45 protein-coding genes and 1 pseudogene (2 of these 46 only partly in view) are annotated in these 56,618 nt (G+C 74.1%); 15 read left to right on the top strand and 31 right to left on the bottom strand.

Annotation, left to right across the window (positions count from 1 at the left end):
* Positions 1–93, bottom strand: partial view of a succinate dehydrogenase cytochrome b subunit gene (locus ACIBNE_RS02475; RefSeq protein WP_399268626.1) — the beginning only. 651 nt of this gene lie to the left of the window's left edge; 93 of the gene's 744 nt are visible here — the first part of the coding sequence; it begins with the start codon at positions 91–93; its stop codon lies beyond the left edge, outside the window.
* A 93-nt stretch (positions 94–186) separates the two neighbouring features.
* On the opposite strand from ACIBNE_RS02475, the gene ACIBNE_RS02470 reads away from it, so the two are divergent.
* Entirely contained in the window at positions 187–1,071 is an 885-nt protein-coding gene (locus ACIBNE_RS02470) for a LysR family transcriptional regulator (protein ID WP_399268624.1), read from the top strand.
* A 21-nt stretch (positions 1,072–1,092) separates the two neighbouring features.
* Here ACIBNE_RS02470 and ACIBNE_RS02465 read toward each other — a convergent pair whose 3' ends face one another.
* The 3 genes from ACIBNE_RS02465 to ACIBNE_RS02455 form a co-directional block, all read right to left on the bottom strand.
* Entirely contained in the window at positions 1,093–3,285 is a 2,193-nt protein-coding gene (locus ACIBNE_RS02465) for a putative bifunctional diguanylate cyclase/phosphodiesterase (protein WP_399268622.1), read from the bottom strand.
* Entirely contained in the window at positions 3,282–4,094 is an 813-nt protein-coding gene (locus ACIBNE_RS02460) for an SAM-dependent methyltransferase (protein WP_399268620.1), read from the bottom strand. Before ACIBNE_RS02460 ends, ACIBNE_RS02465 begins: the two co-directional genes overlap by 4 nt.
* Positions 4,095–4,318: 224 nt before the next feature.
* On the bottom strand, positions 4,319–5,275 hold the full coding sequence (locus ACIBNE_RS02455; RefSeq protein WP_399268618.1) for an SCO0930 family lipoprotein: 957 nt from the start codon (positions 5,273–5,275) through the stop codon (positions 4,319–4,321).
* Positions 5,276–5,493: 218 nt separating this feature from the next.
* Here ACIBNE_RS02455 and ACIBNE_RS02450 point away from each other — a divergent pair, with 218 nt between their 5' ends.
* Both ACIBNE_RS02450 and ACIBNE_RS02445 read left to right on the top strand, forming a co-directional pair.
* Positions 5,494–6,117, top strand: a complete 624-nt coding sequence (locus ACIBNE_RS02450; protein ID WP_399268616.1) for a hypothetical protein — start codon at positions 5,494–5,496, stop codon at positions 6,115–6,117.
* 28 nt (positions 6,118–6,145) lie between these two features.
* Complete coding sequence (locus tag ACIBNE_RS02445; RefSeq protein ID WP_399268614.1) at positions 6,146–6,910, top strand: hypothetical protein; 765 nt, start codon at positions 6,146–6,148, stop codon at positions 6,908–6,910.
* A 24-nt stretch (positions 6,911–6,934) separates the two neighbouring features.
* On the opposite strand, the gene ACIBNE_RS02440 is transcribed toward ACIBNE_RS02445, so the two are convergent.
* Positions 6,935–7,864 (bottom strand): N-acetylmuramoyl-L-alanine amidase, encoded by a 930-nt coding sequence (locus ACIBNE_RS02440; protein ID WP_399268612.1) that lies wholly within the window; start codon positions 7,862–7,864, stop codon positions 6,935–6,937.
* A gap of 145 nt (positions 7,865–8,009) precedes the next feature.
* Here ACIBNE_RS02440 and ACIBNE_RS02435 point away from each other — a divergent pair, with 145 nt between their 5' ends.
* Together ACIBNE_RS02435 and ACIBNE_RS02430 are read left to right on the top strand one after the other, a co-directional pair.
* Entirely contained in the window at positions 8,010–9,332 is a 1,323-nt protein-coding gene (locus tag ACIBNE_RS02435; RefSeq protein ID WP_399268610.1) for an alpha/beta hydrolase, read from the top strand.
* 217 nt (positions 9,333–9,549) lie between these two features.
* Positions 9,550–10,077: a hypothetical protein gene (locus ACIBNE_RS02430; protein WP_399268608.1), complete on the top strand. Its 528-nt coding sequence runs from the start codon at positions 9,550–9,552 to the stop codon at positions 10,075–10,077.
* 93 nt (positions 10,078–10,170) lie between these two features.
* Here ACIBNE_RS02430 and ACIBNE_RS02425 read toward each other — a convergent pair whose 3' ends face one another.
* Complete coding sequence (locus tag ACIBNE_RS02425; RefSeq protein WP_399268606.1) at positions 10,171–10,656, bottom strand: hypothetical protein; 486 nt, start codon at positions 10,654–10,656, stop codon at positions 10,171–10,173.
* A 335-nt stretch (positions 10,657–10,991) separates the two neighbouring features.
* Between ACIBNE_RS02425 and ACIBNE_RS02420 the strand changes: the two genes are divergently transcribed.
* The gene (locus ACIBNE_RS02420) at positions 10,992–11,663 is read left to right on the top strand and encodes a class F sortase (RefSeq protein ID WP_399268604.1); all 672 of its coding nucleotides are present in this window, start codon (positions 10,992–10,994) and stop codon (positions 11,661–11,663) included.
* A 39-nt stretch (positions 11,664–11,702) separates the two neighbouring features.
* Here the strand turns inward: ACIBNE_RS02420 and ACIBNE_RS02415 are convergent, their stop codons facing one another.
* Positions 11,703–12,581, bottom strand: a complete 879-nt coding sequence (locus tag ACIBNE_RS02415) for a polysaccharide deacetylase family protein (RefSeq protein WP_399268602.1) — start codon at positions 12,579–12,581, stop codon at positions 11,703–11,705.
* Between the two features lie 90 nt (positions 12,582–12,671).
* Positions 12,672–15,926, bottom strand: coding sequence for a bifunctional lysylphosphatidylglycerol synthetase/lysine--tRNA ligase LysX (lysX, locus tag ACIBNE_RS02410; protein ID WP_399268600.1), 3,255 nt, complete (start codon positions 15,924–15,926; stop codon positions 12,672–12,674).
* A 61-nt stretch (positions 15,927–15,987) separates the two neighbouring features.
* On the opposite strand from lysX, the gene ACIBNE_RS02405 reads away from it, so the two are divergent.
* Complete coding sequence (locus ACIBNE_RS02405) at positions 15,988–16,446, top strand: universal stress protein (RefSeq protein WP_399268598.1); 459 nt, start codon at positions 15,988–15,990, stop codon at positions 16,444–16,446.
* A gap of 6 nt (positions 16,447–16,452) precedes the next feature.
* Here ACIBNE_RS02405 and ACIBNE_RS02400 read toward each other — a convergent pair whose 3' ends face one another.
* The gene (locus ACIBNE_RS02400; RefSeq protein WP_399268596.1) at positions 16,453–17,247 is read right to left on the bottom strand and encodes a thioesterase family protein; all 795 of its coding nucleotides are present in this window, start codon (positions 17,245–17,247) and stop codon (positions 16,453–16,455) included.
* Positions 17,248–17,389: 142 nt separating this feature from the next.
* The gene (locus tag ACIBNE_RS02395; RefSeq protein WP_399268594.1) at positions 17,390–18,637 is read right to left on the bottom strand and encodes a CapA family protein; all 1,248 of its coding nucleotides are present in this window, start codon (positions 18,635–18,637) and stop codon (positions 17,390–17,392) included.
* A 254-nt stretch (positions 18,638–18,891) separates the two neighbouring features.
* Between ACIBNE_RS02395 and ACIBNE_RS02390 the strand changes: the two are divergent.
* Positions 18,892–19,416, top strand: a pseudogene (locus ACIBNE_RS02390) (sigma-70 family RNA polymerase sigma factor); the annotation flags it as partial.
* Positions 19,417–19,841: 425 nt separating this feature from the next.
* Positions 19,842–20,345, top strand: a complete 504-nt coding sequence (locus tag ACIBNE_RS02385) for a hypothetical protein (RefSeq protein ID WP_399268592.1) — start codon at positions 19,842–19,844, stop codon at positions 20,343–20,345.
* A gap of 28 nt (positions 20,346–20,373) precedes the next feature.
* On the opposite strand, the gene ACIBNE_RS02380 is transcribed toward ACIBNE_RS02385, so the two are convergent.
* From ACIBNE_RS02380 to ACIBNE_RS02355, 6 genes are all read right to left on the bottom strand, one after another.
* Positions 20,374–21,558, bottom strand: coding sequence for a sensor histidine kinase (locus ACIBNE_RS02380; RefSeq protein ID WP_399268590.1), 1,185 nt, complete (start codon positions 21,556–21,558; stop codon positions 20,374–20,376).
* The gene (locus ACIBNE_RS02375; protein WP_399268588.1) at positions 21,555–23,057 is read right to left on the bottom strand and encodes a cation acetate symporter; all 1,503 of its coding nucleotides are present in this window, start codon (positions 23,055–23,057) and stop codon (positions 21,555–21,557) included. The genes ACIBNE_RS02380 and ACIBNE_RS02375 overlap by 4 nt, the downstream gene beginning before the upstream one ends.
* Positions 23,054–23,416 (bottom strand): hypothetical protein, encoded by a 363-nt coding sequence (locus ACIBNE_RS02370; protein WP_399268586.1) that lies wholly within the window; start codon positions 23,414–23,416, stop codon positions 23,054–23,056. The genes ACIBNE_RS02375 and ACIBNE_RS02370 overlap by 4 nt, the downstream gene beginning before the upstream one ends.
* Before the next feature lie 92 nt (positions 23,417–23,508).
* A complete protein-coding gene (locus ACIBNE_RS02365) occupies positions 23,509–24,270 on the bottom strand; it encodes a LytR/AlgR family response regulator transcription factor (RefSeq protein ID WP_399268584.1) in 762 nt (253 codons plus the stop codon).
* Between the two features lie 99 nt (positions 24,271–24,369).
* Positions 24,370–25,629 carry an FAD-dependent monooxygenase gene (locus tag ACIBNE_RS02360; RefSeq protein WP_399268582.1) on the bottom strand — a complete coding sequence of 420 codons (1,260 nt, stop codon included), beginning with the start codon at positions 25,627–25,629 and terminating at the stop codon, positions 24,370–24,372.
* Positions 25,630–25,708: 79 nt separating this feature from the next.
* Positions 25,709–27,172, bottom strand: coding sequence for an MFS transporter (locus tag ACIBNE_RS02355; RefSeq protein WP_399268580.1), 1,464 nt, complete (start codon positions 27,170–27,172; stop codon positions 25,709–25,711).
* A 119-nt stretch (positions 27,173–27,291) separates the two neighbouring features.
* Here ACIBNE_RS02355 and ACIBNE_RS02350 point away from each other — a divergent pair, with 119 nt between their 5' ends.
* Positions 27,292–27,864 (top strand): TetR/AcrR family transcriptional regulator, encoded by a 573-nt coding sequence (locus ACIBNE_RS02350; RefSeq protein ID WP_399268578.1) that lies wholly within the window; start codon positions 27,292–27,294, stop codon positions 27,862–27,864.
* Positions 27,865–27,886: 22 nt separating this feature from the next.
* Here the strand turns inward: ACIBNE_RS02350 and ACIBNE_RS02345 are convergent, their stop codons facing one another.
* The 5 genes from ACIBNE_RS02345 to ACIBNE_RS02325 form a co-directional block, all read right to left on the bottom strand.
* Complete coding sequence (locus ACIBNE_RS02345; RefSeq protein ID WP_399268576.1) at positions 27,887–28,738, bottom strand: amidohydrolase family protein; 852 nt, start codon at positions 28,736–28,738, stop codon at positions 27,887–27,889.
* Positions 28,735–29,745, bottom strand: a complete 1,011-nt coding sequence (locus ACIBNE_RS02340) for an aldo/keto reductase (RefSeq protein WP_399268574.1) — start codon at positions 29,743–29,745, stop codon at positions 28,735–28,737. Before ACIBNE_RS02340 ends, ACIBNE_RS02345 begins: the two co-directional genes overlap by 4 nt.
* Positions 29,746–29,852: 107 nt before the next feature.
* Complete coding sequence (locus ACIBNE_RS02335) at positions 29,853–31,193, bottom strand: wax ester/triacylglycerol synthase family O-acyltransferase (RefSeq protein ID WP_399268572.1); 1,341 nt, start codon at positions 31,191–31,193, stop codon at positions 29,853–29,855.
* Between the two features lie 123 nt (positions 31,194–31,316).
* Positions 31,317–33,392, bottom strand: coding sequence for a SpoIIE family protein phosphatase (locus ACIBNE_RS02330; protein WP_399268570.1), 2,076 nt, complete (start codon positions 33,390–33,392; stop codon positions 31,317–31,319).
* A gap of 1 nt (position 33,393) precedes the next feature.
* Positions 33,394–34,776 carry a DUF6777 domain-containing protein gene (locus ACIBNE_RS02325; RefSeq protein WP_399268568.1) on the bottom strand — a complete coding sequence of 461 codons (1,383 nt, stop codon included), beginning with the start codon at positions 34,774–34,776 and terminating at the stop codon, positions 33,394–33,396.
* Positions 34,777–35,034: 258 nt separating this feature from the next.
* On the opposite strand from ACIBNE_RS02325, the gene ACIBNE_RS02320 reads away from it, so the two are divergent.
* Positions 35,035–35,565, top strand: coding sequence for a DUF1990 family protein (locus ACIBNE_RS02320; RefSeq protein ID WP_399268566.1), 531 nt, complete (start codon positions 35,035–35,037; stop codon positions 35,563–35,565).
* Positions 35,566–35,571: 6 nt separating this feature from the next.
* Here the strand turns inward: ACIBNE_RS02320 and ACIBNE_RS02315 are convergent, their stop codons facing one another.
* The 4 genes from ACIBNE_RS02315 to ACIBNE_RS02300 all read right to left on the bottom strand — a co-directional run bounded on the left by ACIBNE_RS02315 (position 35,572) and on the right by ACIBNE_RS02300 (position 40,710).
* The gene (locus ACIBNE_RS02315; protein WP_399268563.1) at positions 35,572–37,611 is read right to left on the bottom strand and encodes a S9 family peptidase; all 2,040 of its coding nucleotides are present in this window, start codon (positions 37,609–37,611) and stop codon (positions 35,572–35,574) included.
* 166 nt (positions 37,612–37,777) lie between these two features.
* Complete coding sequence (locus ACIBNE_RS02310) at positions 37,778–37,954, bottom strand: hypothetical protein (RefSeq protein WP_399270099.1); 177 nt, start codon at positions 37,952–37,954, stop codon at positions 37,778–37,780.
* 414 nt (positions 37,955–38,368) lie between these two features.
* Complete coding sequence (locus tag ACIBNE_RS02305) at positions 38,369–39,844, bottom strand: SDR family NAD(P)-dependent oxidoreductase (RefSeq protein ID WP_399268561.1); 1,476 nt, start codon at positions 39,842–39,844, stop codon at positions 38,369–38,371.
* 116 nt (positions 39,845–39,960) lie between these two features.
* Positions 39,961–40,710 carry an IucA/IucC family C-terminal-domain containing protein gene (locus ACIBNE_RS02300; RefSeq protein ID WP_399268559.1) on the bottom strand — a complete coding sequence of 250 codons (750 nt, stop codon included), beginning with the start codon at positions 40,708–40,710 and terminating at the stop codon, positions 39,961–39,963.
* A gap of 281 nt (positions 40,711–40,991) precedes the next feature.
* On the opposite strand from ACIBNE_RS02300, the gene ACIBNE_RS02295 reads away from it, so the two are divergent.
* Entirely contained in the window at positions 40,992–42,164 is a 1,173-nt protein-coding gene (locus ACIBNE_RS02295; RefSeq protein WP_399268557.1) for a DMT family transporter, read from the top strand.
* 62 nt (positions 42,165–42,226) lie between these two features.
* On the opposite strand, the gene ACIBNE_RS02290 is transcribed toward ACIBNE_RS02295, so the two are convergent.
* A complete protein-coding gene (locus tag ACIBNE_RS02290) occupies positions 42,227–43,591 on the bottom strand; it encodes a transglycosylase family protein (protein WP_399268555.1) in 1,365 nt (454 codons plus the stop codon).
* A gap of 191 nt (positions 43,592–43,782) precedes the next feature.
* Here ACIBNE_RS02290 and gndA point away from each other — a divergent pair, with 191 nt between their 5' ends.
* Positions 43,783–45,222, top strand: a complete 1,440-nt coding sequence (gndA, locus tag ACIBNE_RS02285; protein ID WP_399268553.1) for an NADP-dependent phosphogluconate dehydrogenase — start codon at positions 43,783–43,785, stop codon at positions 45,220–45,222.
* A 490-nt stretch (positions 45,223–45,712) separates the two neighbouring features.
* On the opposite strand, the gene panD is transcribed toward gndA, so the two are convergent.
* On the bottom strand, positions 45,713–46,129 hold the full coding sequence (panD, locus tag ACIBNE_RS02280) for an aspartate 1-decarboxylase (protein ID WP_399268551.1): 417 nt from the start codon (positions 46,127–46,129) through the stop codon (positions 45,713–45,715).
* Between the two features lie 327 nt (positions 46,130–46,456).
* Between panD and ACIBNE_RS02275 the strand changes: the two genes are divergently transcribed.
* Both ACIBNE_RS02275 and ACIBNE_RS02270 read left to right on the top strand, forming a co-directional pair.
* Entirely contained in the window at positions 46,457–51,196 is a 4,740-nt protein-coding gene (locus ACIBNE_RS02275; RefSeq protein ID WP_399268549.1) for a hypothetical protein, read from the top strand.
* Positions 51,193–51,855, top strand: coding sequence for a hypothetical protein (locus ACIBNE_RS02270; RefSeq protein WP_399268547.1), 663 nt, complete (start codon positions 51,193–51,195; stop codon positions 51,853–51,855). The genes ACIBNE_RS02275 and ACIBNE_RS02270 overlap by 4 nt, the downstream gene beginning before the upstream one ends.
* A gap of 132 nt (positions 51,856–51,987) precedes the next feature.
* Here ACIBNE_RS02270 and ACIBNE_RS02265 read toward each other — a convergent pair whose 3' ends face one another.
* The 4 genes in view from ACIBNE_RS02265 to ACIBNE_RS02250 are tightly spaced (at most 41 nt apart) and all read right to left on the bottom strand, a layout consistent with a single transcriptional unit that may run on beyond the window.
* Entirely contained in the window at positions 51,988–52,305 is a 318-nt protein-coding gene (locus ACIBNE_RS02265; RefSeq protein ID WP_399268545.1) for a hypothetical protein, read from the bottom strand.
* A 5-nt stretch (positions 52,306–52,310) separates the two neighbouring features.
* Positions 52,311–54,545 (bottom strand): ATP-binding protein, encoded by a 2,235-nt coding sequence (locus ACIBNE_RS02260; protein WP_399270019.1) that lies wholly within the window; start codon positions 54,543–54,545, stop codon positions 52,311–52,313.
* A gap of 41 nt (positions 54,546–54,586) precedes the next feature.
* Positions 54,587–56,389 (bottom strand): hypothetical protein, encoded by a 1,803-nt coding sequence (locus tag ACIBNE_RS02255; RefSeq protein ID WP_399268543.1) that lies wholly within the window; start codon positions 56,387–56,389, stop codon positions 54,587–54,589.
* On the bottom strand, positions 56,386–56,618 hold the final stretch of the coding sequence (locus ACIBNE_RS02250) for a hypothetical protein (protein ID WP_399268542.1). The gene runs 331 nt beyond the window's last position; the window shows 233 of its 564 coding nt (coding positions 332–564); the start codon falls outside the window, past its right edge; its stop codon occupies positions 56,386–56,388. Before ACIBNE_RS02250 ends, ACIBNE_RS02255 begins: the two co-directional genes overlap by 4 nt.

Below are 56,618 nucleotides of genomic sequence, written 5' to 3'. Positions count from 1 at the left end.
GCGCCAGAACAGCACCACGCGCGGCGTCCTGCGGGCGGGACGCCGCGGTTTGGGGGGTTGTCGGTCGGTCCGCCGATCCGTTGCCAGAGCCATGGCGCAGACGCTAGGGCTCAGCCCCCTCATCGGTCCAAGAGATGATGCAGCTCATTTCCATAGCCTCTGCCTATCATCCCTTATCGTGGGCTCATGCAGTTCCAGCAGCTCGCTTATTTTGTCTCGGTCGCTGAGACCCAGCACTTCACCAGGGCCGCCGAGCACATGCACGTGGCCCAGCCCTCGCTCTCCCAGCAGATCAAGGCACTGGAGAAGGAGCTGGGCGCCGAGCTGTTCGTGCGCGCCCGGGGCAACATCTCGCTGACCGACGCGGGCGAGGCCCTGCTGCCGCTCGCGCGGCGCATCCTCGCCGACACGGACACCGCGCGCCGCGAGGTCCAGGAGCTGGTCCAGCTGCGGCGCGGCCGGGTCAGGCTCGGCGCGACGCCGAGCCTGTGCACGGGCCTGCTGCCCGGCGTGCTGCGCACGTTCCACGACCTGCACCCGGGCATCCAGCTGCTGATCGAGGAGGGCGGCTCGCACGACCTCGTGCGCCAGCTGGCGCGCGGCGCGCTCGACCTGGCGCTGGTGGTGCTGCCGCTGCCCACCCCCTCCCCCGCGCTGACCACGCGCGAGCTGCTGCACGAGGACCTGGTGGTGGTGTCGTCGGCCGCCGCGGCCGCGCCGCGCCGCCCGGTGCGCATCGCCGACCTGCGGGACCAGCCGCTCGTGATGTTCCGGCACGGCTACGACCTGCGGGAACTGACGGTCGCCGCGTGCCGCGCCGAGGGGTTCGAGCCGTCGTTCACGGTGGAGGGCGGCGAGATGGACGCGGTGCTCGGCTTCGTCCGGGCGGGGCTCGGCATCGCGGTGGTGCCCCGCATGGTCGCCGCGCAGGCGGGCCGCGAGCTGCGGGTCACCGCGCTCGCGCGGCCGGGCCTGCGCCGTACGATCGCGCTCGCGCACCGCAGCGACGTGGCGCCGCCGCGCGCGGCGCGCGAGCTCCAGCGCGTCCTGCTGGCCACGCCGCTGCCGTAGGAGCCCGCTACCGCGCGAGGTTCAGACCGCGTCCGCCAGCAGCAGGGAGTGGATGCGGTCCGGGGCGCCGGGCCGCGCGTAGTACCAGCCCTGCGCGGTGTCGCAGCCCAGCTCCCGCAGCTGCTCCGCCTGTACGCCGGTCTCCACGCCCTCCACCGTCACCGCGAGCTCCAGGCTGTGCGCGAGCGCCACGATGCCCTCGACGATCTTCAGGTCGACGGGGTCGGCCGGGTGCTGCTGCATGCCCCGGGTGAACGAGCGGTCCAGCTTGAGGACGCTCACCGGCAGCCTGCGCAGGTTGGCGAGGTTGGAGTAGCCGGTGCCGAAGTCGTCCAGGGCTATGTCCACGCCCATCTCGGAGAGCTGCCGCAGCGGCTTCAGCAGGCCCTCGTCGGCGCCGATCAGCGCGGACTCGGTGACCTCCAGGCAGAGCGCGCCGGGCTCCAGGCCCCAGCGCTCCAGGACGTCGACGGTGTCGGCGACCAGGCCTGGGTGGTGCAGCTGGGTCGGCGAGAGGTTGACGTTGATCCGCAGCGGGCCGCCGTCGCTGTGCCGGGCGGTCTGCTGCTGCCAGCAGCGCGCCTGGCGCACGGCCTCGTCCAGGACCCAGCGGCCCAGCGGCACGATCAGCCCGGTGTGCTCGGCGAGCGGAATGAACCGGTCGGGGCCGAGCACCCCGTGCTGCGGGTGCGACCAGCGCACCAGCGCCTCGGCGCCGTGCACGCTGCCGTCGCCCAGGTGCACCAGCGGCTGGTACTCGATGAAGAACTCGCCGCGCTCCAGGGCGGCCGGGAGCGCGTTGGTCAGACCGTGCCGGGTGATGACGCGCGCGTCGGCCTCCGGGTCGGCCAGCTCGAAGCGGTTGCCGCCGGCGTTCTTCGCCCGGTACATCGTGATGTCGGCGCTGCGCAGCACCTCCGCCGGGCTGCGCTCGCCGCCCGCGGGGCCCTCCACGATGCCGACGCTGCCGCGCACGGTCAGCTCGCGGCCGTCGAGCCGGATCGGGGTGGCCAGCGCGTGCAGGATGCGCGAGGCCAGCTCGTCCACCTCGGACTGGGTGTCGGTCCCGGTCGTCAGCGCCACGAACTCGTCGCCGCCGAGCCTGGCGACCATCTCGCCGGGCGCGGTGGCGCAGCTCTGCAGCCGGTCGGCGACCTCGACGAGCAGCCGGTCGCCCGCGGAGTGGCCGAGGCTGTCGTTGATCGCCTTGAAGCCGTCGAGGTCCAGGTAGCACAGGCCGAAGCGCATGCCGTCGCCCGCGCTGAGCGCCTTCTCCAGGCGCTCGAAGAACAGCGTGCGGTTGGGCAGCCCGGTGAGCGCGTCGTGGGTGGCCTCGTAGCGCAGCCGCAGGTTGAGCAGCCTGCGCTCGGTGGTGTCCTCCATGAGCGCCAGCTGGTACTGGGGCCTGCCCTCGGCGTCGCGCAGCAGCGAGACCGTGAGGTTGGTCCACAGGACGGTGCCGTCGTTGCGGTAGAACGCCTTCTCGGTGCGGAAGTCGTCGCGCTCGCCGCGGACCAGCTCGTCGTGGAGCCGCCAGACGTGCGGCCCGTCCTCGGGGTGCACCCAGGCGTGCACCTTGCGGCTGCGGACGTGGTTCTCCAGGCCGCCGAACATCTTGGTGAGGGCGCCGTTGACCTCCAGGATGTTGCCTTCGAGGTCGGCGATGCCGATGCCGACGGCGGCGCCCTCGAAGACCGCCCTGAAGCGCGCCTCGGTGGCGTGCAGGGCGAGCTCGGCGTCCGTGCGGGCGGCGAGCGCCGAGCGGGCGATGGCCTCCTGCTCGGACAGCGTCCGCTCGCGCAGCGCCTGGGCGAACCCGGCGGCCAGCGCGTGCTGGAGCCGGGAGCAGCGGGCGCGGATCTCGTCGGCGGGCAGCTCGGACCCGTCGGCCGTACCGGCGTCGCCGCAGTACAGGACCAGGTAGGAGTCGACGACGCCGAGCGAGCGGCTGAGGACCTCGGGGTCGGTGCAGTGGGCGGCGATCAGCTCGGCGCCGACCTGCTGGGCGGGCGCCGCGTCGAACGGCCTGGCGTGCAGGGCGTCGCTCAACCGCCTGGCCAGCGGCAGGAGGTGGCTCTCCAGCTCGGGCCTGGTCATCGAGGTCGTCGTCGAGGGGAAGATCGCCCGGCTCCAGATGGTGGCGAACCGTCTGAGCCGGTCCTCGGAGCTGTCCGGCTGCCCCTCGGTGCCCGTCGGCTGTGCGGGGATGCTCAAGGCTTGCGACCCACTCCCGCGAAGCCCGAATAGGCGTACGGATCCTCCAGGACCATCGGGTCCTCGGGCCGCCAGTCGGGCATCGCCACCAGGCCCGGCTCCAGCAGCTCGTAGCCGTCGAAGAAGGCGGTGACCTCTTCGCGGGTCCGCATCACCAGCGGGTTCTTGATCTTCTGGTAGACGCCGACGGCGCCGCCGGCCCGCTCCTCGGTGAGCGGCACGCCCTCGTAGGAGGCGTGGGTGATGACGATCAGGCTGCCCGGCGCGAGGGCGTCGCGCAGTTCGGCGACCGCGCCGTAGGGGTCGTCGGAGTCCTCCAGGAAGTGCAGGACGGCGACGAGGAGCAGGGCGACCGGCCGGTCGAGGTCCAGCAGTCCCGCGACCTCCGGGCTGTTCAGGATCTCCTGGGGCTTGCGGAGGTCGGCGGGGGCGATGACCGCGCGGTCGTTGTCCTCCAGGACCGCGCGGCTGTGGGCGACGGCGACCGAGTCGTGGTCGACGTAGGCGACCTTGGCCCCGGGGTCCGCGCGCTGCGCCACTTCGTGGACGTTGCCGAAGGTGGGGATGCCGGAGCCGATGTCGAGGAACTGCGTGACGCCCTCGCCGATCGCGTGGTGCACGGCGCGGCGCATGAAGGCCCGGTTCGCCTGCATGATCTTGGGGAGTCCCGGCATGAACTCCATTGCCTTGCGGGCGGCTTCCCTGTCCACCTCGAAATTGTGCGAACCGCCCAGGTAGTAGTCGTACATTCGAGACACGCTCGGCACCGAAATGTCGATGCCCTGAGGTGCCCAGGCGGGACGCTCCATCAATGTCTCCAACTACTCGCCACGGCGATGTGCGGTCGTGGCCATGTCCCCTTGTCCATGGCCGGTGTCCGAGCCGAGGCTACTGATCGTCCGGCAGGAGAGCGAGCGGAAACGGAAATTCGCGATCCGTTATTCGTCACACACCGCAGGCATGGACGGCCCGCCACTCCGCATGAAGGGTAGCGGCGGGCCGTGCGGGGCTCCCGACTGGGGTCGTACGGGGGCTACTTGGGCGCACCGACGAGCTTGCCGTCGGGGGCCACGGCGAACCAGGTGCCGCCCACGCCCTGGCCCTTGGTGTCACCGGGCGCCGCGTCCCCCGAGAAGGTGTAGAGCGGCCAGCAGTCGACGGTCTGCTGCTTGATCCCGTCCGGGCGGTCGAAGACCACATATCCCTTACGCGTAATGCCCTTGGTGTCATTCTTCGCGACGGGTTCGACCACCGGCCACTTCTTCAGGCACTCCCCCGTGCACGCGGACTTCATGGGCCACGCGGAATCCTTCTTGAACCGGTAGACGGTCATTCCTTCGGAGTTCACCACGATCTCACCGAGACGGGGGTCCTTGCGTACGGAGAGTCCCGGCCGGTCCGCCTCTCCCGCGCCGCCCGCACCGCCGGGCGCGGCCTTCTTGCCGTCGGGGGCCACGGCGAACCAGGTGCCGCCCACGCCCTGGCCCTTGGTGTCACCGGGCGCCGCGTCCTTGGCGAAGCGGTACACCGGCCAGCCGCCGACGGTCAGTTGCGCGCCTTCGGGACGGTTGAGGGAGCCGAAGGCGGAAGCGTTCGTTCCGGCCGGGGCGACCGCGCCTTCGGCGGCCGCCGCAGGCCACGCCTTGAGGCAGTCGCCCGTGCAGTTGGAGGCCGAGGGCTCGGCCGTGTCCTTGTCGAAGCGGTAGAGGGTGAAGCCCGCGCTGTCGGTGAGGAACCGGCCGAGCTTCGGATCCTCGCGCACGGCGAGCGCACCCGCGGCCTTGAGCGGAGCCGCTCCGCTCCCGCTCCCGTACCCGTCGTCGCTGCCGTAGCCGCCCGCGGCGGGGCGCGCGTTCCCCGCGCCCGCGGCCTTCGCCGCCCCGCCGTCCTTGCCCGAGCCGTCCTCCTGCCCGCACGCCGTCGTCAGGGCCAGCAGGGCCGCCGCGGTCGCCGCGGTCGCCGCGAGCGGTGCGCCACGCTTGATCCTCATGTCAACTCCCCTTGTTCGTACGCCAGTTGGAGCCTGAACCGGCTCCGCTCCCGGCCATGAGTACGTAAGGGACGCGCCCGTGCGTTCAACGCTGCGCCGCCGCGTTTCGAAAACGCTCCCGGCCCCGCCAAACGGATGGTCACGCAGTCTCGCTCGATATGAGGAACTTTTCGCGTTTCCCCGCACACCGGCAGGGGAAGAGGATCATGCTCCTCGGCGTGTCTGGATCATTCGCCTGCGCATCGCGCATTCCCGGATCGGCCGTCGCGCGGACCCTGTCCGCCCTCGCGCTCGTCTGGCTGCTCGCCCTGCCCGCTCCGGTCTCCGCCGACAGCTGCGCGGTCGCCTCCACGGGTTCGGGCACAGCCGTGGCGGGCGACTGCAAGCCGAAGCCCACCAAGCCGCCGAAACCCACGAAGCCCCCGAAGCCCACCCCCAAACCGCCGACCGGGCGGCCCGCGCCGCCCGCGCCCGGCCCGCCCCCGCGCCCCGCGCCGCCCTCCGCTCCCGCGCCGCCGCCCGAGCGCCCGGCGCCCGCACCGCCCCGACCGGCCCCGGCGCCGCCGAAGGCCGAACCGCCCGCGACGCCCAGGCCGCCCAGGCCCGTACCGCCGTCGCCCGCTCCCGCACCGCCCGCACCGCCCGCGCCACCCGCACCGTCCCCACCGCCCGGCGCGCCCGCGCCGCCGCGCGCCTCGGCCGCGCCCGTCGCGTACCCCGCCTACCGCGCGGCCGCCCGGCGCAAGCCGGCCGACGGCCCGTCCGTCCTGCACGTCACGTTGATGGTGATGGCACCCGCCGTACTGGCCGCCGCCGTACTGCGCCCCCGTTCCTCCCGCTGATCCGGCGGAGATTCCAGGAGAGATGTTCATGTCGGAATGGCTCGTACTGTCCCTGGCGATGGCCGCGGCCTGCGCGGTCGTCCTCGCCATCACCATCATCAACCAGCGCCGGGTCGGCGAGGACGACAACCCCGAGGAGACCCCCGATGTGATCGAGTACATGACGATGATGATCGGCGTGGTGTACGCGATCGTCCTCGGCCTCGCCATCGCGGGCGTCTGGGAGGCCCGCAGCGCGGCGGGCGACACCGTGCGCGCCGAGGCGCAGGCGCTGCACGAGGTGACCGAGCGCTCGGCCGTCTACCCGCCCGCCGTCCACAAGAAGATCAGCGACGACGTCGACGCCTACGTCAGCCACGTCGTGCACACCGAGTGGCAGTACATGTCGGACCACAGCGAGCTCACCGACAAGGGCACCGAGCTGCTGGCCCAGGTCCGCAAGGACGTCCGCGACTACCGCCCGGCCAACGACTACGAGGCGCAGGCCTACCAGCCGCTCATGGACCAGGTCGCGATCGCCGACGACGCGCGTGGCGCCCGCGGCGAGGGAGCGGGCGCCACGATGCCGGGCGTGGTGTGGTTCGGACTGCTCGTCGGGGGCGCCGTGGCCGTCGGCCTGATCTTCACGCTCCAGATCAGGCGCACCGGCCGCGAGCTGCTGCTGGCCGGGCTCTACAGCGCCCTGATCGCCTTCCTCCTCTTCCTGATCTGGGACTTCGACGCGCCGTTCAGCCGCGGCATCTCGGCGACGTCCTCCCCGTTCACCACCCTCTTCCCGCAGATCATGGACTGAGGGACCGGTGGTCGCGGCGTCGGGTCACAGCTCCCAGTGCGGGCCCGACGCCACGCGGTGCACCAGCTTCACGGGCGTCCCCTGCGGTGACGTGGCGCAGACCTCGAAGCGCAGCTGGCGCTGTGCGGGGACGTCCGCCGCGCAGTGGAACTGGTGCCCGCTGCCGCCGGTCGAGCGCGTCGGCAGGTACGCGGAGGGGTTCTGGCCCGCGCTGTCGGTGAGGTAGAAGCGGCCCACCACGACCGTTTCCGGGTGGGTCCGCTCGTCCAGCAGGAGGTGGACGACCGTGTGGTGGCGGCGCGGCCCCTTGTGGAGCACGGCGTCGGTGAAGGCCAGCGCCGTCCATTTGCCCGAGGTGAGCTGGACGTCGGTGGCGTTGGACTCGTGGAGCATCTGCGGCACTGGTTCCTCCTCGGGCGGTTTCTGTCCCTTGGCGCGGGCGGCGATCTGGGGGAAGACCGTCTCCCTGAACTGTTTGACGCGTGCGTCCCCCGGGCACGCCGTCCCGCCGTCGGACCACGCCGCGTGCAGTCGGTGGTAGCCGAATCCCGGGTCGTCGTCGGCGCGGCAGATCCGCAGCGGGATGTCGTGGGTGCGGTGCAGCCAGAGCCCGAGCCTGATCAGCCCCTCCACCTGCTCGGGGGTCCACGGGTCGGTGTGGTGGAGGTTGGACGCGGTCTCGATGGAGACCGCGCCGGTGCCGTCCGGGCGCCTGTTGGCCAGGAAGTTCGCGTCGGCCCTGGTCTGGGTGCCGATGAACTGGGCGATCGACCCGTCGTAGGACTGGCCGAAGTGCGATTCGAGGTTGGTCGAGTCCCGCCAGTACTCGTAGATCCGCTCCTTCGTCCAGGGCGCGGCGATGCTGTGCAGGATGAACTGGGTCGGGCGGATGGCGGACTGGGCGTCCGACTCCGGCTGAAGCTCCATCTTCTTGGCGTCCGGGTACCAAGCCATGCGGCCCCCTTTTCCGATGTCCTGGTACTTGAGGCTCCTCTTGTTTCAGGGCGCGCACCAGGGAATTGCGTAATTTCGATTTGACCGATTAACGGCTTTTGCTACGGTCGGCCTCGCAAGCGTCGTTCCGAAGGTGGGTGCCTCCGTGGAGCTGGTGTCGTTGGCCGGGGGGCCGCTCGACTGGTCGCTGATCGGCGGGCCGGTCCCGCTCGTCGTGCGGCTGGTCGGGCTCGGTGCGCTCGCCGCGCTCCTCTTCTCCCGCGACCGCCGCTGGTGGACGCGGCGGCTGCCCGCCGCCGTGGCCGTCGCGGGGCTGCTGACGCTGCTGCTGCGGGCGGTCGTCGACGACTGGTGGCAGCCCTTCGCCGACGACCTGCCGACCGAGGTGGTGGCCTGGCTCGGGGTCGCGATCCTCGGCCCGTGCCTCGCGCTCCTGCGGCTGCCGCCGCTGCGGTGGCGCGGCCGGGCGGGCGCGCTGCTCGCCGGGGCGCTGGTGGTGGTGTTCGGCCTCTCCCAGGTCAACCTCCACTTCGAGCAGTACCCGACCGTACGCACCCTGCTGGTGCCGCAGGAGACGGTGCCGCTGGCCGAGGCCGCGGGCAGGCCCGAGCCGCTCCTCGACGTGCCGCCGGGCAGGAAGCTGTACGAGGTGTGGCGGCCGCCCGGGGACATGCCCGCGCGGGGGACCCTGTCGAGCGTCCGGATCCCCGGCGCCCGCTCGAAGATGGCGTCGAGGGACGCGTACGTCTACCTGCCGCCCGCCTACCGCACCACGCCCCGGCCCCCGCTGCCCGTGCTGATGCTGATGGCCGGCCAGCCGGGCGCGCCGGAGGACTGGGTGACGGCCGGACAGCTGCCGCGCACGCTGGACGCGTTCGCCGCCCGGCACCGGGGCCTCGCGCCGGTCGTGGTGGCGGTCGACCCGCTCGGCGGCTCCTCCTTCAAGAATCCGCTCTGCGTGGACTCCCGGCTGGGCAGGGCCCAGACCTACCTGGCGGACGACGTCCCCCGGTGGATCTCCGGGCGCCTCCAGGTCGCGCGGGACCGCACCTCCTGGACGGTCGCCGGGCTCTCAGCCGGCGGCACGTGCGCGCTCCAGCTCGCGGTCAACGCGCCGGGCCGGTTCGGCTCCTTCCTGGACATGTCGGGCCAGGACGCGCCGACCCTGGGCAGCAGGGAGAAGACCCTGGACGCGGCGTTCGGCGGCGACGGGGCGGCGTTCGCGAAGGTCAACCCGCTGGACGTGCTGGCCCGCACCCGCTTCCCCGACACCGCCGGCCTCTTCGTGTACGGCGAGGACGACGACGTGTACGGGCCCCAGCAGGAGAAGGTCCACCGGGCCGCGCTGCGGGCGGGCATGAAGGCCGAGATCGTCGTCGTGGCGGGCGGGCACAGCTGGCAGGTGTGGCGCGAGGCGCTGAAGTCCCAGCTCCCCTGGGTCGCCAGGCAGCAGGGCCTGATCGAGTAGCGCCCCGTCAGGTCGGCGGCGCGGGACGGGCGCACGGGCCGGGCACACGGGCCGGGCGGGCGGATCGGCCGCGCGGGGGACAGCGGTGCCCCATTCGCCCGACTGAGATCGCGGGGCGCCGGGGCCGCTCCTAGCGTTTCCGGCATCGAGGCGCAGGTTACGGAAAGGTGCGGAAACCGGTTCCGCAGCTGCTCCTCGGGGACCCGGAGGACCTGCCATGCGCACGATACGCACCACGGGAGCCGCACTGCTCGGCTGCGCCGCACTCGCCCTGACCGCCCCGGCCGCGACCGCGGCCGACGGCGCCGTGGTCACCCCCTCCACGATCGCCGCGGGCGGCAAGGTCACGCTGAGCGCACCCGGCTGCGCCGTGGACGCGACGGCCTCGTCCGGGATCTTCGACACCGCGACGGTCCCCGCGGGCGGCTCCGCGGTGGTGACGGTCGACTGGGACGCCAAGCCGGGTGCCGCGTACGCGGTGGCGTTCGACTGCTCGGGCACCAAGAGCACCGCGCAGCTCACCGTCGCGGGCGGCAGCTCCGCGCCGACGACCAGTTCGACGGCCGTCGCCCCGGCCACCCGCAGTCCGGCCTCCGCCTCGCCGCTCGCCGTGCGCGGCGGTCTCGGCGGAAGCGTCGGCGGGATGGACGCGGGCGAGCTGGCGGCCGGTACGGCGCTGGTGGTCGCCGCGGCGACCGGTGTCGTCTTCGCGGTGCGGCGCCGCAACGAGGGCAGACAGCACTAGATCCGCGCGGCGCCCCCGCAACGCCCGTCGCCCCGGGTCCTGGCCAGGACTCGGGGCGACGGGCGTTGGAGCGCGACCGGGAGGTTCGGCCGGTCAGGCCCGTCCGCCGCTCAGGTGGCGGCGGCGCAGGACGAAGGCGCCGCCGCCGACGGCCGCCAGGACGACCAGGCCCGCGCCGACGGCCATCTCGGTGGAGCTGGGCTCCATCGAGCCGCCGAGGCCGCCGTGCGCGCCGCTGCCCGCCAGGACGGTGAACTGGTGCGTGGCGACGAGGGAGTTGTCGCTGCACTGCACCGCGAGGTTGTAGTGCCCGGGGGTCGCGTTGTCGTGGACGCGCGCGGTGGCCGTGGAGTGCCCGGAGGAGTTGGTGGAGAGCGCCGCCTGCGAGAAGGCGTTGGACGTCACCTTGCCGCCGTGGCCGCAGCCCTGGGCGGTGACCGTGATCGTGCTGCCCTGGTGGACCGAGTACGGGTTGACGGTGACGTTGCTCGGGCCGTTCGTGGCCCCGGCCAGCGGAGCGGCGAGTCCGACGGCCGCGCAGGCGGCGGCGGTCACCGCGAAGGCGCGTGAAGCACGCATGGTTGAACCTCCAGCGGGAAGCGCCCCGGAGCGGCGCTCCGGGATGCGGAATGGACGGTTACGCCTCCCATGACGAACCCTCACTGGGCCGCGCCGTGGCCGCATTTCGGCACTGGGCCACTCCGGTGAGCCGACACGCCGGGCCGGACCACCGGATCTGACGGAGCCGCAGGTCACGGACCGTCAGAAATTTTGTCCGACGATTACTCGGATCGGGGCGGCGGCCGCTCGACAGCGCACCGCGCGGCGTCCCCGCGGCCCGCCGCCGCCACCCGTTCGCCCGCCCCTGATCGCCGCTGTCCGCACCCCCGCTTAGCGTTCCAAGCGTGCGCGACATGAGGAGAATCCCCAGCCAGGACCCCGACCGCATCAGACTGACGAGGCGTCAGCCGTGGGGGGCGCTCGCCCTCGTGCTGCTGACCGGCCTCGCCATGATGCGCAACGGCGTGGACGACCCGGCGGGCCCCCCGCAGCCGGTCGCCGCCAACGCGCTGGACTCCCGGGGCGACGGCCGCACGGCCGCGGGCAGGGCCGCCCCGCTCGCCCCGCTGCCGTACTCGCCCGTGTCCCGCGTGCGGATCGGGGCGATCGACGTGGACGCGCCGGTCGTGGACGTGGGGCTCGACCCGGACGGCTGGATCGAGGCGCCGCCGCCCGGGAACCCCGACCTGGCGGGCTGGTACCAGAACGGCATCGCGCCGGGGCAGCGGGGCACCGCGGTGGTGGTCGGCCACGTCGACAACGCGGCGGGCCCCGCCGTCTTCTACGGCCTGGGCTCCCTGAAGAAGGGGCAGCACGTGGAGGTGGAGCGGCGCGACGGCAGGACGGCCGTCTTCGAGGTGTACGGGGTGGAGGTCTTCGGCAAGGAGGACTTCCCCGGCCCCCGGGTGTACGGCGACACCGGCCGCCCGGAGCTGCGGGTGATCACCTGCGGCGGCGGCTACTCCAAGGCGGACGGCTACGACGGCAACGTGGTGGTCTTCGCCCGGCTGGTCGCCACCCGCTGAGCCCGCGGCCGGGCCCGGGAGCCGGGCGGCGGCCGCAGGTCAGCGCCGGAACGGCACCGCGATGCGGTGGCCCTCGTCCAGCAGTCCCGGCAGGTACGTCTCCAGCGCGGCCACGCTCTGCGAGCGGTCGCCGCCCGCGTCGTGCGACAGGACGACGACCCCGGGCCCCGCCCCGCCGAGCACGCGCCGCACGATGGTGCCGGTGCCCGGCTCCTTCCAGTCGAGCGTGTCGACGGTCCACGCCAACGGCTCCATGCCCAGTTCGGCGCCGATCTCGAAGGAGGCGCGGTTCCAGGCGCCGTACGGGGCCCGGTACCACAGCGGCGGGTCGCCCAGCGTGCGCTCCACCACGTCGCTGGTGCGGCCGAGTTCGTCGCGGATGCGGGACGGGCGCAGGCGCGGGATCAGCGGGTGGGACCAGGAGTGGTTGCCGACGACGTGCCCGTCGTCGGCCATCTCGCGCAGCAGGTCGCGGTTGTCCACGGCCATCTCGCCGCAGACGAAGAACATGGCGCGCACGTCGTGGCGGCGCAGGGTGCGCAGGATGGCGGGGGTGTAGCGGGGGTCGGGTCCGTCGTCGAAGGTGAGCACCATGGACCGGCCGAGTTCGGGCAGGGCCAGCAGCGGCCTGGTGCGCACCGGGGGCGGGGCCGGGCGGTGGCCGGGCGGCGCGTCGGCGGTCATCGGCCGGAGCCGGTAGGCGGACGAGCCCGGCCGGGCGGCGACGGCGCCGGGGCCCGCGGCGGGACCCGGCGCGCTGCCGGTGCCCGGCTGTCCCGCGGCTCCCGAGGCGCTGAAGGGCGGGGTGGCCGCGGGGTCGGCGGCGGCCATCCGTACGGTGACGGCCGCGCCCAGGCAGGCGGCGAGCCTCAGGAGTCTTCGGCGGCTCCGGTCCCGGCCCGCCCCCCGTGGAGTCATCTGATCGTTTTGCATGATCAATAGCTCGCATGGGCGAAGGCCCGGGGCGCACAGCGACACCGGCCGCGCGGGCACAAGCACCCGAAGGGATCAGTGGCGGCGGACCAGCGGGAAGGGCAGCGTCTCGCGGATCGTCAGCCCGGTCAGGAACATCACCAGGCGGTCCACGCCGATCCCCAGCCCGCCGGTCGGCGGCATCGCGTACTCCAGCGCGTCCAGGAAGTCCTCGTCCAGCTCCATCGCCTCCGGGTCGCCGCCGGCCGCCAGCAGCGACTGCGCGGTGAGGCGGCGGCGCTGCTCCACGGGGTCGGTCAACTCCGAGTAGGCGGTGCCCAGTTCCGTACCGAAGGCGACGAGGTCCCAGCGTTCGGCCAGGCGCGGGTCCGTGCGGTGCTGGCGGGTGAGCGGGGAGACCTCGGTGGGGAAGTCCTTGTAGAAGGTGGGCAGCTGGGTCCGCTCCTCGACCAGCCGCTCGTACATCTCCAGGACGACGTCGCCCCGGGTGTTCTCGGGGGTGTGGGGCACGGCGGCCCGGTCGCACAGGCGGCGCAGCACGCGCTCGTCGGTGTCGGCGCCGACCTCCTCGCCGAGCGCTTCGGAGATCGCCCCGTAGACCGTCTTGACCGGCCAGGGCCCGGAGATGTCGTGCTCGGTGCCGTCCTTGCGGGCGACGGGCGCGCCGAAGGCCGCGGTGGCCGCGGACTGGATCAGCTCGCGGGTGAGGTCGAGCATCACGTCGTAGTCGGCGAAGGCCTGGTAGGCCTCCAGCATCGTGAACTCGGGGTTGTGCTTGTAGCTCACGCCCTCGTTGCGGAAGGTGCGGCCCATTTCGAAGACCTTCTCCAAGCCGCCGACGCAGAGCCGTTTGAGGTACAGCTCGGGCGCGATGCGCAGGTACAGGTCGAGGTCGTAGGCGTTGATGTGGGTGGTGAAGGGGCGGGCGTTGGCGCCGCCGTGGATCTGCTGGAGCATCGGCGTCTCGACCTCCAGGTAGCCCCGCTCAAGCAGGCCCTGGCGCAGGGCCTGCACGGCGGTGGAGCGGGCGCGCACCACGTCGCGGGCGCCGGGGCTGGAGATCAGGTCGACGTACCGGTTGCGGACCTTGGCCTCGGGGTCGGCGAGGCCGCGCCGCTTGTCGGGGAGCGGGCGCAGGCACTTGCCGGTGAGCTGCCAGCCGGTGACGAACAGGGAGGGTTCGCCGCTGTCGCTGGTGCCCGTGGTGCCGGTGGCGCTGACGTGGTCGCCGAAGTCGGTGTCGCGGGTGAAGCGGTCCAGGACGTCGGCGCCCGAGCCGTCCCTGGTCAGGGCGAGCTGGAAGTCGCCCGACCAGTCGCGCAGCACGGCGAAGACGACGCCGCCCAGGTCGCGCACGACCATCACGCGGCCCGCGACGGTGGCGGCCGTGCCGGGCGGCGCCGCGCGCAGTTCGGCGAGCGTGTGGGTGCGCGGCGGCGGGCCGACCGGGTAGGGGTCGGTGCCGTCGGCGCGGACGCGCTCCAGCTTGCGGTGGCGCACGCGCACCTGGTCGGGCAGCCGCCGCTCGCCGCTCCCGGCGCCGGGAGCGGCCAGGCCCAGCGCCTCGATGGCGGGCAGTCCCTCGGTGGTGACGGGCTTGGTGACCCCGGCGGGGCGCCTGCCCTTGCCGCGCAGCTTGCGCAGGGAGGGCACGGAGACGAAGCCCTCGGCGATGCCGGAGGCGAGGCCGATGCGGGCCAGGGAGCCGGTGTCGCCGTAGCAGAGGAAGCGCGGGTACCACTCGGGCTGGTACTTCACGTTGGAGCGGTACAGCGCCTCCAGCTGCCACCAGCGCGAGAAGAACAGCAGCAGCTTGCGCCACAGCCGCAGCACGGGCCCGGCGCCGATGCGGGCGCCCTCCTCGAAGGCGGAGCGGAACACCGCGAAGTTCAGCGAGATCCGGCGCACCCCGACCTTGGGGGCGTACGCGCAGAGCTCGGCGACCATGAACTCCATGACGCCGTTGGGCGCGCTGCGGTCGCGGCGCATCAGGTCCAGCGAGATGCCGTCCTTGCCCCAGGGCACGAAGGAGAGCAGCGCGATGAGCCCGCCGTCGGCGTCGAACGCCTCCACCAGCAGGCAGTCGCCGTCCTCGGGGTCGCCGAGCCGGTCGAGCGCCATCGAGAAGCCGCGCTCGGTCTCGGTGTCGCGCCAGGCGTCGGCCCGGTCGACGACCTGTTCCATCTCGGCGTCGGTGAGCGCGGAGTGCCGTCTGATGACGGTACGGGCCCCGGTGCGGCGGACCCGGTTGACGGCCTGCCGCGTGACGCGCATGTCGCGGCCGTCCAGGTCGAAGCGGGCCACGTGCAGGATCGCCTCGTCCCCGAGCTGGATCGCGCCGAGCCCCGAGCGGGCGTAGGCGGTGGCGCCCTCCTCGGACGCGCCCATCACCGCCGGGGCCCAGGCGTAGCGGCGGGCGACGTCCAGCCAGGCGTCGATCGCCGGGGTCCACGCCTCGCGGTCGCCGACGGGGTCCCCGCTGGCCAGGCAGACCCCGGCCTCGACGCGGTAGGTGACGGCGGCCTTGCCGCTGGGCGAGAAGACGACGGCCTTGTCGCGGCGCGTCGCGAAGTAGCCGAGCGAGTCCTGGGCGCCGTACGCGCCGAGCAGCGCCCTGATGCGGGGCTCCTCGTCGCCGTGCAGCGCGGCCTCCATGCGCTGGGAGCGCAGCAGCACGTACGCGGCCAGGAGCAGCGCGGCGGCGCCGAACAGGCCGAGGAGGAAGAAGAGCGCCCTGGGCGGGCGCCCGTCGTAGCGCGCGGCGGAGACCAGGCCGCCGAGCACCCGGTCGGCGGCCCACAGCAGGCGCTGGTCGCGCGGGAGCGTACCGGGGAACAGCTCGACGAGCCCCCAGCCAGCGAGCACGCCCGCGGCGAGGCCGCCGAACAGCACGAGCAGCGCCCGCCACAGCGCGCCGTGCCGGGTCTGCGCGTAGAACTCGCGGCGGGCCAGGAACAGCACGGCGAGGGCCGCGACGCAGACCACCAGGTTGGGCAGCCAGTACCAGTCCGCTTCGGCCACCAGGATGACGTCGACGACCAGCAGCAGCCCGAGGTAGACCACCACCAGCCACCAGGCGGCCTTCTTGCGGGCGCCGATGGCGGCGGCGAGCAGCAGCAGGAAGACGGCGTACGCGAGGTTGGCGCTGACCGGGACGGTGGCGGCGTCCAGCGCCTCGGCCACGGGCCGCAGCAGGTGCCGCAGCGTGGGGCTGAGGGCGAGGACGCCGCAGAAGACGCCGAGAGCGCCGAAGAACATCGCGAGGCCGCCGGGCACCCGGCCGAGGAAGCGGCCGCGCACGGGAGCGGACCCGGTCGCGCTGACACTCATGCTTGGCACTCTAGGGAGGGCCGGGCGAGGCCGCCTGTTGGAAGGGGCTAGCCTCGAACGCGTGACAGAGCAGCAGCACCGCTTCGAACGCGGGACCGACGGGCCCAAGGTGATCGTCGTCGGGGTGGACGGCTCCGACTCCTCCCTGCGCGCGGCGGCGTACGCGGGCGGCCTGGCCAGACGGCAGAACGCGCTCCTCGCCGTGGTCTACGTCCAGCCGCTGGTCCCCGCGGGCGCGGCGCTCGGCGCGCCGGTCGCGGACACCACGTCGGAGATCGCCGACGGTCTCGTGGCCGAGATCCGGGAGGCGGTCGAGCGGGTCAAGGACACCTGGCGGCTGCGCTGGGAGTTCCACACCCTGCGCGGCGACCCCTACAACGGCCTGGTGCAGGCGGCCGACGAGCTGACGGCGGACGCGGTGGTGGTCGGCGCGTCGGAGTCGGCGGGCCACCGGATCGTCGGCTCGGTGGCGGTGCGCCTGGTCAAGGCGGGCCGCTGGCCGGTGACGGTGGTCCCGTAGGTCGCCCTACGGGCGCGCCGTCACGAACAGGGTCTGCGCGCCCCGGCCGATCGGGCCCTTCTCGTCGTGCAGCCGGGTGTCCGCGAGCCCCACTCCGGCCGCGTCCACGCTCGTCCGCGCCTGGAGGCACACCCACTCCCCCACCGGGTGCCGGTACAGATGGACGGTCAGGTCGGCGTTGACGAACAGGTGCCGCCCGAAGTCCAGCACGTTGGCCACCCCGTTCCCCGAGTCCGCCGCCGTCAGCACCCGGTCCAGCGGCCTCGGCTCCTCGCCCGCCACGAGCGGCACCCGCATCCGCATCCAGCAGGTGGCGGGCCCCTTCTCGGTGAACGAACCGGCGGCGAACCTGCTCTCCATCGCGGTGTGGTAGCCGGTGTCCCACGGCACGGGGAAGAACGGTTCGGTGCCGCTCTCGCCGGGCGCGGGCACCTGCGGCCCCTGGGCGACGGCGGGCCCCGCGTCCCGGGCGACCCGCAGCCGCAGCGCGCGGGCCAGCACCGCGGTCCTGCCGTCGTCGGTGGTCAGCCGCGCCTCGACCAGCTCGGTGGAGCGCCCGGCGCGCAGCACCTCGGTGCCGACGGTGAGCGGGGCGATGGGGACCGGGCGCAGGATCTCGTACGTGATGCGGGCGAGGCGCAGGTCGTCGCGGGCGCCGGGGCGCGTCTCGACCGCGCGGCCGATGAGCGCGGCGGGCGGCCCCGCGTGCTGGGACGCCGCGTCCCAGGGGCCGCGCGTGGCCTCGGTCGACGCGTAGCGGTCCTCGGCGAGCCGCTCGTAGAACGCCTGGGGATGGCCCATGGCCGACCGCCTTCCCGCGCCGCCCGGCGCACCTGCCACGGGGCGCCGCCCCGTACGGACAGCGCCCCACGCTACCTACTGGTAACCGGTGTTGGCCAGGGATCTGGGACTCCGGGTGCTCCCGGCCGCCGCCCCTCCTGGCTCACTCCCCCATCCGCAGCCCCTGCCCCGCCGCGCCCCGGCTCAGCACGACCCGCCGGATCCGGTCGCGCACCTCCGTCAGCTCCGCGCCCCGCCGGATCGCCGCGTTGAGGTTCACGACGCGCCCGGAGGCGACGTCGAACCACTGCGGTACGAACTCCGCCTTCGTCACCCGCCAGCGCCGCCCGGGGGCGGCGGGCGGCGCGAAGGTGAAGCGGCCGACGCTGCCCTGGTTGCCGCGCGGGTCCTGCTCGCCCGAGTAGTTGACCATCGTCCCGGCGACCTGGTCGCCCATGCCGTAGACCACCCAGGTGCCGTTGACCTTCTCGTAGGCCTGCGGGACGTGGGCGTGCGTGCCGAGGATCAGGTCGACGTCGGGGCGGCCGCCGGTCGTGGAGGCGGTCAGCGCGCGGCCGAGCGCGAGCTGCTGCCCGTCCGGCTCGTCCTGCCACTCGGTGCCCCAGTGCAGCGAGACCACGACCACGTCGGCGCCCGCGCGCCGGGCGGCCCGCGCGTCGGCGACGATCTTCTCCCTGTCGATGAGGCCGACGGCCCACGGCTGCCCGTCGGGCAGCGGGAAGCCGTTGGTGCCGTAGGTGTAGGCGAGTTGCGCGACGGTGGCGCCGCCCGCGCGCAGCAGCGTGGGGCGGGCGGCCTCGGCGGCCGTACGGGCCGAGCCCGCGTGCGCGACGCCGGCCCGGTCCAGCGCGTCGAGGGTGCGGCGCAGCCCGGCCTCGCCGTCGTCGAGGGTGTGGTTGGAGGCGGTGGAGCAGCTGTCGTACCCGGTGGCCCGCAGCGCGTCGGCCAGTTCGGGCGGCGACTTGAAGGTGGGGTAGCCGGTGTAGGGGCCGCCGTCGCGCCCGTACACCGTCTCCATGTGACAGATCGCCAGGTCGGCGCGGGAGACGACGGACTTCGCCCCGGCGAGCATGGGCCGGAAGTCGTAGCCCCGGCCGTCCGCGTCGGCCGCGGCCTGGCCGATGACCGAGGAGTGCGGCAGGACGTCGCCGCTGGCGACGAGCGTGAACCCGCGCCCGGCCGGGGCGCCGGGGATCCCGGCCGCCGGAGAGGGGGTGCGGGTGCGGCCCTGGGCGCTCGCGTCCTGCCGCGGTACGCGGTCGGCGGGGCGGCCCAGAGCGGCGGGCGCGCCGGGTTCGGCGGCCGGGGCGCAGGCCGCGGCCGACGCGAGCAGCGCCGTGGTGAGCGCCAGCGCGCCCTGCCGCAGCGGCCGCTTCGGGTGCTTGGTCATGGGGCTGGCTCCGTGGGGTGGGGGCGGGTCCGAGCCCCCCGAATCCACAGGGGAGGTAACACTCAGTCAAGAACCAAAGGCATCAAGGGCACCAAAGTCGCCCAAGCGGACGTAAGGCCGCCGCCGGGCCGTCCGACGCGCCACTCGTCGCTCCGAGCGACCGCTCGTCGCACGCTCCGGTGCGTCGCCTGTTGCTCGGCCCCGTAATGCGTTCGGATACGGCAGTCGACGGCGAACAGGGGAGGGCACAGTCCATGACCATCACGACGACGACCGACGAGCGGTCCCTCGCCGCCGTGCAGCGCGACCACGGGCCCGCCGTGTTCGCCTTCCTCCTGAGCCTGACGCACGGCGACCGGCAGCGCGCGGAAGACCTGCTCCAGGAGACCCTGGTGCGGGCCTGGCAGCACCCCGAGGCGTTCCGCACGTGCCACGAGTCGATGCGGCCCTGGCTGTTCACCGTCGCCAGGCGCCTGGCGATCGACGCGCGCAGGTCACGGCTCGCCCGCCCGGCCGAGGTCGGCGACGGGGTGCTGAGGGCCACGCCCGAGCCGGGCGACGCGGCCGAGCGGGCGGTGACCGCGCTCGACGTGCGCGGGGCGGTCCGCACGCTCAGCCCCGAGCACCGGGCGGTGCTGGTGCAGCTCTACTTCCGGGGGCAGAGCGTGACCGAGGCGGCGCTGGCGCTGGGCATACCCGCGGGCACGGTCAAGTCGCGCTCGTACTACGCCCTGCGCGCCCTGGCCCGTGCCCTCCCCGGCTACACCGTGCCGGGCTCCGACGGCTCCGGCGCGCTTGTCGGTTCCGTACGTTCCGTCAATTCCGCCCACCCCACTGTCGAGTCAATTGTCAACCCGTCCGTCAACGCGTCCGTCAGGTCGTCCTCCGTCAGCAGGGCGAGCAGCGACGGCGTGTGTACCAGCTCCTCGTAGGCGGCCCTGCAAGATCCGCATTCGGGCAGGTGCCGGGAGACCCGCAGGTCGTCGGCCGCGCAGAGCGCGGCGAGCACGTGGGCGCCGAGCAGCCGCCGCACGTGCGGTCCCTCCGGGGGCTCCTCCGGGGCGATCTCCGGGGCGGTGGAATCGGCCGTCATGCTCACCTCGCGTCGGCGTACGGATCCTGCCCTTCTGCCCACGCGGGGCGGCCGCCCCCGGTTCAATGCTGCGTGAAGCCCGTGCCGAGCAAGGAAAGAAGGCGAGAAGGGATGCGTCCGGAACGTACGGATGGAACCAGTGGTGGCGGGCTGCTGGTGCCGATGGCCTGGATGTACGCGGAGTACATCGCGGACGAACTACTGCGCACCGGTGACCTGATGCCGCCGACCACCCTGGAGTACCGGGCGGGCCGGGACGCGCTTGCACTGACCATCTTCCTCTCGGACGGTGCGGTGGGCGGACCCAGGGTCATCGCCCGGATGGACGAGTGGCGGCTGCTGACCGAGTACGGCTCTTCGTGGCGGTCCTGGGTGTGCGAGCGCCTGGACGCGCTCGTCGCCGCCGACCGCGTCGCGGAGGGCCGCGACCCGGACCTGCCGCTGGCGAGATCGGCGTGGCGCTGGCTGGAGGAGACCGAGCTGCTGGCGGCCGACCTGGACGCCGTCCTGAAGGAGGAGCGGCGCGGCATCGACGGCGAGGACGGCGTCCAGGTCTGGACCCCCGCCTGGGAGCTGGGGCTGCCGCTGGGGCACCTGGCGATCCACCTCTACTGAGCGGGCGCGGCGCGCGGGACGCGGCCCGTCAGGAACCGTGCACTCCCGCGCGGAACTTGGGGAGCCTTACCGTGACCTTCATCCCGGCGCCGACGCCCGTCTCGATGCGCAGCCCGTAGTCGTCGCCGTACACCTGGCGCAGCCGTTCGTCGACGTTGAGCAGCCCGATGCCGGTGGAGGGGCCGCCCTCGCCGCGCAGGATCCTGCGCAGCCGCTCGGGCTCCATGCCCGCTCCGTCGTCCTCGATGACCACCTCCGCCTCGGAGCCCGCGTCCAGTGCGCTGAGGGTGATGCGGCTGTTCTTGACCGCGCCTTCGAGGCCGTGCTTGACGGCGTTCTCGACGAGCGGCTGGAGGCAGAGGAAGGGCAGGGCCACGGGCAGCACCTCGGGGGCGATCTGGAGGGTCACCGAGAGCCGGTCGCCGAAGCGGGCCCGGACCAGCGCGAGGTACTGGTCGATGGAGTGCAGCTCCTCGGCGAGGGTGGTGAACTCGCCGTGCCTGCGGAAGGAGTAGCGGGTGAAGTCGGCGAACTCCAGGAGGAGTTCCCTGGCCCGCTCGGGGTCGGTGCGCACGAACGAGGCGATCGCGGCCAGCGAGTTGAAGACGAAGTGCGGGGAGATCTGGGCGCGCAGGGCCTTGATCTCGGCCTCGATGAGCCGGGTGCGGGAGCGGTCCAGCTCGGCCAGTTCCAGCTGTACGCAGACCCAGCGGGCCACCTCGCCCGCGGCGCGCGCCAGGACGGCCGACTCGCGGGGCGCGTAGGCGACGAGCGCGCCGAGCACCCGGTCGTCGACGGTGAGCGGGACGGCCACGGCCCAGCGCAGCGGGCAGTCGAGGTCGCCGCACTGGTCGCCGAACGCGGTGTCGCGGCCGCCCGCGATGAGCGCCCCGATGTGTTCGAGCACCCGCTCGCCGTGGTGCTCCCCCACCCCGTCCCAGGCCAGGACCCGGTCGCGGTCGGTGAGGCAGAGCGCGTCGGTGCCCAGCAGGGAGCGCAGCCGCTTGGCGGACTTGCGGGCGGCCTCCTCGGTGAGCCCGGCGCGCAGCGGGGGCGCCGCGAGCGACGCGGTGTGCAGGGTCTCGAAGGTGGCGTGCTCGACGGGCGTGCCGATGTCGCTGGGGCGCCGGCTGCGGCGGCCGAGCCAGAACCCGGCGGCCAGCAGCAGCGGGACCAGCGGGACGAGGCCGATCAGGACGGCGGCGGTGCTCATCGGACCGCTCCGCGCGCCGAGTGCAGTTCTTCGGGCAGGTGCAGGCGCGCCATGGCGGCGTTGGTGCCCGGCGGGATGCGCCCCCGGGTGGCGAGGGAGACCAGGACCATCGCGAGGAAGCCGACGGGCACCGACCAGACGGCGGGCCAGGCCAGCAGGGTGTGTGCCCAGCCGGGCGGCCGGACCGCGCCGCTCATGGTGATGCCGACGGCGACGAGCGCGGAGCCCCCGCCGAGCAGCAGGCCCGCGGCGGCGCCCGGCGGGGTGAGGCGGCGCCACCAGATGCCGAGGACGAGCAGCGGGCAGAACGAGGAGGCCGACACGGCGAACGCCATGCCCACGGCGTCGGCCACCGGCACCCGGCTGACCAGCAGCGCCCCGGCGAGCGGCACGGCCATGGCGAGCAGCGTGGCGAGCCGGAAGTGGCGCACCCCGCGCGCCGGGAGGACGTCCTGGCTGAGTACTCCGGCGACCGCCATGGTGAGGCCTGACGCGGTGGACAGGAACGCGGCGAAGGCGCCGCCCGCGACGAGCGCGCCGAGCAGGTCGCCGCCGAGTCCGCCGATGACCCGGTCGGGCAGCAGCAGCACGGCCGCGTCGGCGTCCCCGCCGGTGACCAGTTCGGGCGCGTACAGCCTGCCCAGCGCGCCGTAGACGGGCGGCAGCAGGTAGAAGGCGCCGATGAGGAAGAGGACGACGACGGTGGTGCGGCGGGCCTCGCGGCCGCCGGGGCTGGTGTAGAAGCGGACCACGACGTGCGGCAGGCCCATGGTGCCGAGGAAGGTGGCGACGATCAGCCCGTAGGTGGCGTACAGCGGGTGTTCGGCGCGGAAGACGGAGTCCTGGCCGTCGAGACCGAGGTCGCCGAAGGAGACGTGCGGGCCGCCGTCGCCCCGCCAGGCCAGGAGCAGGAAGACCGCGGGGACGAGCAGCGCGGTGAGCTTGAGCCAGTACTGGAACGCCTGGACGAAGGTGATGGAGCGCATCCCGCCCGCGGCGACCGCGAGCACGACGACGGAGGCGACGAGCACGTCACCGAACCAGCCGGGCGCGCCGGTGAGGATCTTGAGGGTGAGGCCCGCGCCCTGGAGCTGCGGCACCAGGTAGAGCCAGCCCGCGCCGACGACCAGGACGCCGACCAGGCTGCGCACCCGCCGGGATTCGAGCCGTTCCTCGGCGAAGTCGGGCAGGGTGTAGGCGCCCGAGCGGCGCAGCGGGGCCGCGACGAAGACGAGCAGGACGAGGTATCCGGCGGTGTAGCCGACCGGGTACCAGAGCATGTCGGGGCCGTGGACGAGGACGAGGCCCGCGATGCCGAGGAAGGAGGCGGCGGAGAGGTACTCGCCGCTGATGGCGGCGGCGTTCAGGCGCGGGCGCACGGTGCGCGACGCGACGTAGAAGTCGGACGTGGTGCGGGAGATGCGCAGGCCGAAGCCGCCGACGAGGACGGTGGCGAGGACGACGGCCGCGACCGCCGCGACGGTGTAGCCCTGGTTCACGGAGCGGGGCGGCCTTCCACGAGCCGGGCGAAGTCGCGTTCGTTGCGCTCGGCGCGGCGCACGTACCACAGGGCGATGAGCACGATCGGCGGGTAGGCGCCGAAGCCGAGTACGGCCCAGACGGCGGCGTCGGAGCGCAGCGCGGCGAAGAGCAGCGGGAGGATGCCGACGGCGAGGGCGAGCACGGCGAAGGCGGTGAGCCCGGCCCGGAGCTGGCTGCGCATCAGCGAGCGGACGTAGGCGCCGCCGAGTGCGGTCTGTTCGTCGATCTCCGACTGGGCGCGGCGGCGGGGCAGCGGGCGCACGCGCCGGGGCTGTCCCGTGACGAGCTCCCGGCGGGGCGCGGGCTCTGCGGGCATGGGCCCGGAGTGTACGCAGTGCGCGCGGGCGTGGGAAGGGCCTGCTGAGCGCGGCGGGGCGGGGCGGGCCCGGGGTGCGTGGGGCGGTGGGGTCAGCGGCCCGCGTCGCGCATCAGCAGGTCGCGCAGCGCGCGGGCGTGGCGGCGGCTCACCGCGAGGTCGGTGGCGCCGACGCGGACGGTCATGGCGCCCGCGTCGGAGCGGAGTTCGTCGATGCGGGAGAGGGCGACGAGGTGGCTGCGGTGGATGCGGACGAAGCCCCGGGAGCGCCAGCGCTCTTCGAGGGTGGTCAGCGGGATGCGGACGAGGTGGCTTGAGCCGCCGACGGTGTGCAGCCTGGCGTAGTCGCCCTGGGCCTCGGCGTAGGCGATGTCGGCTATCGGCACGAAGCGGGTGACCCCGCCGAGCTCGACGGCGATCTGGTCGGCCATCTGGTCCGCGGCGCCGTCGCCGACGAGCGCCGCGCGGCCCTGGACCTGTTCGGTGACCCGGCGGACGGCCTCGGCCAGGCGTTCGCGGCGCACGGGCTTGAGGACGTAGTCGACGGCCTTGAGGTCGAAGGCGTCGACGGCGAAGCCCTCGTGGGCGGTGACGAAGACGATGAGCGGGGGCTCGGCGAAGCCGCCGAGGAGACGGGCGGCGTCGAGCCCGGTGAGGCCCGGCATGTGGATGTCGAGGAAGACCACGTCGTAGCGGCAGCCGGGGCCGTGCGGCCCGTCGGCGCCGAGCCGCCGGAGCGCTTCGGTGGCGTCGGCGGCCCCGTCGGCGCTGGTGATCCGGGGGTCGGAGCGCAGCAGGTAGAGCAGTTCTTCGAGGGCGGGGGCCTCGTCGTCGACGGCCAGTACGCGCAGCATGGTGCCGGAGTTTAGGGCCTGGGCGGCGGATCACGGGGGCGGGGGACGGTGTCGCGGGTCGGCCGTGATCCGCCGGTGGGGCCGGTGGGGCCGGTGGGGTCAGTGGGGCTGCGGCGCCGCTTCAGGGGCGGGTTCGGGGTCGGGATCGAGGTCCGGTCCGGGTTGGGGGTCAAGCCGGGGGTCGGGCAGGGCGAGGGCGGAGTGGGCCGGGTTCTCGGGGGCCCGCGGCAGGGTGGTGAGGGTGCGGAGCCTGGCGTTGCGCTCGTCGAGGGCTTCGGCGGTGGTGGGGAAGAGCGCCGCGTCGCCCTCGCCGACCTGGTCCTGGTTCAGCTCGACGAATCCGCGCGCGTCGCGTTCGTAGGCGGCGAAGGCCGCGGTGTGGTCGCGGTGGGCGGCCAGCGAGCGGGCGAGCAGGTAGGCGCCGACGAGGGCGAGGCTGGAGCCCTGTCCGGTGAGGAACGAGGGCGCGTACGCGGCGTCGCCGAGGAGCGCGACCCGGCCGTCCGACCAGCGCGGCATGCGGATCTGGCCCACGGTGTCGAAGAACGGGTCGGGCGCGCGGCGCAGGGCGGCGACCATGGCCGGGACCTCCCAGCCGTCGTGGGCGAAGGCGGCGGTGACGAGGTCGCGCCCCGCCTCGGGGTCGCGCAGGGCCCCGTGCGGTGGTTCGGGGGACGCGAAGTTGAGGAACGCGTGCAGTTCGCCGCTGTCCTTGACCGCGTAGAGCATCGCGGCCCTTCCCGGGGTGTTCCAGATGAGCGCCTCGTGGGAGAGGCCGAAGGTGTTGGGCATGGCGAACACGGCGAAGCAGTAGCCGAGATGGCGGTGGAACCGCCGCTCGGGGCCGAAGGCGAGCCGCCGGGTGCGGGAGTGCAGGCCGTCCGCGCCCAGGACGAGGTCGAAGGTGCGCCGGGCGCCGCTGCGGAAGGTGACGTCGACGCCGTGCGGGTGCTGCGCGAGCGCGTCGACGAAGTCGCCGAACACGAACTCCACGTCGTCGCGCACGGCTCCGTGGAGGGCCTGCGCGAGTTCCCCGCGCGGCACCTCGACGTCGTGGCCCTCGACCCCGCCGGCCACCGCCTGCGGATGGACCGCGGCCACCACGCCGCCGTCGGCGTCGAGGAAGGTCAACCTGCGGGACTCGACGTGCGCCTCTCGGAGCCGCGGCAGGATCCCCATCCGGCGCGCCACTTCGACCGCCGTGCCGCGTACGTCGATCGGGTACCCGCCGCCCCGTAACCCCGCGGCCTTCTCCACCACCGTCACCGCGAATCCGTACCGGCGCAGCCAGAACGCCACGGCGGGGCCCGCGATGCTCGCACCGGACACCAGGACGGTTCCTCTGGGTGTTTTCCTCATGGCTGTTCGCCAACTCCATTTCCTCTTGGGGTGTGTACGGGACGGATATGTATGGGACGGCGCGCACTGGACGGGTGCGTCACGCCGGGTTCCGTTCGGGTGCGGGCTCCCGCGCTTCGCGGCCGGTCCGCGCGATCCGTACGAGCCTGACGGACAGCACCGCGGCGAGGGCGAAGGCACCGGAGGCCAGGGCGAGGCAACCTCGCATGCCCGTCGCCGAGTTGACCGTTTCCCCGTCGACGAGGACGGAGGTCGATTCGAGTACGGCCGCGCCCACGAAGTTCAGCACCACGGACCCGACCGAGACCATGACCATCACCAGGCTGGACACGACGCCCTGCCGGTCGGCCGGCGCCAGGGACCCCGCCATGTTGAAGCCGGCCGTTCCCAGCGCCCCCACCGTGACGCCCAGCAGGAATCCGCAGCAGAGCGCGACGGGCAGCCGGGAGATCCCGAGGAACATCCCGAGGGTCACCACCGCGCCGAGCGCGACCGCCCCCGCCAGCGTCGGGGCAGGTCCGACGCGCGCGGCGAGCCGGCCCGCCGCCGGGCCGCCGAGCGTGACGCCGACCCCCGGCGCCGCGAGGAGCAGCGCCACCGAGCCCTGGTCGGCGAGCCCGTACCCGAGGTGCTGGTCCGCCGACACGTCGCCGACCAGGGGGACGAGTTGGAGCACGCTCTGGTACGAACCGGCCGCGAGGAAGACGACGAGGAGCGTGAGCACCAGGGGGCCGCCGAGGCCCCTGACGTCGATCAGGGGGTCGGGCTTGCGGCCCGCGACCAGGAACCACCTGGCCAGCGCCGCGGCGCCGCCGACGAGGAGGGCCAGTGGGCCGGGGGCCAGCCAGCCGGGGCCCGAGCCCAGGCTGACGTAGCCGAGCACCCCGGCGAGCCCTCCGCCGAGGAGCACGGCGCCTTCGACGTCGAGCCTGCCCGGCGTCCTGACCGGGGATTCGGGGACGAGGCGGTGGACGCAGAGCGCCATCGCGGCCGCGACGGAGGCCGACACGAGGAACAGTGCCTGGAAGCCGAACTCCACGGCCAGCTTCTCGACGAAGAACCGGGACGCGATGTTGAGCACCGCGGAGCCGGAGGTCACGACGCCCACGAGGACCATCGCGGTACGGGGCGCGCAGGCTTCCCTGACGATGGCGACCGAGAGGAACACGGCGGCCAGGGACGCTCCTTGCAGCATGCGCCCCGGCACGAACAACCACAGCCCAGGGGCCACCGCGCACACGAGGGCGCCCGCGCAGCTGAGGAGCAGGGTCAGCACGAGCACCCGGCGCTTGCCGTGGATGTCGGCGCTCTTGCCGAGCAGGGGCGCCCACATCACTCCCGCGAGCATCGCGGTGGCGTTGAGCCAGGCCGCCTGGTCGGTGCCGAAGTGGTCGAGCATCTCGGGGAGGACGACCAGGGGCGCGGTGACGGCCGAGTCGACCACGAAGTTCACCAGGGCGAGGACGACCACCAGGCCGACGAGCGGCCCGTTCCCTCTCGTACGCGTTCCGGTGTGCGCGCTCTCGGTGCTGCCAGGTCGCATCGGAGACTCCTTCACCGCGAAATTAAGATACGGATTGGTTTCTTATTCGGGAGAGTAGAGTGCGCTCGTAAGAAACGTCAACGTTTCTAATTTTCGGGAGTGTTGTGGAAGGAAGTGCTGTGGGACGACGGCGCGGCGAAGCCCTGGAGGCGGCGATCCTCGACGCGGCCTGGGAGGAGTTGAGCGAGCGGGGGTACGCGAACCTGACCGTGGACTCCGTCGCCCGGCGGGCGGGCACCAGCAAACCGGTGCTCTACCGGCGCTGGGCGGACAAGCAGAAGCTGGTCGAGGCGGCCGCCGTGCGCCGCAACGTCACCCGGCTGACCGCCCCGGCCGACACCGGGTCCCTGCGCGGCGACCTGATCGCCACCCTCACCGAAGCCAGCGAGAAGCAGGGGCCGCTCCTGGTCCGGCTCAGCCTGCTGCTCGCCGACTACTTCGCCGAGACGGAGACCAGCTTCGCCGAACTGCGCGAAACGACCGTCGCGGGGCGCCCGTCGGGACGCGACGAGATCATGGAACGCGCGGTCGCGCGCGGCGAGATCGACCCGGTCAGGCTCACGCCGCGGATCGCCGCGCTCCCCTTCGACCTGGTGCGCAGCGAGACGCTGATGACGCTGCGGCCGGTACCGCCCGAGGTGATCGAGGAGATCGTCGACACGATCTTCCTCCCACTCGTCCGGCCCGCGTGACGCCCCGCGCGGTCTTCCGGCCTCAGGGCAGGTCGAGGCCGTAGGTGCGGACGGCGGTGGCGGCGAAGAGCGCCCCGCTCTCGGCGGCGGAGAGGCCTGCGGTGAGTTCCCTGGCGGCGGCCAGGACCCGGCCGTAGTCGGCGGCGAGGCGGCAGACCGGCCAGTCCGAGCCGAACATCAGCCGGTCGGGGCCGAAGGCGTCCAGCGCGGTGTCGGTGAACGGCCGCAGGCCGTCCGGGGTCCAGGCGGCCCAGTCGGCCTCGGTGACGAGGCCGGAGAGCTTGGCGACGGTGTTGGGCAGGGCGGCCAGCGCGGCCAGCTCCCCGGCCCAGGGGTGCAGCGCGGCAGCGGCGATCGGCGGCTTGCCCAAATGGTCGAGTACGAAAGTCAGTTGGGGAAGCCTACGGGCCGCTTCGGTGGTGGCGGGCAGTTGGCGGGCGTGGATCACCAGGTCGTACGCGAGCCCGGCGGCGGCGACCGCGGCCAGGCCGCGCCGGACGTCCGTGCGCAGCAGCCAGTGCGGGTCGCGCTCGCCCTGCACCTGGTGGCGGATGCCCACCAGCCGCTCGCCGCCCGGCAGTTCGCGCAAGGAGGCGAGGGTGTCGGCGACGTCGGGCGCGGTGAGGTCGGTCCAGCCGACGACCCCGGCGACGAGCGGGCCGCGGTGGGCGGCCGCGAGGAGTTCCGGGGTCTCGTCGGGGACGGTGACGGTCTGGACGAGGACGGTGGCGTCGACGCCCGCCGCGCGCGCCTCGGTCGCGAGGTCGGCGAGTGTGAAGTCGCGGCGCAGCGCGGACAGTTCGGGGTCGGCGAGCCAGTCCTGGTCGCGCACGGAGAGGTCCCAGACGTGGTGGTGGGCGTCGACGAGGGTCATCGCCGCTCCCCCACGGGCGCCTCGGGCCGCGCCCGGGGCGGCACGTACGGCGCGTCCAGCTCCGCCCAGAGGGCGTCGGGCACGGGCGTGCGCAGCAACTCCGCCGCGTCCCGGACCTCCTGCGGGGAGCGCGCGCCGACCAGGACGCCGGCCACGGCGGGCTGGCCGAGCGGGAAGCGGAGCGCCGCCGCGCGCAGCGGCACGCCGTGGCCCTCGGCGGTCCGCTTCAACCGCAGGGCGTGCTCGACCAGGTGCCGCGGCGCGGGCGCGTAGTCGTACGTCGTGCCGGGACGCGGATCCGCGAGCAGCCCGGAGTTGAAGACGCCGCCGACGACCACGCTCTTGCCGCGCGCGGCCGCCTCCGGCAGCAGTTCGTCGAGGGCGGTGCGGTCGATCAGCGTGCAGCGGCCCGCGCAGAGCACGGCGTCCACGTCGGTGTCGCGGACGAAGCGGGCCAGCATCCCGGCCTGGTTCATGCCCGCGCCGATCGCGCCGACGACGCCCTCGGCGCGCAGCTTCTCCAGCTCGGGGTACGCCTGGTGGAAGGCGGCATCGGCGTGGTCGTCGGGGTCGTGGAGGTAGACGATGTCGATGCGGTCGAGGCCGAGCCGTTCGAGGCTCTCGGTGATGGAACGGCGTACGCCTTCGGCGCTGAAGTCCCAGCGACGGCTGTGCGTGGCGGGCACCGCGAAGCCGTTGGCGAGATCGGTGCCGTCGGCGGGGGCGGCGCCGGGGGCGACCGGCTCCAGGATCCGGCCGACCTTGGTGGAGACGGTGAATTCGGCGCGGGGCCTGCCGCGCAGCGCCTCGCCGACGCGGCGCTCGGAGAGCCCGAGGCCGTAGTGCGGCGCGGTGTCGAAGTAGCGGATGCCCGCGTCCCAGGCGGCGTCGAGCGTGGCGGCGGCCAGCTCGGGGTCGACGGGAGCACGGAGGTTGCCGATACCGGCCGCGCCGAAGGACAGCTCGGAGACGCGGACGGTGCTCCGCCCGAGTGTGGTGTGCCGCATGAGCCGAATATTCATCGGATGACTGCCCCGCGTCAACACCTGCGCGGCGACCTTCTCTCGACACCGCGGCGAATGTGGTCCGATCTATATCGGTTCCTGAGCCCGGCCTACGCCAGCCCCTTGCGCAGCTCGGCCAACTCCTCGTCCAGGCACTGCCCGAGACGTTCGACGTCCGGCACCGCCTTGCCGTCCGCGACGAGGCCGAACTGCACCCGTCCGCCGTACGGCGACATCGCGACGGCCAGCGACTGCCCCCTGGCCAGGGGCGCCATGGGGTAGAGGGAGCGCAGCGGGCAGCCGCCGAGCGAGAGTTCGGAGCGGGGCAGCGGCACGTTGGTGACCAGTACGTCGAACAGGACGCGGGCCGCGCTCCCGGCGAGCGCGGCGCCGAAGCGGTGTGCGAGCGGCGGCAGTTGGTCGGCGAGCACGGCGACGGCACCCGCGCCGCGCAGCGGCCCCGCCGCCTTGTTGCGGTCCATCGAGGTGCGCACGGCGGTGAGCCTGGCCGCCGGGTCCGCCTCGCGGACCGGCAGGTCGAGGAGGTAGGCCGAAAGCCTGTTGGCCGACCCCGACGGGCCGCCCGGCCTGCGCCGCGACACGGGGACCAGCGCCCTCGGGGCGGCGCCCGGCAGTTCCTCGCCGCGCTCCAGCATCCAGCGGCGCAGCGCGCCCGCGACGGTGCCGAGCAGCACGTCGTTCGCGGTGCCGCCGGCCGCGCGGCGCACCCGCTGCACGTCCTCGGCGTCGAGCGAGGCGGTGGCCAGGCGCCGGGTGCCGCTGGAGTCGGCGGTGAACGCGGTGCCCTCCCACAGGTCGAGCCTGCTGGCCCGGACGACCGAGGCGCCGACGCCGACGGCGCGGCCCAGTTCCTCGATGCGGCCCTTGGCCATGCCCGCGACCCGGCGGGGCCCCGGCAGCCGGGAGCGCGACGGCACGGGCCCGGGACGGCGGCGCGCGCCGGACCCCGCGTCCGCGATCTCGTCGAAGATCCCGGCGCCGATGGCGACCGCGCGCATGCCGTCCGCGAGGGCGTGGTGCATCTTCACCAGGACCGCGAACGACTCGTCCTCGGGGCGGCCCGTGAGCACGTACATCTCCCAGGGCGGCCTGCCGCGCTTGAGCGGCCTGCCCATCAGTTCGCCCGCGTGCCGGGTCGCCACCTCGGCGAAGTCCCCGTACGGCAGCCTCCTGGTCCGTACGTGCCGGTGCACGTCGAAGTCGTCCGCCGCGGCCCAGGCCGCGCCGCCGACGGGCAGCCAGACGCTCCGCACGCACATCCGCAGCCGGGGGATCGCGGCGGCCCGTGCGGCGAGCAGCTCCGCGATCTCGCCGCAGTCGGTGTCCTTCGGGCGGTGGAAGACGGCCAGCGCGCCCAGGTGCATGGGGTGGGCGTCGGATTCCAGGTGCCAGAACGCGAGATCAAGCGGTGCCAGTAGCTCGGAGCTCACCGGGTCCTCTTGTCGGTAGACGGGACAGGAAGGGTGCGGCTCGGTGCGGAGCCCGCAGTCAAGCGCCCTCTGTCGGTTACGGTCAAGTACGCTCACCATACGGACTGTTACGACCGAAAGCGCTCAGCCACTCGTTCGATCGTTGGTTCGACCGTCCGTCCTGTCCGGAATCGTGAACTCGCACCACACGCATTTGCCGCTGCCCCTCGGGTCCACTCCCCACACCTCGGCCAACCGGTCGACCAGCATCAACCCGCGCCCCGACACCCCGCCCTCACCCGCCTCCCTGCGGCGCGGCAGCGCGCTGGAGCGGTCCTCGACCTCGACGCGCAACCGCCGCTCGGCGCCGCCCGTCAGCATCCGGACCGTCACGATCGCGCCGCCGTCGGTGTGCATCAGCGCGTTCGTGATCAACTCGTCGGCCACCAGCTCGATCTCGTCCGACCGCTCCCGGGCGCCCCACGCCCGCACCGCCGTCGCGATCATGTGCCGCGCGCAGCTCAGCGCCTCCGGGTCGCCCGCCGCCACGCGCCGGCGCAGCCGCCCGCCCGGCCGCGGGGCGTACGTGCTCCTGCGGCGCAGCAGGAGCAGCGCCACGTCGTCCTCGCCGCCCGACTCGTCGACGATCGCGCACAGCCGGTCGGCCAGCGCCTGGAGGTCCCCGGGCCCGGCCGCCACCCGCTCTGTCAGCACGAGCACGCCGTGGTCGAGGTCCGCGCCCGGGTGCTCGACCAGCCCGTCCGTGTAGAGCAACAGCGTCTGCCCCGGGTCGAGTTCGACGGTGGACACCGGGTATTCGAGCCCGCCGAACTCCGCCGAGAGCCCCAGCGGCAGCCCGCCCGCCACCGGCAGCCTGCGGCAGCCGCCGTCGGAGCCCCGCACCAGCGGGTCGACGTGCCCGGCCCGCACCAGCTGCACCACGCCGGTGGCCAGGTCCGCCTCCGCGTAGGTGCAGGTCGCGAAGCGCTCGGTGTCCAGTTCGTGCAGGAAGACCGAGGCGCGCGCCATGACCGTGGCCGGGCTGTGCCCCTCGGCCGCGTAGGCCCGCAGCACGATGCGCAACTGCCCCATGACGGCCGCCGCGTGCGTGTCGTGGCCCTGTACGTCCCCGATGACCGCGCCGACCCGGCCGCCGGGCAACGGGATCACGTCGTACCAGTCGCCGCCGATGTCCCGGCCGATCCTGGCCGAGCGGTAGCGCACGGCGATCTCCGCACCCGGCACGTCCGGAATGCGCCGCGGCAGCATGGCCTGCTGGAGCCCCTCGGCGAGGTCCTGTTCCTGCTCGAAGAGCATGGCCCGCTGGAGGCTCTGCGCGATCGCGCTGCCCAGCGCCACGAGCAGGCTGCGCTCCTCCGCCGTGAAGGCGCTGCGGTCGCGGTAGAGCAGCCCGATCGCGCCGATCGGCCTGGCCTGGGCGATCAGCGGGACGTACGCCGCACAGGTCACCTGGTGCTCCTGCATGAACGGCCAGAGCACCGGGTACGAGGTCGCGAAGTCCTCGGCCGACTCGATGAACCGGGGCGCGAGCGAGCGCACCACCTCGCCCATCGGGAACTGCTCGTCGACCCGGGTGTACCGGGTCCCCGGCACGAACGAGCCCTCGGGCCACTCCGCGACCAGATGGATCCGGCCCGATTCGACCAGCCCCATGATGAGCCCGGTCGCGCCGAGCAGCCGGGGGCCGCGCTGGTCCTTGAGCACGTCGATGACGTCCCGCACGGTCCTGGTGTGCGCCAGCGCGGCCGTGGTGCCCTCGACCACGCTCGACCTGCGTCTGCGCGCGTCGTCCAGCGCGATGCGGGCCGTGGCGTCGGCGAGTTCGCGCGTGGCGTCCCGCAGCAGGCCCAGGATGCGGCGCGGGCGGCCGTCCGCGTCGCGCACGATGCGGCCCTGGGTGTGCGCCCAGCGCAGCGAGCCGTTGGCCCGGCGGATCCGGAAGTACACGCCGTACGTCCGCCTGCCGTTCTTGAGCGCGACGGACACCAGCGCGTCGAGCCTGGTCGCCTCGTCCCGCGGGACCCGGGACGCCAGGGACTCGGGGCGGCCGTCGTACTCGTCGGGGCGCAGGTCGAAGACGGCCAGCCCCGGGGCGTCCAGGTGCATCAGCCCCGCGTCCAGGTCCCAGTCGAAGGTGCCCTGCCGGTTCAGGGCGAGGATCCGGTCGGGCGCCGCGGGCCAGTCGTCCGGCTCTGCCACGTCAGCCCTCGGGATCCGGCTCGCCGGCGTTCGCGTCGGGGGCGGGAGGGGGCGTGGGGCAGCCGGGCGGGACGACGAGAGGGCTCGGGGGCGTCGGGAGGGTGCTGGGGCAGACGGAGACGAGCGGGGAGGGGAGGTCGGGTGTGGTGTCGGGGGACGTGTCGGGCGAGGTGCCCCGGTCGGTGCCGGAACCGGTGCCCGCGTCCGCGCCCTCGTCGGCGCCTCCGTCCGTACCGGAGGTGGTGCCGCCGTCCGTGTCGGGGCCGCCGTCCGTCGTGCCACCGGTGTCCGTACCGCCGGTGTCCGTGCCTCCGGCATCCGTACCGCCGTCGGTCGGGCCGCCCGTGTCCGTGCCGCCGTCGGTGGCGCCGCCCGCGTCGGTGCCGCCCGTGGTCCCCCCGGTCGTCCCGCCGGTGGTTCCGCCGGTCGTCTCCCCCGTGGTCCCGCCGGTGGTCCCGCCGGTGGTTCCTCCAGTGGTCCCGCCGGTCGTCCCTCCGGTCGTTCCGCCGGTCGTTCCGCCCGTGGTTCCCGCCGTTGCTCCGTTCGGGTCGAAGGGCGGGGTGGTGACCGGCGCCGGGCGGGTCCTGTCCTTGTCCCCGTCGTCACCGATCTTCCGCTCGATCCAGGTGTTGTCGGTGATGTTGACGATCGTCAGGTTGTTGATCGTCTGGGTCGTGCGGTTGATGACGATCACGCGGTCCGGGTGGTAGCCCGCCCACGGCGTGCCCCGGTGCACCGCCCCCGTGACCGCCGTCGGCGTCTTCAGCGGGTTTCCGCAGGCGCAGCGCACCCGCGGCTGCCCGTGATCGTCGACCAGCACCGCCGTACCGGCCTGGAGCACGCTCTGGAAGGCGCTGGCCGAACCGTCCCGGTAGCCGTGGTTGGTGACCCGGGTGTCGGCGCGCAGCACGACCGGGGTCAGCCCGCGCAGGAAGGACGCGACCCGGTCGTCGCCGATGCCCGACGCCGTGGCGAAGGCGTGCGCCTTGGCCCGGTCGGCGGCGAGGAAGCGGACCTGCTGTTCGACGTCGCAGCTGGCCAGGGAGTGCGTGCCGCCGTAGAGGCCGGGGGCAGCGCCCGACACGGTGCGCGGCCGCTGCGCGGGCGCGGCCGGGGGCACCGTCGTCCGCGCGGTCGCCGTCGGGCTGGGCGCCGCGGCCGCGGCCCGCGCGGTCGACGCGGTGAAGGGGTCGGGGCCCTGGGCGGCGACCGGCTGGAGGAGCACCTCCTTGCCGTCCGCCGTGTCGGCCGATCCGTCCTTGGAGCCACCGCCGCCGCAGCCCGCGGCGACCAGGATTCCGGCGGACAGGGCGACGGCCGCGATCCGGCCGCGCGGCGCACGGCCGCGAGCTGAGGCATGGCTGCGAGATATCGGTGAACGCACTCTCCATTCTCTGCCGCGCCCCCGCCGCGACCGCGACTTGAACGCGTTCAGAAACCTCCGGCGAACTCCCCGCGGGCTCCCCGCGAGCTCCCCGTGGACTCCCCATGGACTCCTCGCGGGCTCCCCGCGGACTCCCCGTGGACTCCTCGCGGACGGTAGAGTTGAACGCGTTCAACAAGGGGTGGGAACGGCGAATGCCGACCCGGACGGCCGCGCCCCGCCCCGGGCCGCCCCGCGACGGATCGAGGAGACGACCGCATGACCACGCGCACCGGCTTCACCTACCCCGAGGTCGGCGCCACCCGCGTCGGCCCGCTCCCCCGCGGCTACCGGCACCTCCACCACCGCGTCGCCGTCGGGCGCGGCCGCGCCGACTTCGAGGCGGCGGGCGCCGCCGTCACCGGCTGGCGGCTGCACCGCCGGGCCGGCGCGACCATGCGCACGACCGCGCCGCGCGCCGAGGCGGGCGGCGCGGTCGAGGTGTCGGTGGGCGTGGGACCGCTGCGGCTCACCGCCCCCTGCGAGGTGGTCTGGACGGCGTACGAGCACGCCAGGACCGGCTTCGCGTACGGGACGCTCACCGGGCACCCCGAGTGCGGCGAGGAGGCGTTCACGGTGGAGCTGGCCGACGACGGCACGGTGTGGTTCACCGTGCTCGCCTTCAGCCGCCCCGCCGCCTGGTACACCCGCATCGGCGGCCCCGCCGTGCCGGTGTTCCAGCGCGGGTACGCCCGGTGGCTCGGGCGCACCCTGCGCGGGATGGTCACGGCGGCGCGACGGGGCGCCTGAGCGGGCTCAGAGGAGTCCGGGCCGCCGCCACTGCTCGCCCCGCACCCGCTCGTCGAAGAAGTTCAGCACCGTCTCGTACCAGAGGGCGGAGTGGTTCGGCTTCAGGATCCAGTGGTTCTCGTCGGGGAAGTACAGGAACTTCACCTGCGCGCCCAGTTCCTGGAGGTCGTTGAACTGGCCGAGCGCCTGCCCCACCGGCACCCGGTAGTCCTTCGCGCCGTGCACCAGCAGCATCGGCGTGCGGATCTCCGCCCTGCCGAGGAACGGCGAGTTCTCCTCGTAGCGCTCCGGCCGCTCGATCGGGTCGCCGAAGATGCGGCGGAAGAACGACGGCGCGTCGGTGTCGGCCTGGAACGTGCGGGTGTCCCAGATGCCGGCGTGCGAGACGATGCCCTGGAAGCGGTCCGTGCGGGTCGCCACCCGGTTGGCCATGTAGCCGCCGTACGAGCCGCCCGCGAGGCCCGCTGCCCGCGGGTCGACTTCGGGGCGGGCCTGCGCGGCGTCGGTCAGCGCCATCAGGTCGTCGTAGGGCCTGCCGCCCCACTGGCCCCAGCCGCGCTCGTGCATCGCCTGGCCGTAGCCGGTGGAGAGCGCCGGGTCGGGCAGCAGCGCGGCGTAGCCGCGCGCCACGAAGGGCCACGGGTTCCAGCGCCAGGTCCACTCGTTCCACGACGACTGCGGGCCGCCGTGCGCGAAGACCAGCAGCGGCGCGGGGTCGTCGGCGGACGCGCCGTCGGGCAGCGCGAGCCAGCCGCGCAGCGCGAAGCCGTCGTCGCCCGTGGCGTGCACCTCGACGAGCGTCCCCGGCAACGGGCCGACGTCGCCCGGGGCCTTGAGCGGGACCGGGGTCTGGTCGGCGGCGGCCTGGTCGAGCCTGACCGGGGCGGGCGGCGCGTCGGGCGCGTTGCGCAGGGCGTAGAGGGTGCGGCCGTCGGGCGCGGGGACCAGCGAGCCGTACGCGCCGCTCGCGGTGAGGCGGGTGACGGTGCCGTCGGGGTCGAGGCGGAAGGCGGGCGCGTGGCCCTGCTCGTCGGCGGCGAACCAGATCGTCGCGTCGTCGGCGCGCGGCGCCACCGCGGCCTCGCGCGGCCAGTTGTCGAAGTCGGGGAGGAGGTCGGTCTCCTCGCCCGTCGCGAGGTCGACGCGCACCAGCGTGACGTCGTAGGGCGTCTCGTACGTCTCCCTGAGCAGCCGCGAGCAGAGCAGGCCCGTGCCGTCGGAGGTGAACAGCGGCGCGCTGTACTCGTGTCCGGGGCGCTCGACGACGCGCAGTTCCTCGCCGGTCGCCGCGTCCGCGACCACGACGGCGTCGCGGCTCTCGCCGGGGACCCGGCCGACGACGCGGCGGGTGTGGGCGACCCTGGTGCCGTCGGGCGACAGCACCGCGTCGGCCTGGCCGACGGGACCCTGGCCGCCCGCGTCGACGGCGGTGGCGTCGGCGGTGGCGTCAGTGGCGGCGGGGCGCACGAAGGTGTGGTTCTCGGCGGGGCCGAGGTCGTGGTCCCAGTAGCGGGTGGGGCCCGACTCGAAGAGGATCGCGGTGACCTTCGCCTTCGCGCGCGCCTCGGTCAGCTTGGCGTGCGCGTCGGCGTCGGCCGCGCCGGGCAGCAGGGCGCCCGTGTAGGCGAGGGCGCCGGAGTCCCTGGCGACCGCGAAGCCGTGGATGCCTCCGGGGTGCCGGGCCACGCGCTCGGCCTCGCCGCGCCCGGGGAGCGCCCAGAGCGTGGCGCCCGGGTCCTTCTCGTCGGGCTCGGCCGCGGGGTCGGTGTTCTCGCGCCCGGAGAGGAAGAGGAGGGTGCCGTCGGGGGCGAAGGCGGGCGCCGACTCGCCCTTCGCCGACCGGGTGAGGCGGCGCGGCTCGTGCTCGCCCTCGGGGTCGAGCTCCCACAACCCGGAGACGTACGCGGTGCCCTCGGCGTTGAGCTGCTGTACGGCGGCGACCAGGCGTCCGCCGTCGGGCGAGAGGGCGAGCCGGGTCACGCGCCGCTGCGCGACGAAGGTGGACAAGTCGTGAAATGCGGTGGGGCCGCTGGGAGTTTCGGGCATGCCGATCATCCTGCCCGCTCTCCGGGCCGGACAACAGGGGCGTCCGATAATCGGTCGGCCGGTCAGGCGTTCGCCCCGCACCGGCGGGTGGCGCGCGGCGCGGGGCAGGTGAACAGCGGGCCGGTCGACGGGCCTTCGAGGCCGCCGACCGGGGCCGCAGGCAGCGTCAGTCGACGCTCGGCAGGATGTGCGGCTCCGCGAGGTCGTCCTCGTAGCCGGCCAGCCGGATCGGGGCCACCCGGGCCCAGACTTCGAGATTGCGCAGCTTCTCCGGGCGGCCGGGCCGCTCGGGACCGCGCTCCGTCCGTCGTCGCTGCTCGTACTTCATCAAATCAGGTGTCACCGCGCACTCCTTTGTGTCGCGTAACCCCGGACGCACCGGCGGCCCGACCTCGTACCGGGTCGCCTGGCAGCCGGGGTGGGGCTTGGCCTGGACGGTTCGGTCGCGGTGGCGCCGGTACTCGATGGGGACGACGGCCTGGTTGCAGACCTGCCCCGGGACGGCCGAGGGGTTGGTGGATCCCTGAGTGGCTGTCCGTTGCCACATCAGAGTAACCAAATGAGCACACCTCCGCTCGATGGGGCCAGTGGCGTGGCTCACATCGTGGACCGCGGACCCACTCTTCCGGCCAGCGCCGGGGGCCCGGCCCCCTGGTGGCGACGGCCTCGACCGGGGTCCGGGTACGCGAACGCGCCATTTCCGTCACGTACGGAAATGGCGCGCCGCGCGGTGACGAGGGCGCCCGCCCTCGCCGGGTTACCAGTTCCCGGGGGCGTAGTCCTTGAGGAAGCAGCCGTAGAGGTCCTCGCCCGCCTCGCCGCGCACCACCGGGTCGTAGACCCGGGCGGCGCCGTCGACCAGGTCGAGCGGGGCGTGGAAGCCCTCGTCGGCCAGGCGCAGCTTGTCGAAGTGCGGGCGCTCGTCGGTGATCCAGCCGGTGTCGACGGACGTCATCAGGATGCCGTCGGACTGGAACATCTCCTGGGCGCTGGTGCGCGTCACCATGTTCATCGCGGCCTTCGCCGCGTTGGTGTTCGGGTGCCCCGCGCCCTTGTAGCCGCGGCCGAAGACGCCCTCCATCGCGGAGACGTTGACGATGTACGCGCGACCGCTCCGCGCCTGCTTGGCGGCCTCGGCCATCATCGGGCGCAGCGCGCTGATCAGGATGAACGGCGAGGTGTAGTTGCACAGCTGGGTTTCGAGCAGCTCGACGGGGGAGATCTGGTCGATGGTCTGCACCCAGGTGTTGGTGTCGACGACGTCCGGCACGAGGCCGCCCGCGTCGATGGCGCTGCCGTCGCGGTGCCGCTCGATGCTGGCGTTGCCCGCGACCAGCGCGAGGTCCGCGACCTTCTGCGCGTCGAGGCCGCTGACGCCGACGGGCAGCGCGGCCAGGCCGTCCACGGCGCCGGAGTTGAACGCGCCGATGACGTGGTGCGGGGGCAGCTCGCCCGCGGGCAGCGGGGCGCTCTCGCCCTCGACCAGCGCGGCGTACGCGGCGGGCAGGCGGCGCACGGTCTGCGTCGCGTTGTTGATCAGGATGTCGAGCGGGCCTGCGGCGGCGACCTGCTCGGCCAGGGCGACGGACTGCGCCGGGTCGCGCAGGTCGATGCCGACGACCTCCAGGCGGTCGATCCACTGCGCCGAGTCCTCCATCGCCTTGAAGCGGCGGATGGCGTCCTTGGGGAAGCGGGTGGTGATCGTGGTGTGGGCGCCGTCGCGCAGCAGCCGCAGCGCGATGTACATGCCGATCTTGGCCCGGCCGCCGGTGAGCAGGGCGCGCTTGCCTGTGAGGTCGGCGCTCGCGTCGCGCTTGGCGCGGTTCAGGGCGGCGCAGTCCTGGCAGAGCTGGTGGTAGAAGTAGTCGACCTCGACGTACCGCGTCTTGCAGACGTAGCAGGAGCGCGGGCGCTGGAGTATCCCGGCGATCTTCCCGGCCTCGGTGACCGAGGAGGGCAGGATGCCCTCGGTCTCGTCGTCGATGCGCTGCGCTGAGCCGGTGGCCGTGGCCTCGGTGACCGCCTTGTCGTTGGCGGTCTTCGCGGCGCGGCGCTCCTGGCGGCGGCGCTGCTTCACGGTCCGGTAGATCCCGGCGGTCGCGCGGCGCACGGCGATCGCGTCGGGGTGGTCGACGTCCAGCTTGTCCAGCTCGTCGAGGACGCTCAGGCAGACGGCCAGCCGCTCGGGGTCGATGCCGGGCCCGTGGACCTGGTTCTCTTCTGTCACCGTCATGGCCGTGGTCGTTCCTCGATGGTCGTTCGTGCGCGCGGGCGCTGGGCAGGTGCCAAAAGAGAGACTGTACGGAGCCGGGGGCCCCGACACCAAACTCGAACGGCGCAGCGCCCCGGCTACCGGGCGGGGCCGCCCGGCGGGGTGTCGAAGGCGCAGTCTCCGCAGAGGCCGCCCTTGGGGCAGCGGTAGTAGAGGCAGCAGCTGTTGCGCCGGAAGGCGCCGGCCCGCAGCGATCCCGTGGCGTTCAGGTCGGGGTGGGCGAAGAGGCCGTGGGCCAGCTGGGCGGCCCGTCTGCCCGCTTCGGGGCGGTCGTGGTCGCGCGCCCAGGTCCGCAGCTGCCCCACGGCGGCGGCGAGCGCCGAGCCCGCGTTGCCCCACAGCAGCCGCTCCGAGATGTTGCCCTCGTGGCGCAGTGCCCGTGCGAGCGGCACGAGGTGCCGGTCCTGGACGCCCTCGCGCAGCGCCTCGACGGTGGCGGGCACCTCGGGCGCCTCGGGCACGCCGCCCGGCGCCCCGTCGCGCGCCGCCCCGCCGCCCGCCGCGCTCCCCACGAGGAACAGGTCGTCGGGGGACGTGGCGTCCGGGTCCCAGCGGAGCCGGGCGGGGTCGAGGTCGGGCAGCGCCCCGTACAGCGCGGCCGAGCCGAGCGCGACGGACCACAGGCGGGCCGCGAGGCCGAGGTGGGCGATGGACGCGGCGACCCGCCACTCGGGGGCCCCGGTGCGGCCCGCGACCTTGGCGACGCGGTCCCTCAGCGCCGCGCTCCCGCCCTCGTACACCTCGGCGAGCGTGGTGCGGCCCGCGTCCGCCCCGCCGGTGCGCAGCGCGAAGAATCCGCCCACGGAGGTCAGTTCCACCAGGTCCACGTTCCGCCCCCTGTCGATCGATGTCGATCACACTCTCGCACGGCACACCGGGAGTGCGTTACCCCTACCCCGTACCCCTATCCGATTGCCTGGTTTGCGGGGGTATGCAGAGCGGTGATCTTTTTGCCGTCGTCCTCAGGGGGTGCGCGGCCCCGACCGGAGTCGTAGGGGGACCGTCTGGAGAACTACCCTCCTCCCCCGGTCGTACTGCGGGGGCAGTACGACGGATTGCCGCCTCAAGGACGACGACGGAGCGCCATCGACACGACATCGTTGTAGGTATGAGTTCCCTCGCGCTTTCCGTGCTCCTGTCGCTGGTCTCCGCCGTCGCCTACGCGGCCGCGGCGATCGTGCAGGAACGCGTCGCGGCGGGCACGTCCGCCCCGTCGGTCGCGCCCCTGCGCAACGCCGCCTGGTGGGGCGCGGTCGGCCTCACCGGCGTCGGCGCCGTGCTGCACGTCGTCGCGCTCGCCTACGGGCCGCTCAGCCTCGTACAGCCGCTCGGCGCGCTGACGATCGTCTTCGCCCTGCCGATGGCCGCGCTGTTCGTGGGCCGCAAGGCGGGCGCCACCGCCTGGCGCGGCGCCGTGATGGCCACGGCGGGCCTCGCCGGGCTCCTCGCGCTCACCGGCAAGGCCGAGTCCGACTCGCTGGGCGGCTTCGAGCAGACGCTGCTCGCGACGGTCACGTTCGGCGCGGCCGCCGTGCTGTTCCTCGTCTCGCTGCGGGTGCGCCGGCCGGTCGTGCGCAGCGTGCTGCTGGCCGGGGCCGCGGGCATCGCCTTCGGCGTGGCGTCGGTGTTCACCAAGACGGTCGCGGTGGCCTGGACGTCGGGCTCGCTCGGCGCGGGACTGCCGACGCTGCTGGTGATCGCGGGGCTCGCGACGGCCGGGATGCTGCTCTCGCAGGCCGCGTACCGGGGCGCGGGGCTCGCCGCGCCGCTGGCGACGGTGACCGTCGTCAACCCGGTGGTCGCGGCGGCGGTCGGCATCGCGATGTTCGGCGAGGACTTCCGGTACGGCGCCACGGGCACGCTGCTCGCGCTGGGCTGCGGGATCGTGGCCGCGGGCGGGCTGGTCCTGCTGACGACGGAGCGGCTGGCCGCGCAGCAGGAGGACGGGCGGGACCCGGAAGCCGTGACGGCCCCGGCGGCCGCGGCGCGGGCCGAGCAGGCTCCGGTGCGCGCCGAGGTCCCGGCCGTACCGGCGGAGGCCGAGGCCCCGGCCCTGCGGTCCCCCGGTCGGCGTCCGGCCCCGACCGCCGAGCCCGCGCCCTCCAGGGAGCGGCTTCGGCCCGCGTCGGCCGAGGAGGCGGTACCGGTGCGCGCGCACGTACCCGCGCTCGCCCCGGCCGAGCGCAGGCCGGAGCTGGCCGTACTGCCCACGCAGCGGATTCCCCGGGTGAAGCTGCACGCGCCGCTCGTCCCCGCGGGCCGTCCCCCGGTCAGGTCCTGACTCCTGTCAGGACCTGACCCCCGTCAGGTCCTGACCTGTCGGATCCCGAGGCCCGGCCCGCGTCAGATCCGGACGCCGCCCGACCTCAGGTAGGCCAGCGGGTCGATGTCGGAGCCGTAGCCCTCGCCGGTCCGCACCTCGAAGTGGAGGTGCGGGCCCGAGCTGTTCCCGGTCGATCCGGAGCGCGCGATGCGCTGTCCGCTGTTGACCTGCTGGCCCTCGCGGACCACCAGCGCGGAGAGGTGGGCGTACTGGCTGTACTTCCCGTCCTCGTGGCGGATGACGATCTGGTAGCCGTACGCGCCGCCCCAGCCGGCCTGCACCACCCGGCCGTCGGCCACCGCCTTCACCGACGTGCCGGTGGAGACGGGGAAGTCGACACCCGTGTGGTAGCCGCTCGACCAGGAGGAGCCCGCCTTGCGGTAGGGCGTGCCCGTGCCCGCGTCGACGGGGGCGCTGAAGCGGGCGGTCGACGGTCTGGCCTGGACGGGCCTCTCGCGGACGGTCTTCTTCGGCTGGGTCTTGGGGTGCGCCTTCGGCTGCTGCCGGGGCACGTCGGCCTTCGGCTTCGGGTGCTGTACGACGCGCGTCTTCGGCGCCGGAGCCGCCTTCCGCACCTCGGGCGCCACCGGCAGCTTCGCCTGGGTCCTGGGCTGCTGCGTCTTGTCCTGCGGCCGGGTGCGCGCGGCGGGCTCCGGCTGCGTCGCCTTCCGCTTCGGCGCCTGCGCCGCCGGCTTCCGCTCGGGGGCCGGCGCGGTGGCCGCGGAGCGCAGCGCGAGCCGCTGGCCCGGCAGGATCAGGTCCGGGTCGCCGCCGATGACCTCGCGGTTGTCCCGGTAGAGGCGCTGCCAGCCGCCCCGCACGTCCTTCTCGTCCGCGATCTCGGAGAGCGAGTCGCCCCGGGCCACGGTGTACGACTCGCGCTTGCCCGGGATCGTCGTCGGAGTCGCCTTCGGGGACGCCTTCGCGGTCGGCGTCGCCTTCTTGACGGCGGCGACGGGCGCGGCCCGGTCCGTCCCGCCCTGCGGGTTGACGTCGGGCGAGTCGCCGCCGCGCGTGAGGCCTGCCCTGGTCGAGCAGGTGGGCCACGCGCCGGGTCCCTGCGCTTCGAGCACCTTCTCGGCGACGGCGATCTGCTGGTCCTTGGTGGCCAGGTCCGCGCGCGGGGCGTAGGCGGTGCCGCCGTACGCCTCCCAGGTCGACTGGGTGAACTGCAGGCCGCCGTAGTAGCCGTTGCCCGTGTTGATGTGCCAGTCGTTGGTCGACTCGCAGGCCGCGACCCGCTCCCACACGTTGACCGAGGCGGCCTCGGCATGGGCTCCGGTCAGCAGCGGAAGCGCGATCCCCGCGCCGCCCGCGGTGACGGTGAGCGACGCGCGGTTGATACGGCTCGGCTGATACCGACGGTGCCGTCCGCGTACGGCCATGGGCCCCCCTAGAACACAGCAGGAGCCGCAAAGCTAATCGCAGCACACTGGCCATGACAAGGGCCCAGGGAGACAGGTCAACTCCCGTTCATCTTCGGGCGACTTCGGAAACGTTCCGAAATCGCGGAATCCGGGGCGGGTGACGCGGGTTGGCACTGGTGATCGAATCAGTGCGGAACCGAGGAGTAGAGATGAGCGGCACGGCACACATCGGTGTCACGGGACTCGCGGTGATGGGCCGCAACCTCGCGCGCAACTTCGCCCGCAACGGCTTCACCGTCGCGGTGCACAACCGCACCTCGGCCAAGACCCGGGCCCTGGTGGAGGAGTTCGGGCACGAGGGCTCCTTCGTGGCGGCGAAGAGCGCCGAGGAGTTCGTGGCGGCGCTGGAGCGGCCCAGGCGGCTGGTCGTCATGGTGAAGGCGGGCGAGCCGACGGACGCGGTGATACGGGAGTTCGCGCCGCTCCTGGAGCCGGGCGACGTGATCATCGACGGCGGCAACGCGCACTTCGCGGACACCAGGCGGCGCGAGCGCGAACTGCGCGAGCTGGGCCTCCACTTCGTGGGCGCGGGCATCTCGGGCGGCGAGGAGGGCGCGCTCAACGGGCCGAGCGTCATGCCGGGCGGCTCGGCCGATTCGTACGCCTCGCTCTCCCCGCTCCTGGAGAAGATCGCGGCGCAGGCGCCCGACGGGACGCCGACGGTGACGCACGTCGGCCCCGACGGGGCCGGGCACTTCGTGAAGATGGTGCACAACGGCATCGAGTACGCCGACATGCAGCTGATCGCCGAGGCGTACGACCTGCTGCGGTCGGTGGCCGGGTACTCCCCCGCGAAGATCGCCGAGACGTTCCGGGCGTGGAACACCGGCCGACTCGACTCGTACCTCATCGAGATCACGGCGGAGGTGCTGGCCCACACGGACGCCGCGACCGGGAAGCCCTTCGTGGACGTGGTCCAGGACCGGGCCGAGCAGAAGGGCACGGGGCGGTGGACCGTGCAGACCGCGCTCGACCTCGGGGTGCCGGTGTCCGGCATCGCGGAGGCGGTCTTCGCCCGCTCGCTCTCCGGGCACGCGGCGCTGCGCGAGGCGTCGCGCGGGCTGCCCGGCCCGGTGCCCGTCGCGCTCGACGGGGCGGCGGCCGAGGCGTTCGCCGCGAAGGTCGAGCAGGCGCTGTACGCGTCGAAGCTGGTCTCGTACACCCAGGGCTTCCACCAGATCCGGGCGGGCAGCGAGGAGTACGGCTGGGACGTGGACCTCGGGGCGGTGGCGGCGGTGTGGCGCGCCGGGTGCATCATCCGGGCGGCCTTCCTGGACCGGATCCGCGCGGCGTACGACGCCCAGCCGGGGCTGGTGAGCCTGCTGGAGGACAAGGGGTTCGCGGAGGAGATCGGGACGGCGCAGGACGACTGGCGCGAGGTCGTCGCGGTGGCGGCGCGGCAGGGGGTGCCCGCGCCGGGGTTCGCGGCGGCGCTCGCGCACTACGACGCGTTGCGGGCGGAGCGGCTGCCCGCGGCGCTCACACAGGGGCAGCGGGACTTCTTCGGCGCGCACACCTACCGGCGTACGGACCGGGAGGGGTCGTTCCACACCCTGTGGGGCGGGGACCGGGGCGAGGTCGGGGCGTAGCCCGCCCGCGCGGGGCGGCCGCGGGACACTCGCTCACGCGCCGCCGATGGGACCCGGGGACGGGTCGGGAGGCGGGACCGGGTCGGGATCGCCCGGGGGCCTGGGGATCGGATCCGGGTACGGGCCCGGGGCTGGGTCCGGGTCCGGGTCCGGGATCGGACCCGGGATCGGGTCCGGGCCGGGCACGGGCGCCGGGTCGGGCGGCAGCGGCGCGGGATCGGGGTCCGGGTACGGCTGGGTCATGAGGGAGGCGCCCTTCACCTGGTCGACGGGTGGGGAGGGGCGGGGCGGCAACCGCCCCGCCCCTCCCCCTACGGTCTCCCTCTGCGGCTGCCCGCGCGCGCCGAGCGCACACCTACGGGCCGCACGCGCCCCTGCCGGACGTACGGCGGAGGCCGACGAGCGGCCGACGAGCGGCCAGTACGGCCGCGAACGCCCGGTGCGGCGCGAACGCCCGGTGCGGCGCGTGCGGTCAGCGCACTGCGCGCGGTCAGTGCACCGCGTGCGGGCTGCGTTCCGTACGGCTGCCGGGGACGGGCGCCGAGGGGTCCATGCCCAGTTCCACGACGCGGTTGTCGGCGTCGACGTGCACGACGCGCGGCACGAGCGCCCGCGCCTCGGCGTCGTCGACCTGCGCGTAGCTGATGAGGATCACGAGGTCACCGGGGTGGACCAGGTGCGCGGCGGCACCGTTGATGCCGATGACGCCGGAGCCCCGCTCCCCCTCGATGACGTACGTCTCCAACCGTGAGCCGTTGTCGATGTCCACGATGTGGACGAGCTCGCCGGGCAGCAGGTCGGCGGCGTCCATCAGATCGGCATCGACCGTGACGGACCCGACGTAATGCAGATCGGCCTGGGTGACGGTGGCCCGGTGGATCTTGGACTTGAATATGGTGCGCAGCATGGGGGTGCTCCTGGTTCTGGCTCTGGCTCCCTGCCCGCTCGCGCGGGTCAAGGGCGTTCGCGTACCAATGGGCGGCCCGCGTCGCCAGTTCGCGACGCGGGCGGACCGGTTGTCGGCTTCGCCTGTGCGTCGCGGAACGGGTGCGGAGGACCTGCCTTCCACCCCGTAGCGCGGCGCGCGGCCCACCCTACCGGCCTCCTCCTTCGCGGAGACGCCGGGCGAATACGGGCGTGACGGTTCCGTCACGGCTCCGGGCGCACACTGCCTCCGGGTGCCTCAGGACCCCGCGTGTCTGTCGTCACCGCCGCGCCGTGGGAGGTCCGCCCTATGCCAGCGCCCAAGTCCCTCGCGCTGCGGCCCCAGATGTCGACGCCCGCCCCGGCGCAGGAGAAGCGTGCCGGTTCCGGGGCCGTACGGCCCGGGGCGGCCGCTTCCTCCAATGCCGCCGTGACCGCCGCGCTCGCCGCCGGGCGCGTGCCGCCCGCGCTGCCGGGGCAGGTGCCGCCCGGGGCGCAGAACATGGTGGGCAACGGCGCCGTCGCCGCGGCCGGGCGGCAGGAGAAGGTGCGCCGCGAGGCGGAGCAGAAGGAGCAGAAGGGGCCGCAGGAGAAGGCCGGTGGCGCCCGGGAGGGTGGGGACGGAGCCGTCCAGCAGGCCGCCGCGCCTGCCGCGTCTGGTGCGTCTGGTGCGGGTCAGGCTGTGGGGCGTTGTGGGCCGCATGGTGATCCGAAGTTTGTGGTGTTGAAGGGGGAGGTGCGGGGGAAGGGGCGTGGGGTTGCGGCGTCGCATCGTTCTGCGGGGGTTGAGGCGGGGGCGGCGCAGCAGGCGGCGGTGGCGCCCAGGGACGATGAGGAGGCGCAGGGCAAGACCGCGAATGCGGAGAAGATGAACGAGGCCCGGCCCGGGGAGTTCGACCGGGAGGCGTTCGTGCGGGCGGTGGAGAGGGCGGTCGCGGACAAGGCGCCCAAGAACCTCGACGAGGCCGACAGGTTCGCCTCCTCCGGCAGGGCCGATGAGGTGCGTGGGGAGGTCCAGGGCCGGGTCGGGGAGGGCAGACAGGATTCTGCCGGAGAGATCGCCGCGACGACCGCCGCGCCTCCGGACACCTCCGCCGCGGTGCCCAAGGAGGTGGTGCCGCTGACCGGGGACCGGCCGCCGGGTGCGCCGGGTGCGCCCCGGGCCGCGCTGGCGGTGCCGGACCGGCTGCCGCCGGCGGCCACCGACCTGTCGGCCGGACCCGCCGGGATCGACCGCAGCATGGCGCACGCCCAGGTCACCGAGGCGCAGCTGGAGAAGGGCAACGAGCCCGCCTTCGACCGGGCCTTGGGGGAGAAGAAGACGGCCGAGCGCCATGCGGCCACCGCACCCGGGGCGCTGCGGGGGCACGAGGCGGGCGAGTTGCGTGCGGCCGCCGCGCAGGCGCAGCGCACCGGCACCGCCGCGATGGCCGCGATGGGGGCGCAGCGTGCCCTCACCGGGCAGCGGGTGGACGGCGGGAAGGGGGGTGCCAAGTCCCGGGACGAGGAGCGGCGTGCCCGGGTTACGGCTGTGCTGCAGGGTGTCTTCGACATCATGAAGCAGGATGTCGAGGCGATCCTTGCGGGTCTGGACAGGCTGGTGGAGGGCCGGTTCGGGGACGGGGAGAGGGCCGCGCGCCAGGCGTTCACCGCCGAGCACGGGCAGAGGATGCGGGAGTACAAGGACCGCAGGTACTCGGGGGTCACGGGCAAGCTGCGCTGGGTGAAGGACAAGTTCGCCGGGCTGCCCGCCGAGGCCGACAGGATCTTCGAGCGCGCCCGGGACGGCTATGTGGGCCGTATGCGGCAGCTGATCGGGGAGATCGCCACGCTCATCGGCACCGAGCTGGGCCGGGCGAAGCGGCGCATCGCCCAGGGCCGCGGGGAGCTGCAGGCGGCGGTGCGGGCGCTGCCGGCGGAGCTGCGGGCCATCGGGCGTGAGGCGGCAGGCGAGTTCGAGGGCAGGTTCGAGGATCTGACGCAGTCGGTGCGGGACAAGGGCACCGAGCTGGTCGACACGCTGGCCACCCGGTACACCCAGGCCCTCACCGCCGTCGACGAGGAGATCGCGGCGCAGAAGGAGAAGAACAAGGGCCTGGTCGCCAGGGCCCTCGACGCCGTCGGTGCCGCCGTCCGCACCATCCTGGAACTCAGGCAGCTGCTCCTGTCGGTCCTGGCCAAGGCCGCACAGGCGGTCCTGCTGATCCTCAAGGACCCCGTCGGCTTCCTGAAGAACCTCGTCCAGGCCATCGGCGCGGGTCTGCGCCTGTTCATCGGGAACATCGGCCGCCACCTCCAGCAGGGCATCCTCTCCTGGCTGCTGGGCCGCACCGCCGAGGCGGGCATCGAACTGCCCGCGAGGTTCGATGCGGCCGGGGTCTTCCGGATGCTCGCCTCGCTGCTCGGTGTGACCTGGGCCAACCTCCGTGAGCGGATCCTGCGCAGGGCCCCGGGCACGGAGCGGGCCCTCACGGCCGCCGAAACGGCCGTGCCGCTGGTCGCGGAGGTCCGCAGACGCGGCGCCGCGGGGCTGTGGGAGGAGGTGCGGGGCCGGGTGGGGGACCTGCGCAAGGACCTCCTCGACAAGGTCATCGCCTACGTCACCCCCACCATCGTGGTCGCCGGGATCACCTGGATCCTCTCCCTGCTCAACCCCGCGTCCGCGTTCGTGCGGGCCGTGAAGCTGCTGATCGACATCGTGCGGTTCGTCGTCACCCAGGCGCGGCAGATCTTCGAGTTCGTCAACGCCGTCCTGGACGCGGTCATCGCCGTCGCACGCGGCGCCGGCGGGGGTGTGCCGGGCATGGTCGAACGGGCCCTCGCCCGCTCGGTTCCCGTCCTGTTGGGCGTCCTGGCCGCGGTCCTCGGCGTCGGCGGCATCGCCTCCCGTGTCAAGGGCATCGTCCAGGCCATGGCCAAACCCGTGAACCGGGTCATCGACCGGGCCATCGACAAGATCGCCGGACTCGTCAAGAAACTCTGGGCGAAAATCAAACCGAAGTCCGAGAAGAAGAAGCCCCGCAAGGACGGCGATGACCGCGAGGACCGCAAGGACGGCGACGGCCGCAGGCGCCCCGCGGGGAAGCGCCGCCCCGCCCGGCGCGGCCGCCCGGACCGGCGCAGGCCGAAGCCCCGGCGCGACGGGAAGCGGCGCGACAGGCGCAAGCAGCCCGACAAGAGGTCCGACAAGAGGTCCGAATCTCAGAAGCAGCGGGCCCTGGACGCCGCCCTGCGCGAGGCGACCGCGCTCCTCGCCGCCGAGGGCGCGACGGTGAAGTCGGTCCGGCGCGGGCTGCCCGCCATCAAGAAGCGCCACAAGCTGACCAGCATCAAACTGGTCCGCGAGACCAAGGAGAGGTACCACATCGACGCGGTGCTCAATCCGCGCGGCAGAACGCGGCCCGAGGACCTGGCGGACAAGTTCCCGTACCAGATCGCGCAGATCGCGCCGACCGGCAGCGCGGTCAGGACCACGCTGCTCTCCCGGGTGGTCAAGCACCTGCCCGACATCGACGTGCCCATGCTGAAGAAGGCCAAGGACCCCACGACCGGCTTCGTCGTCAACATGGCGGCGACCCCGGGCGAGATCAAGCCCGACGTCGCCTCGCGCTACGTCGACGAGGCGTGGAAGGACACCGGGGGCAAGAGCGCGAGCGGCATCGCCCTGACGCGGACCGCCGTGGTCATCGGCATCAACACCTTCGAACGGCTCGACCGCAAGAGCGCCAAGGGTGGCGGCAAGCCGGGCGTCCTGGAGGCGATGGGCCGCATCAGCCCCAAGTCGGGACAGCTCCTCGGCGTCTTCGGCTTCCTCTGGACGCCCCGGTGGATGAGCAACGACAAGCGCGAGGTGGCGCTCTCCGAAGTCCGGCACGCCTACTCCCAGTTGACGCCCGCCGAGCAGCAGACCGTCATCGCCCAGAACGAGACGGGCTGGCGCGACGGGAAGCTGCCCTACGGCGTCTTCCGGGACGAAGTGCTGGGCCACGCCTTCACCAAGCGGGCCGTGCACATCCTCAAGGACGTCAACACCCAGGTCCACATCGTCAGCCAGGACGCCGACACCGGAGTGGCCTCCAAGAGCGGAGCGGGCGTCCTGCACGCGTACGACCGGCTGCTCGCCGCGATGGACCACCACCCGCTGCTCACCATCGGCGGCTACCACTTCGAGGGCTTCAAGTGGGGCGAGAACGACGACCCGCGCATGAAGCAACTGACGCTCCTGTCCAACGAGTTGGACCGGGCGATCCGGGTGGCGATCGCCAAGCGCTTCCCGGAGATGCTCTATCCCACCGAGCCGAACATGCTCGTCAAGGCGTGGGACAGCCGCGGCACTGGCGGCATCTTCCAGCGGGCCAGGAAGAGCGGACTGATCGCCGTCGAGCAGCGGCTGTTCGGACTGCGCAGCACGGAGGGCCGCCACCTGCGCATCCGGCTGATGCAGCTCTTCGGCCCCGAATTCAGCGTCGCCTACGCCCCCGAGGCGAGCACCACCACCAGCCCGGTGCCAGAGAACGAGGACCGGGGCCTGGCCGTGCGGCCCCGTGCGGTGGAGCTGGCGGCCGAGGGCAAGATGCGCAAGCGGGGCGGTGGGATCGAGGACATCCGGGTCAGCCACCGGGCCTACGCGACGCTCTTGCAGTCCCAGTCCTACGCCAACGCGAGGACCATGGCCAGGGAGTTCGTCTACGCCAACCCCGCGCTCATGACGAACGCCGCCCTGCGGGAGGCGCTCCACAGCAAGGTCTTCGTCCACGTGGAGAACGTCGTCCTGAAGATGTCCGACAACCCCCGGCTCACCGCTACGAGTCCCGAGGTCACCGCCGAGCTGGCGCAGCTCGCCCGCTCCGTCGAGGCGGAGGCGTCCCGTGCGGAGCGCAGTGGAAGCCCGGAGGCGGGCCGGGCCGTGGAGAAGGCGCACGCCGTCGTGCAGGAGATCGTCAAGGCCCTCAGCTCCCCCGAGCTGACCGACCTGTGGACGCGCCTGCGGACGCTGCTCGATGAGATCATGAGCAGCGCGTCTTCCAGGAGCGGAGGAGAACCGCGATGAACCGGCTGGACCTCGCCGAACTGCGGGCGCAGGCCACCCGCGCCGACTACGCGTCCATGGCGCGGCTGGCTCGGGCGCTGTACGCGGACGGGCTGGACGCGCGCGAGGTGCTGCGGGAGTGCTACGGGGTCACGTTCCCCGACGAGGTGTTCGCCGTGGTCGACGCCGGTCTGTGGGCGCTCGACCTGCGGGCGAACTTCACCAACCAGCCGTGGGAGCTCGCGGTCCCGCCCACGAGGGGCGGCCCCGCCGAGCGGCCCGACCCGCTGGCCGAGGTCGAGGCGCGGCTGTGGGAACGCGACCCGGACCTGCTGCCCGTCCTGGAGGTCCCCGGCGCGGGAGCCGGGGACGCCGACCGCGTCCTGTGCTACCGGCTGACGGAGCTGCGGGCAGGCCGGCCCTCGGTCTTCGCCCTGGCCGAGGAGCCCTACCCCGCCCGGGGGATCGCGCCGGGCGGGGCCGAGCGCTGCGGCGACTGCCTGCTCGACGTGGTCCGCGAGGAACACGCCCGCACGCTGCGCGCGCTGGAGGAGGAGCTGAACAGCCCCTGGAACGTGGGGGCGGGCTCGCTCGCGGCGGACGAGGTGGAGGACGCGCGGGCCACTCTTGAGCACATCGACCGGCTGCGCGGCACGGTCGACGGGCAGCGGGACGGCTGACGCCGGGAGCCGGGAGCCGGGATCCGGGAGGGGACGGGGCCGGTCGGGGAAGGAAGTCGGCAGGAAGCCGGGGCCGGTCGGGGCGGTGACGGTGACGTCGGGGCCGGTGCGGGCGGAGCCGGTCACCGTGCCTCATCCCCTGGGCGCCGCCCCCGGCATCCGCGCCACCGGCACCGTCCCGGGCGCCGTCCGCAGGGCGGCCTGCGCCACCGCCGCGTTGCCCGACTGGTCCTGGCCGACCAGGAGCGCGCCCGGGGCCTGCGCGGCGCGGGCCACCGTCGCGTTGCTCAGCGGCGGCGCCGACGTCGGGGCGGGGGTCGGCGTCGGGGCGGGCGTCGGGGCGGGGGCCTGGGGCATTTGGTGGGTGGCCGTCGCCGTTTCCTGCGGGCGGGCCGGTGGGACCGGGGCCACGAGGCGGTGGAGGGAGAGCGGGGGTTCGGTGGGCAGCATCGGCGTCACCCCTTCGGTGCGTCGTCGAGCAGATGCGCGTGCGGGCCGAGCTCGGCCGGGCGCAGCAGCCTGGCCTCGCGCTGGAACTGGCGCGCCACACCCCGTACGACGTGCCGCATGGTGATCGTCGTTCCCGCGCCGTCCGCCGCCGCGAGCGCCGCCGTGCGGGCGGCGGCGGCGATGCCCGCGCCCGTCATGTCCAGGCGCGCCAGGGAGTCGAGGTCCACGTCGGGGCCCAGCGGGGCCTGCGGCGGGAAGGCCAGGCGCCACAGCCTGCGCCGCTCGGCCGCGGCCGGGCGCGGGAAGTGGACCACGAAGTGGAAGCGCCGGGTGAACGCGGGGTCGATGTTGTCCTTGAGGTTGCTGGTGAGGATCACCAGTCCGTCGCTGGCCTCCAGCCGCTGGAGGAGGTAGCCGACCTCCAGGTTGGCGTACCTGTCGGTGCCGTGCTTGACCTCGCCGCGCTTGCCGAACAGCGCGTCCGCCTCGTCGAAGAGCAGTACCGCGTGGCTCTCCTCGGCCTGCCGGAACGCCGTCTCCATGTTCTTCTCCGTCTCCCCCACCCACTTGGAGACGACCTGCGCGAGGTCCACTTTGAGCAGTTCGAGGCCGAGCATGCCGGTGACGATCTCGGCGGACATCGTCTTGCCCGTGCCCGGCTCGCCCGTGAACAGCGCCTTGACGCCGCCGTGCGCCGAGCGGCGGGCGAAGCCCCAGGACTCGGCGATGCGGGGCCAGGCGCGGAACGCGGCGGCGATCTCCATGATCTGGTTCAACTGTACGGAGGGCAGGACGAGGTCCTCGACGGTGCGCCGGGGCACGATCGAGTGCACGGCGCTGCCGCTGCGGCCCCTGGTGACCGTCGCGATGGCGGGTTCGACGTGGTCGGCGACGGGTTCGGGGCGGCCGTTGCCCGCGAGGCGCGCGCCCGCGTCCGCGACGGACGCCACGGCGCGCAGTTCGCCGCCGCTCATCCGGTAGCGCACGGCGAGGTCCTCCAGGAGCGTGCCGCCGAGGTCCGGGAGCGCGGCGGACCACATGGCACGGCGGTCGGTGAACCCCGGTGCGGGGAGGTGGAGTTCGGCGTACGAGCGGGCCGCGAGGAGCCCCGCGGGGCGCCAGGGCTTCAGGCCTGTCAGGCACACCGGGACGCGCGAGCGCACCAGGGCCGCCGCGATCTCATCGGCGAGCGCCCGCTGCGGCTCGGTGCCCAGTTCGTCGGTCGGGATCCACAGGACCGCGCCCAGCGCGGCGGCCGTGCGCAGGTCCTCGTCGGGCCGTGCGGCCAGGGCCCGCAGCGGTCTGTCCGCGGCGCGCGCCAGTGCCTGTACGGCGTCCAGTTGGCCGTCCGGCGGGCAGCCCCACAGGCCCGCGAGGTCGATGCCGCCCGAGCCGACGGCGCGGCCCAGCCGGGTGAGTTCGGCGGAGGAGAGGTACGGAGCCAGGATCCGCGAGTCCGCCGGGGCGACCTCGCCCGGGTCGTGGCCGACGAGCCCGACGTCGCCCTCCCAGCCGAGCAGGAGGTCCAGCACGCCGGGGCCGACGACGAGTTCCTGGGCGAGGCCGAGGGCGGCCTCGCCGTGGGCGCGCAGCAGGCCGTAGCGGCGCAGCGGCCCCGCGGGGCCGAGGGCGCGGCGCAGGGCGAGGCGCGCGGCGGCCCGGTGCCCGTCCGCGCGGGACGCGTCGGCGTGGGGCGCGTCGGCGTGGTGCTCGTCCGCCCGGTGCTCGGCGGCCGTGCCGTGCGCCCAGTCCCCACCGGGCACCGCCAGTTCCGCGCACACGGTGACCAGGAGTTCCACGCTCGGCAGGCGGCGGTTCAGGTTGTCGACGACGTACGCGTAGATCCGCTCGTAGCCCGGGTCCAGCTCCGGCGCGGCCGCCAGCAGCAGCGCGTCCTGTTCGGCGCGCGTCAGGCCGAACCGCGTGGCGAGCGCGTCCAGCGGCAGCACCCGGCCGTCGGCCGCCGCGCGTCGGCGCAGGGCGCGCTCGGCCTCCGGCTCCGCGCGCCGGGGCGCGCGGGCTCGGGTCATGGCGTCGGTGAAGGCGCTCACCTCGCCGAGGAGGACGTCGACCTGTTCGTCCGTGACGCAGTACGGGGTGAGGTCGGGGCGGGTCAGCCGGGCGGCGACCTCCGCCTGCCGCCCGACCGCCGCGCGCAGCGCGGAGTGCAGGCAGGACAGCCGGATCCGCAGGTGCTCCACCGCGGCCCCGCCCGCCGCGTCACCCGCGCCGTCGTTCACGGTGCCGTCCGCCGCACCGCTCGCTGCCTCGTCCACGCGGCTCAGCCTCCCGAGAAGGTCAGGGTCCGGCCGCCGAGCCACACCACGTCGGGCACGTCGCGCAGCAGTCCGCCGCGCTCCAGGTCCGCGTGGCGGCGCCCCATCGGGACGCGCACCCGGACGGCGGACGCGTCGAACCTGACCGTCGCCTCCAGGTCGGCGAAGCGGCGCAGGGCCAGCAGGGGGTCGGGGGTCTCCCGGTCGCGCCAGAGCGTCCAGGCGACGGTGGCCAGGCCGAGGGCCGCGGCCAGGGTGACCGTGCGTTCCAGGGCGCAGTCGGCGGCGAGCGGGACGGCACGGCGATCGACGGTCAGCGCGGTGACGAGGTCGGCGAACCGCGCGGTGTGCTCGGGCAGTTGGACGGCGAGGCGCGGATCGGTGAGCTGTTCGTCGGCGGCCGTCCACAGCGGGGTTCGCCAGGGCAGGCGGGTGACCGGGTCGCCGCGCAGGGGCCGTACGCCGGTGAGGAACGGCACGCCGTGCGCGGCGAGTTCGCGCAGCGTACCGGCGGGCAGGGTGCCGCCGTCCGGAGCGCTGTCGCAGAGCAGCACGGGCGGCCGCCCGCAGGTGCGCCAGTGCGGCAGCAGCTCCGTGGCGCGGTCGGCCCAGGCGACCGGGAACAGACCCTGCGCGTCGAGCAGGAGCAGTCCGCCGTCGGCCGCGCCGAGCAGCAGGGGCTGGGCCGGGTCGTGGCCCCGGCCCACGGCGAGGGCGAGGACGCCGTCGAGGGCCGGGAGCGCGGGCGGCGCGAGGCGGGCGAAGGCGGTCAGGCGCTCCTCGTCGACGGGCGGGACGAGCCCGGCGAAGGCCGCGGCGGCCTCGGTGTCGCGCTCGGTGCGGCGCCAGCCGCGCCCGGTCGCTCCGAGCACCTTGTACGCGAGTGCGGCGGCGAACACCGGTGCCTCGTCGGCCAGTTCGACGCCCGCCAGGGCAGGGCCGAGCGCGTCGAGGTAGCCGATGCGGGCGAGCGGTCCCGCGAGCAGGAAGGGCAGCGCGGACCAGACCCGTACGTCTTTGGTGGCCGGGGTCCCGGCGGTGCGCGGCGCCGGGTCGCGGGCCGGGTCCCGGGCGGGCGCCGCGGAGCGCTCGGGCAGGGTCTGCGCGAGGCGCACCAGCTCGGCGCGGTCGGTGGACGCCACGTAGGCGACGAGGAACCGGGGCAGTTGTGCGGGGTCGGCGCCGGCGAGCGCGGAGAGCAGTTCGTCCGGGAGGGCTTCGGCGAGGGCGTCGGGGCGGGCGCGCCCGGCGAGTTCGGCGAACAGCCGGGCGGTCACCTCGTCGTCGGTCCGCTCGGATCCGTCCGAGAGCAGGGCGAGGAGGAAGGCCCGGACCGTGGAGTCGGGCAGCAGGGCGAGCAGCGCGTCGAGTTCGTCGCGCTCCGCCAGTTCGTGGAAGAGGTCGACGGGCGACGGTGCGTCCCTGAGGTCCTGCGGTACGAAGGAGTCCTCGAAGGACACGGGGTGGGCGCCGGGTTCGTCCGCCCGTACCTCCGTCACCGGTACGGGCGCGAAGTGGACGTCCGCCGCCGCCGTCCCGAGGGAGGCCAGGCCGCCCGCGCCCGCCCGGACGGTGACGGTCAGCGGTTCGGTGATCTCCACGTCGGGCCCGTCGCCCGTCAGGTGCGCGGCGAAGCGCCGCTCCAGCAACCGGGGTATCGCTTCGGTCACTTGGCGGACCAGGTCGCCGGGGTCGGGGCCCCAGCTCCACCCGCCGCGCCTGACCACCTTCACCGTGCAGTGGTGCACGGAGATCTCGCCCCGGTCGTCGGGTCCTCCGGTGGCCGGAGCGGCGGGTGGGGTGCTCATGTGAGCTTCACCTTCTGGAGGCGTCCCGCCCAGCCGGCCGCGAGCACGAGGACGCCGTGCCCGTTCTCGCGGCCCGGGGCGAGGGTCAGGGGCAGCTTCACTTCGAGCTGCCCCGCGGGGATCTCCCCGGCGAGCACGTGGGTGTCCTCGTCGTCGGAGACCAGGGCGGTCACCCGCACCGGGCGGCCGGACGCGACCTGCACCTTGACGACGAGCCCGTCGGCCGCCA

This window comes from Streptomyces sp. NPDC050504, assembly GCF_044458065.1.
Classification (GTDB): domain Bacteria; phylum Actinomycetota; class Actinomycetes; order Streptomycetales; family Streptomycetaceae; genus Streptomyces.
Note: the sequence above shows the minus strand (reverse complement) of the source record. Positions and strands in the feature narration are given on the sequence as shown.

Excerpts from the sequence above, each read along its gene's own strand:
- ACIBNE_RS02470 (WP_399268624.1), top strand. The coding sequence starts at position 187 with ATGCAGTTCCAGCAGCTCGCTTATTTTGTCTCGGTCGCTGAGACCCAG.
- ACIBNE_RS02460 (WP_399268620.1), bottom strand. The coding sequence starts at position 4,094 with ATGGAGCGTCCCGCCTGGGCACCTCAGGGCATCGACATTTCGGTGCCG.
- ACIBNE_RS02455 (WP_399268618.1), bottom strand. The coding sequence starts at position 5,275 with ATGAGGATCAAGCGTGGCGCACCGCTCGCGGCGACCGCGGCGACCGCG.
- ACIBNE_RS02445 (WP_399268614.1), top strand. The coding sequence starts at position 6,146 with ATGTCGGAATGGCTCGTACTGTCCCTGGCGATGGCCGCGGCCTGCGCG.
- ACIBNE_RS02440 (WP_399268612.1), bottom strand. The coding sequence starts at position 7,864 with ATGGCTTGGTACCCGGACGCCAAGAAGATGGAGCTTCAGCCGGAGTCG.
- ACIBNE_RS02430 (WP_399268608.1), top strand. The coding sequence starts at position 9,550 with ATGCGCACGATACGCACCACGGGAGCCGCACTGCTCGGCTGCGCCGCA.
- ACIBNE_RS02425 (WP_399268606.1), bottom strand. The coding sequence starts at position 10,656 with ATGCGTGCTTCACGCGCCTTCGCGGTGACCGCCGCCGCCTGCGCGGCC.
- ACIBNE_RS02420 (WP_399268604.1), top strand. The coding sequence starts at position 10,992 with ATGAGGAGAATCCCCAGCCAGGACCCCGACCGCATCAGACTGACGAGG.
- ACIBNE_RS02415 (WP_399268602.1), bottom strand. The coding sequence starts at position 12,581 with ATGACTCCACGGGGGGCGGGCCGGGACCGGAGCCGCCGAAGACTCCTG.
- lysX (WP_399268600.1), bottom strand. The coding sequence starts at position 15,926 with ATGAGTGTCAGCGCGACCGGGTCCGCTCCCGTGCGCGGCCGCTTCCTC.
- ACIBNE_RS02400 (WP_399268596.1), bottom strand. The coding sequence starts at position 17,247 with ATGGGCCATCCCCAGGCGTTCTACGAGCGGCTCGCCGAGGACCGCTAC.
- ACIBNE_RS02395 (WP_399268594.1), bottom strand. The coding sequence starts at position 18,637 with ATGACCAAGCACCCGAAGCGGCCGCTGCGGCAGGGCGCGCTGGCGCTC.
- ACIBNE_RS02385 (WP_399268592.1), top strand. The coding sequence starts at position 19,842 with ATGCGTCCGGAACGTACGGATGGAACCAGTGGTGGCGGGCTGCTGGTG.
- ACIBNE_RS02380 (WP_399268590.1), bottom strand. The coding sequence starts at position 21,558 with ATGAGCACCGCCGCCGTCCTGATCGGCCTCGTCCCGCTGGTCCCGCTG.
- ACIBNE_RS02370 (WP_399268586.1), bottom strand. The coding sequence starts at position 23,416 with ATGCCCGCAGAGCCCGCGCCCCGCCGGGAGCTCGTCACGGGACAGCCC.
- ACIBNE_RS02365 (WP_399268584.1), bottom strand. The coding sequence starts at position 24,270 with ATGCTGCGCGTACTGGCCGTCGACGACGAGGCCCCCGCCCTCGAAGAA.
- ACIBNE_RS02360 (WP_399268582.1), bottom strand. The coding sequence starts at position 25,629 with ATGAGGAAAACACCCAGAGGAACCGTCCTGGTGTCCGGTGCGAGCATC.
- ACIBNE_RS02355 (WP_399268580.1), bottom strand. The coding sequence starts at position 27,172 with ATGCGACCTGGCAGCACCGAGAGCGCGCACACCGGAACGCGTACGAGA.
- ACIBNE_RS02345 (WP_399268576.1), bottom strand. The coding sequence starts at position 28,738 with ATGACCCTCGTCGACGCCCACCACCACGTCTGGGACCTCTCCGTGCGC.
- ACIBNE_RS02340 (WP_399268574.1), bottom strand. The coding sequence starts at position 29,745 with ATGCGGCACACCACACTCGGGCGGAGCACCGTCCGCGTCTCCGAGCTG.
- ACIBNE_RS02320 (WP_399268566.1), top strand. The coding sequence starts at position 35,035 with ATGACCACGCGCACCGGCTTCACCTACCCCGAGGTCGGCGCCACCCGC.
- ACIBNE_RS02315 (WP_399268563.1), bottom strand. The coding sequence starts at position 37,611 with ATGCCCGAAACTCCCAGCGGCCCCACCGCATTTCACGACTTGTCCACC.
- ACIBNE_RS02305 (WP_399268561.1), bottom strand. The coding sequence starts at position 39,844 with ATGACGGTGACAGAAGAGAACCAGGTCCACGGGCCCGGCATCGACCCC.
- ACIBNE_RS02295 (WP_399268557.1), top strand. The coding sequence starts at position 40,992 with ATGAGTTCCCTCGCGCTTTCCGTGCTCCTGTCGCTGGTCTCCGCCGTC.
- ACIBNE_RS02290 (WP_399268555.1), bottom strand. The coding sequence starts at position 43,591 with ATGGCCGTACGCGGACGGCACCGTCGGTATCAGCCGAGCCGTATCAAC.
- gndA (WP_399268553.1), top strand. The coding sequence starts at position 43,783 with ATGAGCGGCACGGCACACATCGGTGTCACGGGACTCGCGGTGATGGGC.
- panD (WP_399268551.1), bottom strand. The coding sequence starts at position 46,129 with ATGCTGCGCACCATATTCAAGTCCAAGATCCACCGGGCCACCGTCACC.
- ACIBNE_RS02275 (WP_399268549.1), top strand. The coding sequence starts at position 46,457 with ATGCCAGCGCCCAAGTCCCTCGCGCTGCGGCCCCAGATGTCGACGCCC.
- ACIBNE_RS02270 (WP_399268547.1), top strand. The coding sequence starts at position 51,193 with ATGAACCGGCTGGACCTCGCCGAACTGCGGGCGCAGGCCACCCGCGCC.
- ACIBNE_RS02265 (WP_399268545.1), bottom strand. The coding sequence starts at position 52,305 with ATGCTGCCCACCGAACCCCCGCTCTCCCTCCACCGCCTCGTGGCCCCG.
- ACIBNE_RS02255 (WP_399268543.1), bottom strand. The coding sequence starts at position 56,389 with ATGAGCACCCCACCCGCCGCTCCGGCCACCGGAGGACCCGACGACCGG.